We start from the raw sequence: 57,671 nt of genomic DNA, 5'->3' as shown, positions 1-57,671 counted from the left end.
TCAATTTTTCCTTCTCGATCTGGAAACATTGGAAGGCGACTGGCATTCGTTCATACAACATCCGCTGGCGACGACGGAACGTGTGACGGCTGAATTGATTCAAGATCTTGATTCGAGGCTTAAACAAAATTCGAGCCGCGATGATTCGAGCAGATTGTTTCATTATTTCAGTCAATTGACATCCGCAGAATCGGGAATTTTCCATATATGGGAGGAAAGGAACTTGAATCAGCTTCCGTTGTCCCAGTGCTGCGTTCAAGCGGTTAACCCATTATCGGAGGGACCGGCTGAGCTATTGCCAGAAGTTGTCTGTGCAGGTCTAACACATGAGGAGGCGCGGCGGGAAGCGGGGCTAGCTGGGATTGAATCGTATGTATCAGGAATGATAGATTTACTCGTTAACACCGAAAAAGAGGTTGGTGTGGTCACACCACAGGAATTTATCGGTGTCGGAGCAGGGGAAACGATGGCGGAAGGCGTTTGCCGGGGATTGCAAAAGTGCTTGGATGAGGAGCTGAGCAAACGGCAGGTTAACCGAAGAGAACCTATTTTTCAGGTACGATTGGGTGCGGTGGAGGATGAACACTGCAGATTTTATTTGCAGTCACTGGCGACGATGCATGGACCACCGACGATCGGCTTGGGAGAAAAGGTGTCAGGCTTTCCTGTAGTATGGGTCGGCACGGGCGGCCGTTGGTATGGCAGCGCAGGTTTGAATATCACAATGGCGTTGCGGAAAGCGCTAGAGCAGGCGATTATGGACGCGCAAAATCAGGCGACTTCTTTCCAAATACAAGCGCTGGAGGAATCATCCATTTTTCTAAATGAAGAGAAGCCACTAAGACTGGAGATCCCCGCTTGTGAAGAGACGACGCAATCAGAGCTCTTGCAGTCCGCCATGCAGGTTTTGGAACAAAACCGTATGCGGCTCTTCGTCTTTGATTTAGCGATAGAACCTTTTTTGAAAGAGGAACTGGCAGGGGTGTTTGGCGTGCTGTTGAGAAAGGAGGATTTCTGATGGGTGCTCGCGTATTGATGGTTGGAGAAGGAGTGTTGGCGGATTTTGTGTATGAAAAATTGTCCGTCCAATATCAGGTAGTTCGGCAAATCGATTTCGAGGAAGGAATTCCGGAAGAAACAGGTTTGGCTCTGGTGTTGCACGATGCTTGGCATCCCTCCGTTCACCACAAGGCGGAAGAGGTATTACAATCGTCAGGCATTCCATGGCTCCGGGGCTTTGTTTCATTTGGGGAGGGCGTGATCGGTCCGCTAGTTCGCCCTAATACCCCAGGATGTTCTCAGTGTGCTGACATGCGGCGCCTTATAGCGGGATACGACCGCAAGGAAATGTGGGAGCTGCAACAGGTGATGGCGGTGCAAGGAGGAATACAGCATGATGCATGGGCATCACGAATAGGACTTTTGCAGATGGCTCACCTGATTGTCGCGGAGACGCAGAGGGTGTTGGAAGGCAGTCGTACCCGTTTAGAAGAAAGGTTGTTCCTAATCAACCTGAAAACATTAAAGAACTCATGTCACTTCTTTCTGCCCGACCCGTTATGTACGGTATGTAGCCAATTACCTGACGATTCGCCGGCAGCAGCCCGCATATCGCTGCAACCAAGTCCGAAGATCAGCGCTGACAGTTACCGCTGCCGTCCGATCGAGGAGTTGAAAGAAGTTCTGGTTAAAGACTATCTAGATTATCGAACTGGATTATTGAATGGTAAAATGCATAATTTCGCGTTGCCGTTTGCGGATGTTGTTGTAAATATGCCAATGTTTATAGGGGACGAGGGAGTAGCAGGCCGGACTCATTCCTATGAGGTTAGCGAGTTAACCGCCATTTTGGAGGGGTTAGAGAGATATTGTGGCATCGAACCTCGTGGCAAACGGACAGTGATTCATGACAGCTACCGAAATTTGAAAGATCAAGCACTCAACCCAGCAAAGGTAGGAGTACACGCGAAGGAACAATATGCGCGGCCTGATTTTCCGTTCAAACCGTTTGATCCTGACCGTCCAATGAATTGGGTATGGGGCTATTCGTTTTTACAAGAGCGTCCGATTTTGGTTCCAGAGTTGCTCGCATATTACAGTTTGGGAGGTGGGGATGGCTTTGTCTATGAAACTTCCAACGGATGTGCATTAGGCGGGAGTTTAGAAGAAGCGATTTTCCATGCCATTTTGGAGGTGGTGGAGCGCGATTCATTCTTGATGGCTTGGTATGCGCAGCTGCCTCTTCCGCGTCTTGACCTTCGTTCGGCTAACGATAAAGAATTACAGTTGATGGTCGATCGTGTACGTGCGGTGGCGGGATATGATCTGTATTTTTTCAACTCGACGATGGAGCACGGAATTCCAAGCGTCTGGGCAGTGGCGAAAAACAGAAAACAAAAGGGATTGAATCTAATCTGTGCCGCTGGAGCTCATCCGGACCCTATACGGGCGGTGAAAAGCTCGATTCACGAGTTAGCGGGCATGATGCTTGTGCTTGACGAGAAATTTGAGGCAAACCGAAAGAAATATGAAAAAATGTTGCGCGATCCGCTATTAGTACGGCAGATGGAAGACCATGGCATGCTGTACGGTTTGCCGGAAGCAGAGGAGCGCCTGCAATTTTTGTTGGATGATCATCGTCCATTGCGAACGTTTGAAGAGGAATTCAAGCAGCAAACGAAGAGTGCCGACTTGACGGATGACCTGCGGGATATTCTTCAGAGGTTCCGAAGATTGGGCCTCGAGGTAATTGTCGTGGACCAGACAACACCTGTCATCAAACGGAATGGATTATATTGTGTGAAAGTACTGATTCCGGGAATGTTACCGATGACATTCGGGCATCATCTTACCCGCGTGACAGGCCTGGAGAGGGTGCTCCGGGTACCAATGGAACTCGGGTATACGACAAAACCGCTCACGCTTGAACAGCTTAATCCACATCCCCATCCGTTCCCATAGGAGGTAGTAGGATGGAGCTAGAGACATTTTTACACCATCTTCATTTTGACATCGATAAGATTATGCCGCCAAATTGGGAGGTAGATTGGGAAGATGCGCCGCTTGCGTATAAGCTGTACCGTAACTTGCCAGTGATTCCGCTTTCTCCAGAAGTGCCGTTAACACTCGAGGGAAGGGAAGCGGATGGCAAGCTCGATCTAGAAGAAATAGGTCATTTTCTCTGGTACGTTTTCGGCCTTACTCAATTTTCTCAGCTAGCCTTTTCTGTGGATCCCACAGAACAAACAGTAAACCTAATGCACTTGTACCGGCGGTTTGTTCCCTCGGGAGGGGCGTTGTATCCAAACGAATTATACGTGTATTTGACAATAAAGGATATTCCAGATGGAGTGTACCATTACGATGTGGCACACCATCGTTTGGTGTTGTTGCGGGAAGGCAATTTCGATTCCTATCTAATTAGGGCGCTGGGCAATCGCTGTGACGTATCGGCTTGTTTCGGTGTTGTTTTTGTATCGACAATGTTTTGGAAGAATTTCTTTAAATACAATAATTTTGCTTACCGTCTGCAAGGGCTGGATGCTGGCGTTCTAATCGGTCAGCTGTTGGAAGCGGCGAAACGGTTCGGCTTCGCATCGGCAGTGTATTTCCAATTTCTTGATAGGGCCGTCAACCATCTGCTTGGACTGTCCGAACAGGAGGAGAGTGTGTATGCGGTTATTCCATTATCTTCGGAGTCTTCCATCACTTGGTTTGATAACGATAATAACTTAGAAGAAAGCGTTTCTGCCACTGAATTGTGCCGAGAATTGCCGGCAGTTCAGCATCATTACTATATTCGGTCACGGAGGATCATTGACTATCCGATGCTGAGAAAAATGAATGAAGCATCGATGTTGGAATCAACGCGATCATTTCGGCAGATTAAGGGAGAGAAGAGAGATGCCTGTGGGATGCAAGCAGTAGTTCTGCCTTGTGTGAAGCGGTTATCGTATGATCTGGCGTCATCCTGCCAGAAGCGGCATTCACCAGATATGGATTTTGTTTTGGGAAAGGTAAGTCAAGAACAATTGGCTGCTTTGCTGCAAGAGGCGACGCTTTCTTTCATGTATCGAAATGATTTAGACGGAGGACATGAGATGCCGCCGTCCCGTGTCTCCCTGTACGGCTGTTTTTATAACGTTGAAGGCGTTCCAGATGGTGCTTACTACTATGACAGTGCTGCTCATGCGTTAGGGCGGATACGTTCCGGAGATTATCGACACTACCTGCAATACGGAATGTCAATGGACAATGTCAATCTGTTACAAGTACCGCTCTGTCTACATGTGGTAGGAGACAAGGATCACCTCCAAATGGAATTAGGGTACAGAGGATATCGCATCCAACAAATGGAGGCGGGGATGCTCGTGCAACGACTGCTCTTGGTGGCGTCTGCCATGGGGATGGGTGGGCACCCGCTTCTCGGATTTGATGTAAACTTATGCGATAAACTTTACAAGATCGATTCGCAAGGGAAAACAAGCTTAATCCAAATCCCGATCGGACCCTATCGTCCTCGCGCCTGGTTAAAAGGGAGTTTGCGCAGCTAGGAGAGACAAGAGTAACGCTTTGGTTTTGTTGTAAGCAGACATATGGTAATTAACAGATATTTATGAGTTTTTGGAGTAGGGAGAGAAACAAAAGAGTAATTGGGTTGCCTTGAATAAAAAAGGACAGATCTATACGATCCGTCCTGTAAAACTTTTCAGCCGATTCTAGATTAGTAACGACCAAAAAAACAACTGCACCCAACAATAATTAAAAGGATAAACAGCACCACAATTAAAGCAAAGTTTGATCGAAAGCCACCTGACATTTAGTACACCTCCTGCTTTACATAGGATAGTACATCCTATGCAAAACATAGCGAGTCTGTATAAGACAAACATTTAATTTGGAGGAATTAATACAGATAATGAAAAAAACGCAATTCGATGTTTTGTCAAATATGCTCAAGAAACAAAAATGAATCCGGCTTGACTTCTGAAACAAAAAAGGGATTAATCCATCATGGACTAATCCCTGAAGTGATTTTTTAGCTGTCTTTATTCTGGTTTGACCAAAATTTTCACTTGTTTTTTTTCTTTGATGAGCGTTTCAAATCCTTCTGTTACAATATCATCTAGCTTAATTCGTTTCGTAACGAGCTTTTCGGCTTGGAAGTAGCCTCGTTTCATCAATTCCATTACAGCAGGGAAAATATCGCGGTATGCAATAACTCCCTTTACATTTCTTTCTTTTAATACGATATTATTCGGCTGAAGGTTTGCTTCTTTTTCCCATATACTAACGATAATCGTTTCTCCTTCGAATGTAGTGCTGTCAATAGCTTGTTGTAAAACAGCCGGTACTCCTGTTACTTCAAACGCAACGTCGACACCGCCATCGGTCAATTCGCGGAGTTTTTGAACCGGATCTTCTTCTTTTGGATTGATGACAGATGTGGCGCCAAGTTCTTTCGCTTTTTGCAGACGTTCTTTGGAAACTTCTACTGCATAAATTTCTGACGCGCCAGCTGCTTTTAATGCTTCAATAACAAGAAGGCCTATAGGACCTGTTCCAAAGACAGCGGCTTTGTCACCAGGTTTGATTTTGCTTGATCGAACAGCGTGCAAAGCTACGGCCGCTGGTTCCACCAGTGCTCCTTGTTCAAAAGAAAGGCCCTCAGGCATTTTGTGAACCATATATTCATCAACAACGGTATATTCAGAGAATCCGCCGCCACCTCCGGATAGACCGTGGAATCCTAAATGTTCGCAAAGATTGTATTTTCCTTTTTTGCAAGCTGGGCATTCTCCACAGCGAAGAATAGGTTCAACAACGACAGGATCTCCAACCTTGACTTTCGTAACTCCTTCCCCGACTTCAACGATTCGTCCAGAAAATTCGTGACCCATGATAATAGGAGCCACATCTTTACTGACGGGATGAGGATCTTTCACAGGAACAAAAATTGGGCCAGCCGCGTATTCGTGTAAATCGCTTCCGCAGATTCCTGCCCATTCGACTTTAATTTTTACTTTTCCTTTTCCTGCTTTAGGTTCTTCCACTTCTTCTACTCGAATGTCTCTAGCGTTATGCCATCTTGCTGCTTTCATAGATATCCCCTCTCCATTCTATATACACTATTATTATATCATTAAAATTTATATTATTTTTTCTAATAGAAAAAAGTTCGAAAATATTTCAAAAACAAGAGATGATCTTTGTCTTTGTTTGAGTGTGATTTGTCCTTTTCAAATCATTATGCTCCTGTCACTACCCGATTTTTGTTTTTGCATAATCCAATTGTTTGCTAAAATAAACTAGAAAATGCCATGAAAAAGGAGCGGGTTGTGATGAAGAAAACAGTTCGTGTGGTTGGTGCGGTCATTTATAATGAACAAAATGAAATTTTGTGCGCGCTACGCTCTCCGGAAATGTCACTTCCGAATTTATGGGAGTTTCCAGGTGGAAAGATCGAAGAAGGAGAAAATCCTGAGGAGACATTAGTAAGAGAAATTCGTGAAGAATTAGGATGCACGATTGAAGTGTATGAAAAAATTGAAGAAGTACATCATGAATATCCGAATGTGATTGTTAATTTGCTTACATATAAAGCAAAAATCATTGAAGGAGAGCCAAACGCAAAAGAGCATGCGGAATTAAAATGGATGCCGCTTCAAGAATTACACTCTCTTGAATGGGCACCCGCTGATATTCCAACCGTACAAGCTTTATTAAAAGGGGGCTGTCCCTTATCACCTTAATGTTTTAACGCAGTGGGGGGAAGCCCCCTGTTGTTAACGAATCAGGTCAATGTATAAGTCTTCTGGTACGGGGTGGTGCAGCCGCCATTTAATGTTCATTGGCTTATCGCCATAACTGGATACATAGTCTACCTCACCAAGATACATAAATGGCAAGGTCATCCCGTGCATTTGATCAAACTTGCGCACAAACAAATGAATATGAATGCCTCTTTCTTTGTGATAAATATAATTTTGTCCGACAGAAGACTCGTGGGACGTTTGATTTTGACTTTGCCAATGAAAATGACGTTGATCGATAAAGTAATCCTTATATTGCAAATGCTCTTCTACTTTTTCTGATTTGTTCAAGTTGACGAACAAGAAATAATGGTTGCCTACTCGGCTTACCCCTTCTCTCCAAGAGCCTTCTTTTACCCCTGCTTCAAATAAGAAGATTAGGTCATTTCTCGTGTAATTTTGATAAAGAACAAGCTTTTCGCCTTTTGCGAGAAATCTTTCTGGATGATACGTTCGTCTAAATTCAATAATTCCATAATCAATTCGATCCTTTAAGTATTGATAAAACTCTGGATCTTCTGTTACCGCAAGAATATCATCATTCAATACAAATTTGTCATCAACGACTTTGCCAAACGACCATTTTTGTTTTTTATATGGGGTTGCTAGTCGGGCCATTGACTGACTAATAAGCGTTTGATGTTTTTCTAAGTCAATTTTTGTCGCAAATCTCTTTTCTAACTGTTTGACGACATCTGCATACGAAACATTTTTTTGTAAAAAGGCTAATTCTAAAATAATGAAATCGTAAGGCCACTTTATTGGAAACTGGTTTTCCAGCCGTTCTACTATTTCACTCATTAACTGGTGGCCCAAAATTTTTCTATCTAATTCATTTACATCATTCATTTTTTCTTTTGTTTTTATCCATGATTGATATTTATAAATGAAAAACGTCAGGCTTGGCGATTGTTCATAATATAAGAAATCCAGGATTTCTGGAGCTCGTCCAAGTTCATTTTTAAATTGCTGATACAGGGACTTCAACATGTCCGTTGAATTCATTTTGATCGAATCAATGCGGTCTAAAATTTCTTTTTGCGCAATCGGATCTAAATCAACGTAAGAACCAGCCGGCAAATCGGCAAATTCATGTGTCACCGCAACTCGGAGTGAATCTTTGTCAAAGGCTTTATGATTTAGTTGGCCTGATAAAGCGAGCGGCACGACGAACGACTTTTGGTAGTTACCAATGAAATCTAGTATCGTGACAAATTCCTTCCCCTCTACTTTCCGCAATCCTCTTCCAAGTTGCTGAATAAAAACAGTAGAAGATTCCGTTGGTCTAAGAAAAAGAATTAGATTTAACTTTGGAATATCGATTCCCTCGTTGAAAATATTGACGGTGAAAATTAACTCTAAAGGATGGTTTTCATCTTCTAGCTGTTTAATGACTTTTTCGCGATAATCGATGCTGTGCTCACCGGTTAAATAGGTTGTATGATACCCACGTTTGTTAAATTCTTCACTCATATATTTCGCATGTTCAATGTTCGTGCAAAAGCCTAGCCCAATCATCCGGTCACCGTGGTAGCCGTATGTATTAATCATTTCGATAATAAAATCTGTCCGTTCATTTGTTTTTAATGCTCTTACAAGAGCATCTTCATCAAAGAAGCCGTTTTTAAGAGGGATTTTACTGTAGTCAACGGTATGGTCTGATACACCGAAATAGTGAAACGGTGCTAGTAAATTGGCCTCTAGTGCTTCTCTCAAGCGAATTTCGTAGACAATGTTATGGTCACAAAGCGCTAAAACATCTCGTCCATCCATTCGTTCCGGCGTAGCGGTCAAGCCTAGTAAAAACTTCGGTTGAAAATAGTCGATCACTTTTCGATACGTCGGTGCTTCGGCATGATGAAATTCATCGATAATTATATAGTCAAATTCGTCTCGCTTAAATCGTTTTAAAATCTCGTCTTTATGCAGGGATTGGACCGTGCTGAACAGATAAGGTTTATCAAATTCTTTGACCGTTCCAGTAATTTTTCCGAAAATTTCTTTCTTCGGGATCACTTGCTGAAATGTCTTAATCGCATTATCTAAAAGCTCTTCCCGATGAGCGATAAAGAGAAGTTTTTTCGGATTAAATGCTTTCACATCAAATGCGGACAAGTACGTTTTTCCCGTTCCAGTTGCCGCAATGATGACGCCTTTGTTATTGCCGTTTTTTCTTGTGTGTTGAAGATTTCTTAATGCTTTTTCCTGCATGGCATTTGGTTTAATGCTGTGTTTGGTTTGATAGTGTTCTTTTGTTTCGGCTGCTATCATTTCTTTTTTCCTGAAGTTTTCGAGCTTTCGTTTTGCCTCAATAAATTCACTGTAATAACGAATAAACTCGCTATCAAGCGTAACTGCTTCTTCGCTGTTCCAGATTTGACCAAATATCCATTTTGTTTGCTCATAAATAGGCAGAAAACTCGTATCAGGGAGTTTAACGTTCAACTCATGCCCATTAATTAAAGCGGAATGAGAAAGATTGGAAGAACCGATAATGACCGTATTCAAGCCTGAGTTTCTATGAAACATATACGCTTTTGTATGAAATGATTCTTTTTGCGTATCGATCATCTTGACTTGAACGTTGGAAAATTGCATGAGTTTTTTGAGCGCTTTGACTTCTGTAATTCCTAAGTAGGTAGAGGTAATAATGCGAACCGGTATGTTTCGTTTTTCAAGCTCTAATAGCGGCCGGATGATGAGCTGTAATCCCGACATACGAATAAAACTGACCATAAAATCAACAGAGTCGGCCGTCAACATTTCATATTTAAGAGTTTTAAAAAAGTTTTTCATTGAGTGTTTGTCATTATGCAACAAGTTCAATCTTGATAAAAACAAATCTTCAATAACAGGTAATTCCCTGTTGGAATAGTTATATGTAATCATCGAAAGCGGTAAAGAAAGTTTTTGTTGATGATCGGATGCTAAATTGGAAATGTGTTCTGTCAGCTGGATAATCTCATCAAAACGATTTTCGTCGGCAAGGCGCTTAAATTTATCTCCAAGCTGCTTTGCTGCATGAAGAATAAGGACTTCTATATATTCTTTTGGAGAAAGACGTTGAATGATATTTGATTCGGGATATGTTTTATTTGCGAGATATAGTTCTTCAAAGAAACCTTTCTGTTCCAAGTTGCTCACCTGAAAATTTATTTTTTTCTATTATTTTAGCAAATTAAGTTTGTTAATGTTATTATTTGTTATCTATTTTCCTCTTCACATTCTTCTCTAAATATTGAACAAGTATTAAGAAGGTTAAGGTGATTTTTTCTTTTGATTTGGTGCCTGTCTTAGTTTTCTGTATTGTATTGGCGAAGGGGGGCGACGTGGATGCCGGATAAATTAGCGGGCAGTTGTTATTTTTGGAAGGATGGTTACTCTTAATCCCTGTTGTGCATCATTGGTCAAATATATAGATTTTCTTTTACTTCATAGATGATATTCGACTCAGTGGAATAGGTGAGAAAGGTTCACGACGATAGGGTAGTTTTGATTTCCAACGACAGAACTATAAAAATTTGAAACCGCCAACCAGGCGTTTCCCTGGTTGGCGGTTTTTTTTCGTACGCCCAACAGATGGAATTATTTAATGATGTCCAGAGAGGAGATGGTTGGGTGCGAATCAAGGTGAAAGCGGTCTCGTCTGATTGGATGAAAAGTCCCGACTCAAGCCTTCCTGCCAGGCTTCCGAAACCGTACATGCTTCGGCGAGGGATAGGTCGGCTGCGGCGTCGTCGGGCGTTACCAGTCCGCTCCAGTTCGGGTCTTGGATCATCCGGCAAAAGTCTAGGAAGCGGGCTTGGGCCATCGCCTCATACCATCCTTGTCGATCAACTAATGATAACGTCCGCCGATACGGTAGGCGGGAAACGGAAGAAGAGGATGTACGATCGGACGATGGTACATCGAGAGACAACCGCGATGCGGCCCATGTCCGTACCTGTTCGCCAGCGTTTGCCGCAGGTTGCGTAGGTATGGTGTCGAGAAGAGCGTCGATTAGTTCTGCCTGTTCTGCCGTAAGCACGCCCTCGACGTACAGACGTTGAGGAATCCAGCCTTCGAGCACAATCCGCCCTTGGGCACAGTGGACTTCCCACTGTGTCGATTCGGGAGCATCCGCCTCCATTGTGAATCCGTGGTAGTACTGAACCGGTACGTACTCGTTCGGAGATTCGGCTCCTGCCTCTTTTGTCGGCACTTGCGCTTCCTGTACATGGCCCTGACGTGTGCAGATGCGGTGAATTACACTCGCCCACACGCGCGACTGCTCGCCGTTTGCCTCAGTTAAGGCAAAACCGCGCGCATTCACAGGTTCGCCAAACCAGTGGCGGCCGACTTCGAAGAAGTGAACCCCATGTTCGATGAAGATGCCTCCACTCAATTCGCGGTTCCAGAACCAATGCCCAGATGTGACGCGGTGTGCGGCGTTGTGGAGACTGGCGTGGTGCGCACGACCCAATAGATGGTGACGGAGCATCCATTCGACCGCTTCCACCAACGGGTTGTAGCGCAAGACCAGATTGACGGCGAACGCTCGCCGTTGTTTTGCTGCGAGCTTGGCATTGCTTTTCAGCGCCGCTGAAGTCAGCGCCCCTGGTTTTTCCAGAAACAGATGCTTTCCTTTCGTCAACGCAAGTTCGCCGAGCGGTGCGTGGAGGTGAGGCGGTGTTGTCAGGATCACCACGTCGATGTCCGGATCGTGGATAAGCTCGGACGCTTCCCGATATTCGCGCGGGGGAGCGGCATCGGATCGACGGTGGCGATAGGCGTCCAGCACGCGCTGGCGTTTTTCGTCAGTACGGCCAGCAACGGCTGTCAACTGAAATTCCGGCAACGGAGCGAGAGCGCCGGCCAAGAACTCAGCAAAAGCGCCTGCGCCGGCAATTCCTACGCGATATGGTGGGAGCGGATAAGGCATGGCATCTTTACCTCCTTCATCTCGTATGAATCCTTATTATCTTATATTATGTCAACAATTGTATTATACCGAAAAGACAGCTTTTGGCGCTCCTGTTTTGCGTCCTTCTTAGCACAGAGGGGATCAAAGTCCGAAATCTTCAGGCTTTCTCTTTAGCTGCATGGAGATCGCCGTGCAAACTCGATGTGGTCCAACCAAAAGTACGAGCGTTTTACTTGCCATCGCAGGGGATATTATGTATACTAATTATTAGCAACCGGGAATGTTGAGTGCTAACAATCAACCTCTCATCTTTCATTTTTTTCATTCATCCATCTGTTTCGGTCTTCATAGTAATTTAGTAAACCCTATGAATTTCGAAACTAATGGAGGGATGGCAAAATGAAAGCATTGCTGCTAGCTGGAGGTTTGGGAACACGTCTACGTCCACTAACTGAAAACCTACCGAAACCAATGGCTCCCATTGCAAATCGACCATGGTTGGAACACCTCATCACTCATCTGCATGAACAAGGCGTCGATCAGTTTGTCATTGCCGCTCACCACTGCTCAGATGTGATTCGTCGTTACTTCGGTGATGGACGGCGCTGGGGAGTGAAGATTGAGTATGCTCTCGAACCGTTTCCAATGGGGACGGCAGGAGCCATCAAAAACGCGGAGCGACTACTCGATGAGCGGTTCTTGGTTTTCAACGCCGATATTGTCCACTTGCCACAGTTGATTCCTCTTCTTGAGTTTCATCGCCAGCACGGTGGAATTGCCACCATTGCGCTGACAGAAGTAGATGATCCTTCTTCATACGGAGTAGTTGAACAGGATGATACCGGACGGATCTTGCGTTTTATTGAGAAACCGCGCCCTGAAGAGGCACCGTCAAATCGAATCAACGCCGGTTTGTACATCCTCGAACCGGAGGTTATGCGTTATATTCCGGCGCAACGCGAGGTCTCGATTGAACGCGAAACGTTCCCGCGCTTGATTCAGGAAAACGCTGGCGTCTACGGTATGGTAAGCGGTGGCTACTGGCGCGACATGGGAACTCCGGCACGTTATCGCCAAGTCCATTGGGATGCGCTCGACCGACGTTTTCCTCTTTCCATGCAAGGGCGTCAGGTTCAGCCAGGTGTTTGGACAGGGGAAGGCGTCGAATTAGGTTCCGGCGTCCTCTTGGTGCCACCGGTATTAATTGGAAATAATGTGAAAGTAGGCGACCAAGCGGTGATTGGTCCATACGCGGTGATTGGTGATAACTGCTACATCGGTGCTCGCGTGCATTGTTCGAACTCCATTCTTTGGGATCGTTCAGTCGTGCGCGATGGTAGCCGTCTCAGCAACAGCATTTTCGGGTATCGGACCGTGGCGCCTGCCGGCGAGGAGTTCGAGAATTCTATTATCAACCAACCTCAAGAGGTGATGCAGGCATGAAGCGGATCGCATACGTCAGCACATATCCACCGCGTCGTTGCGGCATTGCCACGTTCACCGAGCATCTTCTTGAGAGCGTGAGCGCCGCCGGCAAACGACGAGATGTCGATCCGGTGATTGTGCTCTATAACGAAAGCGACGACGATTCAGTGTACCGGAACAATCCGAAGTTTTGGCCGCTGGCAGCACAGGACCGAGCGGCTTACACGCGAATGGCGGAACGGGTTAATCACAGTGATGTCTCAGTAGTGGTCTTGCAGCACGAGTTCGGTATTTTCGGAGGCGAAGCGGGTGAATACATACTGGACTTCGTCCGAGCCCTGAAAAAGCCGCTTGTCACGACGTTTCATACCATCTTTGCCGATCCTCAACCACCTTATCGCCGTATTCAGCAAGAAATTGCCGATGCGAGCGACGCTATCGTGGTTATGAATCGTCAGGCGATTTCGTACCTGACACGAGCGTTTAACTTGCCGGAGAGTAAAATCTTCTACATTCCGCACGGTTCACCAAAGCCGCTCAGTGAGGAACGGGATCGCCTTCGCCGCCGCTTGGGCTTCGAAGGACGCAAGGTTATGTTCACTTTTGGATTGCTCAATCGCGGCAAGGGCATCGAGTCAGTGATCTCCGCCTTGCCGGGAGTCGTTCGCGAAGTGCCGGAGACGCTATATGTCATCGCCGGACAGACACACCCTGAAGTGAAAAAACGCGAAGGGGAAGCGTACCGCGAGGAGCTTCAGGAGATGATCCGTCGCCTCGGACTGGAGGAGAACGTACGAATGATCGACCGCTATTTTAGCGAGGAGGAACTCATCGCCTATTTGACGGCGTGTGATCTTTACGTCACACCGTATCCGGGGATGCAGCAAATTACCAGCGGCACCTTGGCCTATGCGGTTGGCGTGGGCCGTCCGGTTCTCTCGACACCATATGAACATGCCCGCGACCTGTTGCGCGGATGCGAGGAACTGTTGCTGCCGTACGGCGACACTGAAGCCTGGGAGCGGCAGCTGCGGCGGCTGTTGGCGGATGATGCGGCTTTGCGGCAGTGGGAAGAGCGGATTCGGAAGATTGGTGAAACGACGCATTGGCCTCGTGTAGGCGAGCAACACCTGCAGCTGTTTGCAAAGCTCTGCAGTGAAACGGACGGTGATGAAAAAGCGGCAGAGCGATTGGAAGGCGAGGTGAATCCCGTTGCCTCTGTCAGTCGTTAAGTTCGATCATTTAGAACGCATGACTGACGACACGGGGTTGCTCGAGCATAGCTTGGGGCGCATTCCGCGCCGACGCGAGGGATACTCAACCGATGACAATGCGCGTGCCATCTGGGTGTGCATGGAGTGGCTTAATTTACTTGGAGACGATGAGTTCAAGGAGCAAAACAGGCTATATCGGCTGTTGGATCGATACTTGGCCTTCTTGCTCTGGGCGCAGAGGGAGGACGGCTGGTTCCAGAATAACTTTCATTTTGACCGGACGCCGGAATCAGAATCACGCTCAGACGACTGCCTAGGCCGATCCCTCTGGGCTGTGGCAGTGGCGTACGTAAATCTCGATGATGAGGCCCGGAGATGTGTGGCCGCCGAGATCCTGGGCCGAGCGCTTTCGGCCAGCCGCGGGTTGCGGTTTTTGCGCGGTCAGGCATGGGCTCTCGCGACTTGTTGCCTGCTACTGTCTAAGCGGAGAGACGGTTTGGATTTGCCTTCTGGTGTGACCGAGGCTGATCTCACCAATCTAGCGAACGTATTCGAGCGGAGTTTGCTCGACGCTTACCGTGAGCACAGAACGGATGACTGGCGTTGGTATGAGCCGCAAATCACCTACGCCAATGGGCTGTTGCCGTGGGCGTTGTTTGTGGCCTATCGGTATCGCGGCCGCGCCGAGACGCTGCAGGTAGCTAAAGAAAGCCTCGACTTCCTGCTGGATAAGATGAGCGGCCAGGGAGGCGTCATCCGTCCTATCGGCAATCGCGGTTGGTGCAGCCGCAACGGACGCGCTGACTGGGATCAGCAACCCGTTGATGTGATGAAACTGGCCTTGGCCGCCCGCGAGGCCTATCGGGTATTGGGAGACGACACGTACCGAGAAGTCGTTCGTCGCTGCCGCGATTGGTTTTATGGCGATAACGACCTCGGTATTCCCCTCGCCGATCTGAGCGACGGGAGCTGCTGTGACGGCCTAAATTCGGATGGGCCGAATCCGAATCGAGGGGCTGAGTCGACACTTTCCTATTTATTGACGGAAGCTATGGCAAATTCCTTGCAATTGGAGGTGGCTTTCAATGAGTCTTTCGATGGAACAACGATCCGTTCTACCGAAGCATGTGTTTAAAGAGTACGATATTCGCGGACGCGCAGGAGAGGAGCTCGACGAGAATTTTGCCTATTTGTTAGGATTGGCGTTTGCGGAAATGGTAAGGAAAGCCGGTGAGGAGAAAGTGGTGGTTGGCCACGACAACCGCATCTCTTCACCTGCATTACACCGTGCGCTGATTGCGGGGCTTAGCCAGGCGTCGTGTCGGGTGATTGACATCGGTCAGGTGACGACCCCGATGTTCTACTACAGCCTCGAGTACACTAATGTGCCGTGCGGCATGATCATCACCGCAAGCCACAATCCAGGCGACGAAAACGGTTTTAAGATTGCAATGAATAAGACTACCATTTATGGCGAGCGCATTCAGGAATTGCGGCGGACGATGGAGCGGATTCTCCACTCACAAGGGATCAACCGCATCGACACGTGGAAGGAAGGATATGTGGAGACGCTTGACATCGAACCAGCCTATCTGAAAATGCTGCAAGACAAGATCCAGCTGGGACCGCGCAAGCTCAAGGTAGTGGTCGATTGCGGCAACGGGACCCCTTCGACGATTGCGCCGAAAGCCTTGGAGGCATGGGGCTGCGAGGTCATACCTTTGTATTGCGAATCCGACCCGACATTCCCTAACCACCATCCAGATCCGGTAGTGCCGGAGAATCTGAAGGATTTAATTGACGTGGTGCGACGGGAAAAGGCGGATCTCGGTGTGGCATTCGATGGCGACGGTGACCGATTGGGCGTCGTCGACGAGGAGGGAAACATCCTCTGGGGCGACCAATTGATGATTTTATTCTGGCGTGAGATTCTCCGTCGCTATCCAGGGGCCGAAGCGCCGGTTGAGGTCAAGTGTTCGCAGGCGTTGGTCGAGGAAATCGAACGGCTTGGTGGCAAACCGTTCTTCCATCGCACTGGCCATTCACATATCAAGGCAACGCTGCGCAGCCGGCCAGAGATTCCGTTTGCAGGTGAAATGTCCGGACATCTGTTCTTCAATGACGAGTTCTACGGCTATGATGACGCCCTGTACGCGGCGGGGCGGCTGTTGCGCATACTCTCCAATGATGACCGCAAGCTTTCGCAGCTATTTGCCGACGTCCCACGGTATCATGCCACTCCGGAGACGCGCGTGCCTTGTCCGGAAGAGCAGAAGGCGGAAGCCATTGCCGCGGTCAAACAGCGGTTTGCAAGCAGTCATAAGGTCGTGGACGTGGACGGCGCCCGCATCCAGTTCAAGGATGGTTGGGGATTGGTGCGTCCGTCGAATACGCAGCCTATCCTTGTTCTGCGCGCCGAAGCCAAGTCACCGGAGACATTGGCCGATATCAAACAGCAACTGGCTGACGTACTCAGCAAGCCGCCGCTTAACTTGACTATTCCATGGTGATGTGGGGCACGATTGAAACCGGATCACCGATTATTGGCGCTGACCCGAACAGCGTAGACTGTTCGGGACGGTGCCGTTTTCTTTTTTTGGCAGTTATGTCGTGTCACTCATTGACCATAAAAAGTGAGAGAAATATACTGATTAACGATGTGGTGATGAAACAGCCGCAGGAGAAAGAGCTAGCGGAGGAAATATAGGTGGTGGACGCAGATTTTAAATCATTGCGGGCCCTACACAATGGATCACGGGCAGGGATCATGAAAGAAAAGAAAAAGTTCACGCGGAGCGTGAACTTTTTCTTTTTTCAACTTTCAACACTTTGGAGAGACATCCTTTATTATGAGGATGTCTCCCTTTTGTGTCGACTAGGTCATGGGCTATTTATTAACTGATTCCAACACCCGCACTTGCAAAACCTGTAAGGACGCCGATATTAATTAGAGTAGATCCAGATGTTCTTAAAGAAAAAACTAGTAATAGTTTGTCGCCCGCAGATACCGGTAATGACGCCGCAGCAGTATTAGCAGCAGTATTGCCAACGCTAACTACAGGGCCGAAGGCTGGTGCTAAATCTACAAAAACTCCTGTTGGAGCAAAGGTGTTGCTTAGTGCAGATGCCCTCCATAATTCTGCTCTAACTGTTCCAGCTGTAGCTAAAGTTATACCTACTGTAGCGCTAAAGAATGCAGATATGGATGTGACTGTTCCGGCACGAGGAACTACAAATGCGAAGTCAGGAATGTTTATGGCAGCGGTGCCTAGATTTAGTGTTCCTGCACTAAGGTCAACAGTTGGCGCAGAACTTCCGAATCCAAGGATAGCTCCAGTACTAACTACTACACCTAAAACATCAGTTGTAGACAGTACAACAGGAGTTAGTCCAGATGCATATGGAATAATAGCACCAGCCCCTGGAGGTCCTGGAGGTCCCGGAGGTCCTTGCGTTGCAGGTCCATTCACTGTCACTGCTTGCCCATTAATACAACCACATCTTATCTTTGGCTTATGGTGATCTTTACATTTTTCTTCCCAATTTTTTGACATATGTTTCACCTCTTTTAATTAATTAAGATTCGATATTAATATATGAGCAGGATAATAAGTTTGATTAGACAAGTTGTAGGTTAAGTGTTTGGATTTCCAAAATTAGGCTATTGAATATTCGGAGATGAGATAGCCAAAAGGAGGCATTCCCTCTTTCTCTTGTAGATTTTTTCAGTTCAGAATGTTCATTGATGTTCCAGCTAGCCATGCTGTTTTTGAATGTTTGCATTACGTTGTTCATATGATGATTAAATCGATTTACTATAAAAATATTTGCCGCCATGGTTGGGAGTAAGAAAAAAATAAGTTTTATTCAAACATTTGTCACAAATTTGGAAGTGTAAGCGTTACAAGAAAAAAATTAAATAAAAGTTCACAAGCGTTTGTTCTATCGTTGTTTACAATATATACGTGAAAATAATCACAAATAAATATATAAAAATAATATTTAACTTCACTAGATTGGTCACCAAAGAAAGGATGAATCTATCTTGGAGTCATTATCGATTAGTGGAATAGTTATTCGATTTTTATTAGGGGGAGGCGCGGTTGTCGCTTCTACCATTATCTCAAAAAAATTAGGATCAAAAATAGGAGGAATTTTTGCCGCTTTTCCTGCTGTATTTTTAGCAGCATTACTGACACTTCGGCTCGATGCAAAGGGCAGTGAATTAGTGGAAAAGTCGATTGTTCTATCCCAAGGAGCTATTGTTGGGATGTTCATCAATATTATGTGTGCAATAGGGGTCGTTTACTTTTGTAGAAAGCAAGGTTGGAAACGTGGACTTACACAATCAATAGCTGGATGGTTTCTCATTTCCATCATTTTTGCTGTCATTTCAGGATATTTTTAATTAAAGGTGATCTTATGGATAGACATGATTTATTTTTCCGTTTTTTATTCGGCGGATCAGCCGTTGTGTTAAGTTATGTAACGGCAAAACTATTACCATGGAAAGTTATCGGGGGAATTTTTGCCGCATTTCCAGCCGTTATGGTTGTTGCTGTGATGATGGTTGGCATGAAGAAAGGTTCTAAAGAAGCAGCGAAAACTGCACAAGGATCTGTTTATGGGATGATTGGTGGTTTCATTTGCGTGTTAACGGTTTTATTTTTTCTACAATTTACACAAAATTGGTGGGGAAGTTTTATCTTTGGGTTGATTACATGGTTTGCAAGTTCATTATTCCTTGTATACATGCGGGATCATAAAAAAGAAAATAGAGCATCAAAAATCAAATTAGAGCATTGATAAAGAAGTCGCGGAACAAAAAACGATACAGAAGCCTGGTATGATACGAACGTGCCAGGTTTTTTTGTATGTTATGAAAGATTGAATAGGCTGTATAGGACTAAATGATTGGGATGCTTGCCTGTTAACTGACGGTTTTGATCAATCGGCATTTCAAGACTAAAAGATTATTAAGAGATCGACTTGCAGTATAATATAAAATATATGATATTGAGCATATGAAAATAGGACTATATAGTTGAATTATCTATCCTCATTTTCCTAAACTTGACTTCGCTTTACTTATACGTAAATAATAGATAAGGATGACAATATTACAAGTAAGTGAGTTGAGGAGGAATTGAATATTAAAGATTTTTTGCAGCATGTTCAAGATGCATATGCAGCACTTACGGAGTTAAGCATTATTATTCTTGATTTACAGCATCAACCTGTTACAAAAGTCTCAAATATAACGGAATTAGCGGAGCTTGTACTTTTTTCTTCAGATAAGCCGTTTCCTCCTTTAGGTTTTCCGAATGACTATACCGAATGGCAACGTCCGATGGTTGTTCAGACAGGGTATTGGGGAGTAAAGGCAATTGTCGCACCTATACTAGTAGAACAAAAAGTCGAGTATTGGATTTGGGCAGGTGCGTTTATTGAAGAAGAGACAAAACCGATAATCAAGGAGCAGTGTTTTCGTTTTCCTGACTCACAAATATGGCTTCAAGTCATTGAACAAACAAAAGAGCAAACGATATCCGCGGTGGAAAAAAAGTTAAATGATATTGAAAAAATGGCAACAATATGTGGCGAGTTTATTAGCAATAATAGACAAAAACAACATTGCGAACAGTACTTCTATTTATTAGATACGGCAGTGGATCGTGTGCAACAGTTTTCTTTACATATGGGCGATTTTTTACATATGTTTCAGAAGATAGATTCCGATATAGATTTTTCATTGTATATAAAACGACAAAATCGCGAATGGGTTGTTGCACACGCTGTGGGAGAAAAAGTAGAACAGCTTTGGAATCAGCAGATAAAAACCGCTTTTCCTTCACCATCAAACTCCCTATTTCATTCGCACAATGTTGTTTGTGTTGAAAATGCCGCGCTTGACCCACGTTTTGCTTTTTTCGTGAAAAATGGAATAAAACCGAGTACTGTTGTGATATATCCGATTTTGCATAACGATGAAGTAGAAGGATGGATTGTGATCGGCAGTCAAACAAAACGTTCATTACCGAAAGAGGCAGTCCAAATTGGCGCTATTCTCATGAAATATTGGCAATTGCATTCCAAATATGAGTTAGCTTACATAAAAATGGACCGACATTTCATGAGATTATCGATGTTAATAGAAATTGGCCGGGCAATGAATATTGTAAAAGATACCGATGAAATTGTACGGATGATGACGGATTTTGTTGCGGAACTGGCGTACGGTGATTTCGCATTTACAGTGTTAGCCGATCATAAAAGAAAAGTAAAGGTTCATTGTGGCGCCATTTCAGAACAACAAGTAACAGAATATTATGAAGATGTTTGCCAACGCTACCTTTCCGCTGAAAAAAGACTGCTAGAAAATATACCGAAGCTGCGTGAAACAAAGTTTGGGACTGTAATGGAATTTTCGTTTTCGGTTCATGAACATGTGCACGGCGTGATGGCTGTTCATTTGAAAGATCTTGAGGCTGCAAAAGAAGCAGAAGTATATGTTGCAGCATTAATAGGGATCGGCACAATGGTCATGAAGCAAAATACTTATCAGGCGTCAAAGCAAGAATTGAATATCGATATGCTATCAGAACGCTTAACGACCCGGGAGATGGATGTGTTAAACTTATTAGTCCAAGGATGCAGCAACCGTGAAATTGCGGATCGATTATTTATTAGCATTCATACGGTAAAAAATCATATTACAAATATTTTCCAAAAAATTGGGGTAAACGACCGCTCTCAGTTAATTGCTCTTGTATATCAGTTAAATAATCGCAAAGTTATCAATGAGGAACATCATTAGGCAAAACTATGAATCGAATGATGTTCCTTTTTTATTTTCTACTTGTTTAACATGGAAATGTTTTGGTATATAGGAAATAGGAAGCAAAATAAGTTTGTATTATAATCATCAATAGTATATAAGAACTAGGTATTTAGTTATAATAAAACGTATAAAAAGCGAACATGGTGCAATGTTGCTGTGTTGTTATAAAGATGCTCATCCCCTATGAATAGAAAGTGTTATCGTACTTACAAAAGTGCTATTTAGCACACATATTTATAGAAGAAATAGGGGGGATATTGATGGAAAATGTAAGTATAAGGATAAATATAACAGTTAGGGTAGATTCTGATATTATGAAAGCGATGGATATAACCGAGCAAATCGCAAGTGAAATGGGATTTTTGCCACGTGATTGCCTCTTTCTTCGATTGGCAACGGAGGAAGCGTGCACAAACGCGTATGAATATTGTCAAAAAACAAACCAGCTGCCTTTTGAAGTATTTTGGAAATGTGGAAAAGAGAATTTGATTATTGGTGTAAAGCAACATGGAAAGAAGTTTGACATTACAAGAAAGGATGAGGTCAATAAAGGTTTGCGTGGCAGGGGATTGCAGCTTATCACTCATATTGTAGACGATGTTTATATTGAACAAAAAGGGAATAACGTATTGTTTTATATGTGTAAATATAAAGCTCATTGACGACTGTTGGAGGAACGGAATATGGGTGCACAGCATGAACTAATTGATGTTTTCGTATGGAATGAAGATATTACTTTGAACAATACCGAACAATTTCGAAAAGCGATGGCTAAGTTTATTCAAAATCCAGCTGAGTATCTCATATTAAATATGGAACAAGTGAAATATATTAATAGCGCTGGTCTTGGCATTATTGCCAATAGTGTCATGACGGCAAGAAAACAGCAAAAAGAGCTGGTGATCGCAGGGGTTCGAGATTCGCTTCAAGAAATTTTCCATATTGTTAAGTTTGCTTCGTTTATTAAACTTTTCGATACGGAAAAAGATGCGATTAATTTTTTTATGGAGAATGGGATATGATTCATAAGCTTTTGCAAAAAATCAGGAAAGACAAAAATGTTTCGTTAAAAGGACTATTGCAGCTCCTTGACGAATGGAACACGCTTTATAATAAAGCGGACCAAGTTTATTGGCTGGCCAACTTAGCGGAAAGGCGGATTATTTTTGTTTCCCTGTCTTGCGAGAAGATTTACGGAGTACAGCCTGAAGCTTTTTACCAAGATGTAGAGCTATGGAAAAAAGTTATTCACCCGGAAGATCGAGACAAGGTAGAGAAAAAGCAATCTGCTCTTTGGAAAGGAAGCTGTCTTGAGCATGAATATCGCATTATTCATCAACAGGATGGGACGGTTCGTTGGGTTCTCGATCAAACGTTTCCCGTGTTTGATGAAAATGGAAAGCTAGTAATGTTAAGTGGAGTGATTACGGATATTACGGAGATAAAAAAAATGAATGAAAAGCTTTTACTGGCGGAAAAAGTGTGCGAACATGTACAGCAGGCTATATTGATCACAGATGAAAATGGAGTTATTCAATTTATTAATCCCGCTTTTACAGAAATTACAGGGTACGGGTCAGAAGCAATCGGTTTGTCATTAGACTTTTTGTATTCTGGTTACTACAATGAACATTTTTATCAAACAATTAAGCAAACTGTCGCTGAAAAAGGACAGTGGAGAGGGAGTCTGCGGGGGCGCCGGAAAAATGGGGAAGTGTATGCTCAACAGACGACGATTACAGCGATTCATGATAAAGAAGGGCGTCTGATTTTTTATCTTTTTCTATTTTCAGATATGATCAAAAACGAAAAGACCGCAACAAGCTTAAAAAATGATTTAAAGTTAGCGCAGGAAGTGCAAAAACGTGTATTGAGCAAGCCGCTTAAAACGGAAGTGATTGATATATATGGTATGTACGTCCCTTCAGGAGAATTAGGGGGAGATATGTATGCATGGTATCGGATTGATAGCGACCGATACGGAATCTTTTTGATGGATGTGATGGGGAACGGAGTAGCTGCTTCGCTCATTTGTATGTCGGTTCGTTCATTATTAAATGGGGTTATTCGAAAATGTATTTATCCGCAAGAAGTATTTCATGAGTTAAACAAACATATGCAGTTGTTGTACCATGAAGATGGGCCAATGAATACGTATTATTTTACTGCCGTTTATGCGATGGTGAACACAAAAGAAAAGTTCATTGAATATGCTTCGGCAGGTCATCCTCCTGGCTTTTTATTTCATCCAAGCGGTTTAGTTGAGGAGCTGGACAAAGGATGTGCACCGATCGGGTTATTATCGTATCTCCATGTGGAAACGGGAAAACTAAATTACGCTCCAGGAGCAACGTTAGTGCTGTACTCGGATGGAGTAGTCGAAGGGGCCCATAGTTCTGTTAGAACCAATATCGAAATGTTTCGGGAAAAACTAAAACCATATATTCATTTAGACAACAAAAATATGATAGCACATATAAATAAAATGTTTAAGGAAGAGTATCCGTTTCTCGATGATATTTCTGTCGTTGTGGCGAAATTGCATTAAATTGAACTGTTTTTCACAAGTTCGATAATGAAAAAATAATGTCATGCATTGTCAATAAAGAGATAAACCGGTATGATAAAGGATAATAATCTTCCATGAATCGGATGCAATGGTGATGAATACATTGTAGTGACGAAGGCAAAGAAAGGGGATTGTATCATGGTGAGGAATCCAGCGGGATTTTGGAAACGGTTAGCGGCTGGTTTATTAGACGGTCTTATTGTCGGTTTGCCGTTAGTGTTTATCGGTTACCTTATTACGGGAAGTTGGGAGGAGAATTGGTTCACTACGGCAGCAAACATCGTTTACGGTCTAGTTGTGCCGGCGGTTTGGTCTGGATATACAGTAGGGAAAAAGTTGTTAGGTATTCGCATCGCAAAAGTAAATGGCGAAAAAGTCGGAATCGGGACGATGTTTTTACGGTTTGCTGTCGGTGGACTTGTTTATGGGTTAACGCTTGGCATCGCTCTCATTATTAGCGCCATTATGGTGGCAGCGCGCGAAGATAAACGCTCCATTCATGATTTTATTGCCGGAACGTATGTGACGACAGAGAAACCAGCATAATTGGATTGATCATAAAGAACGGGTGTCTAAGAAGGAGATGCCCGTTTTTTTATGGTGAATTAGAGGAACGTTTGTTTGTATATTCATACTTTTTCATTTCCCCCCATATCATGCAATATGGGGGGATGTTCATGCAATTTTACTATGGCCAACAAATGCCGCTGCGTATTTTAGACGAAGCGGAATTTTGGAAACATCAAGAAGAGGAGCATACGGTCGTTATTCGTGAACTTGTTAGCGGTTTAGAGCCGGCTTATGTCGAAGCGCTGAAAAAATGGGAAGAAGCACTTTCTGCAACACATCAGCAAGTAGTGCGTTTTATTGAATCGGTCGTTCGCGCGGGATATTACGTTCCTTATCAGCTTTACCAGCAAGTGTTGCAGCTAGTGTCTCATTGCTTACAGCAAAGTCTTGATTTTATTCAACTATGTCAACAAATAAAAACGGAAAGCAAAGCAGTGAGCAAAAATCCAACGGCAAAAGTAGTGCTGAACCATATTATTCGTGAGTCGGAATATTTTATTGGCATCGCGCAATTGTTATTATACGGAAAATAAGGAAAATGCCTATTCGTTTCGGATAGGCATTTTATGTGTTTGAAAAAGAGCAGAGTAAGTAGTAATGAAAAAGGGTAACGGTTTGTTTTATGTTTTGTAATATTATACTAGAAATATAAAAAAGAGGTGAATATATCCGATATAATTAATAGTAAGATTCTTTAATATTACAGAAAAAAGGTGGGAAAAAGGTTGACGCTGCATAGTTATATTTTACGCACGATGTTCATTGTCATTCCTGGCACCGCTCTCATCGGCCTTGGTGTATGTATGGCGAATGGCATTAGCGGCGCGGCGTTTTGGTGGACGCTTGTTGCGACTATATTATTTGGGGCTGTAGTCGGAGTCGTTTCTGCGATATTAAACTATCGTCGATTTATTGCCCCGATCGCTATTATCAATCAGCATTTAGATAAGATGACCAATGGAGATTTATCGGCGCGTGTTCCTATGGATGAAGTGAGACAGTTAAAACCGATTGCCGTTTCGCTCAATAAAATGGCCCAAGCGTGGCAAGAAGTCATCGCCAACGTTCAACGCCATTCCGATGAGATGACGCAATTTTCCGGACAGTTAACCGCCATTGCGGAACAGACGACGAAAGCAACGGAGCAAATTGCGTCGACAATGGAGATAATTGCCTCAAGTTCGGAACAGCAAGTGAAAACGGCGCAAGAAACATCGTTAGCGATGAACGACATCTCCGATACGCTTATGCAAGTGGCTGCGAATACGAAGTGCGTGTCTACGAATGTAAATGAAACATCGGCAAAAGCGCAATCGGGAAAACAGTCGATTTCGCAAATGGAAGAGCAAATACAGTTTATTTATGAGCATGTTCAATCACTTGGACAAGTTATTAAAGCGCTTGGAGAGCGTTCGAATGAAATCGGCCAGATTACGCAGGTGATTACAGGAATTGCTTCGCAAACGAATTTACTTGCCTTAAATGCGGCGATTGAGGCGGCAAGAGCTGGAGAACAAGGAAAAGGGTTCGCCGTTGTGGCGGATGAAGTTCGCAAATTGGCGGAACAGTCTGCTCAATCCGCACAGCAAATTTCGCAGCTGATCGGCTATATCCAAGAAGAAACGGAAAAAGCGATCGAATCGATGGAAACCGTAGTTAGCGAAGTATCGCAAGGGCTTGATGTTGTGCAAACGGCTGGACAGTCGTTTGAACAAATCCGCCAATCCATCGGCGAAGTCAATGCCCAAATCGAACAAGTATCCACAGCGATCGAGCAAATGACGGAAAACGCGCGACGGGTGGCTGCTTCCATTGGCCACATGACAGAGATTGTGGAACAAACTTCTTCTGGATCAGCGAATGTTTCGGCGGCAACACAAGAACAAATGGCATCGATGGAGGAAATTGCTTCATCGGCATCATCGTTAAGCAAAATGGCAGAAAATATGCAAACAATGTTAAACCGGTTTACCGTATAAGGAAGCGTATTTACATTGCTTTATAAGTATGTTAATATTAAGAAAAATTAAATAAGTTTGTCGCTTATCTACTAGGGGAGTCCAATAGCTTGGACTGAGAAAAGAACGCGCTTAAGTTCTTTGACCCTTTGAACCTGATCTGGGTTATACCAGCGTAGGGAAGTAGATAGCGGGAGTGTATGTGTTTGTTGCGTACGTTTCGCTATTTGCGTTCCGTCGGGTTCTCTTAGAGAACCCGATTTTTATTTCCGCATATATTCTCCTATCTCCGCCCCGCGTTTTGGTGTAACTTCAGGTCCTCACTATTATTTTAAGGAGGTGTAGACCTGGTTACTAAAATCGTTGTCGTGTACTGACCGATGGAAGGAATGGTGCACGACAGATGCCGTCGCTGACAAGCGATCCACGGGGTGTCTTTCACAGCGGGTGAATGACAAGGGAAATTCCCTTCCTGATGGAACTCAGGTGTTTCCTGAGCGGCAAGCGATGTTTCCTGGTTCCATCGCGATGAGTCGATTTTTATAGATTTTAGTAACTAGGAGGAGTTACATGCAAAACATCAAATCTTTTATGCAATTTCCTGCGAGTAAAAAGGTGTATGTCGAAGGTTCAAGACCGGATATTCGTGTTCCGATGAGAGAAATTACGTTAAGTCCAACAAAGACAGAAACAGGAATCATCGAAAATGAACCTGTTCGTGTTTATGACACAAGCGGTCCTTACACCGATCCTGATTTTCAGCCGGACATTCAAAAAGGATTGCCGCCGCTAAGAAAACGCTGGATTTTAGAAAGGGGCGACGTTGAAGAATACGGGGGGCGTCCAGTGAAACCGGAAGATAACGGATTCCGTAATGGGAAGCAATCAGAGATTACTCTGCCTTTCGAGAGAAAACCGCTGCGCGCAAAAAAAGGAAAAACTGTGACACAAATGCATTACGCAAAACGAGGGATTATTACGCCGGAGATGGAATTTGTTGCGATTCGCGAAAATATAGATCCGGAAATCGTGCGTCAAGAAGTTGCCGCAGGCAGAGCGATTATTCCTTCGAATATTAACCATCCGGAAAGTGAACCGATGATTATTGGGAGTCGTTTTCATGTAAAAATTAACGCGAATATTGGCAATTCCGCAGTCACATCATCCATTGAAGAAGAAGTCGAAAAAATGCTTTGGGCGGTGCGCTGGGGAGCAGACACGATTATGGACTTATCGACGGGAAAACACATTCATGCGACACGAGAATATATTATTCGCAATTCCCCTGTGCCTGTCGGGACGGTTCCGATTTATCAAGCGCTTGAAAAAGTGAATGGCGTCGTTGAAGACTTAACGTGGGAAATTTACCGTGATACGCTCATCGAACAAGCGGAACAAGGGGTGGACTATTTTACGATTCACGCGGGGGTGCTGCTTCGTTACATACCGATGACGGTAAACCGAACGACTGGCATTGTTTCACGCGGCGGCTCGATTATGGCGCAATGGTGTTTAGCCCACCATGAAGAAAACTTCTTATACACGCATTTTGAAGAAATATGCGAGATTTTGAAAACGTACGATATTGCAGTATCGCTTGGAGACGGGCTGCGCCCAGGCTCGATTGCCGATGCGAATGACGAAGCGCAGTTTGCTGAATTGGAGACGCTCGGAGAATTAACAGAAATCGCTTGGAAGCATGATGTGCAAGTGATGATTGAAGGACCAGGGCATGTGCCGATGCATAAAATTAAGGAAAATGTCGATAAGCAAATCGAAATTTGCAAAGGTGCGCCGTTTTACACATTAGGACCGCTTACGACCGATATCGCGCCGGGATATGACCACATTACATCCGCGATCGGAGCAGCGATCATTGGCGCGTACGGAACGGCGATGCTTTGTTACGTGACGCCAAAAGAGCATTTAGGGTTGCCGAATAAAGATGATGTGCGCGAAGGAGTGATCGCTTATAAAATCGCAGCACACGCGGCCGATTTAGCAAAAGGGCACCCGGGAGCGCAACGGCGGGATGACGCGTTATCAAAAGCGCGCTTTGAGTTTCGTTGGAACGATCAGTTCAACCTTTCGCTTGATCCAGATCGAGCTCGGGAATATCATGATGAAACATTGCCGGCGGAAGGGGCGAAAGTCGCGCACTTTTGTTCGATGTGCGGGCCGAAGTTTTGCTCGATGAAAATTTCACATGAGCTGCAAAAAACGGTGAGGGAAGAAGGGATGAAACAAAAAGCGAAGGAGTTTGTCGAAAATGGCTCATCTCTCTATCGATAATGTTCAAGAGTTGCAAAAGGAAATTGCCGAACTGAAGGAGAAAATTCTTAAATTGGAACAGCAAATTGCCCATATTCAAAAAAATTGCCAGCATTCATTTTTTGAGACACCGTTTATGCGAAAATGTGTCAAATGCCATTATATAGAGATTTTATATTATTGAATATGTAATTGGGCGAAGGGGATTGTCAAATATATAGCTAATCCATCTCCCGTTTTGCAGGGTGGAAATCGGGAAATGGATTAGCTTTTTTATTTTTGTTTTTAGTCATTTCTTTTAAGTTTTTTTATATATATTTCATGAAAAAGTTTATTTGATTGGTTGCGGCGGGATATGGTGCATGATGGATAACAATAAAGAACATCTATTAAATGATTTTTATTTTGGAGGGAAACTATATATGACCAAATTTCCCAATTATACAAAAACGATCTTTATTGATGGACAATGGTTGGAAGCACATAATGGCAACACGCTTCCTGTTCAAAATCCCGCCACGTTAGAAACGATTACGGAAGTTTCATACGGCGATGAAGTGGAAGCGGAACAAGCGGTGCGCGCAGCCAGCCAAGCATTTCCAAAATGGTCGGCAAAAACTGCAAGAGAACGGTCGCAATTGTTATATGCCGCGTATGAAAAAATGCTGGAACATAAAGAAGAACTTGCTTCTATTTTGACGGCCGAGCAAGGAAAACCGTTAAAAGAGGCAAGGGCAGAAATTGATTCAGCGGCAAGTTACTTTCTTTGGTATGCCGAGGAAGCGAATCGCCTGTATGGAGAAATTATTCCTTCGTCCAATAAACATAAACGGCTAATGGTCATTCCGCAGCCGATCGGCGTTGTCGCTGCCATTACTCCGTGGAATTTCCCGGCTTCGATGATTACAAGAAAGCTATCACCAGCACTTGCGGCAGGGTGCGCCGTTGTATTAAAACCGGCTCCAGAAACGCCGTTAACCGCTTATCAGATTGTAAAAATATTAGAAGAAGTAGGGATTCCAAAAGGAGTTGTCAATCTCGTTACTGGCGATGCGGTTTCGATCGGACAGTGCTGGATGAACCATCCTGATGTACGGCTTATTACGTTTACGGGTTCTACGGAGGTCGGCAAGTTGTTGATGAAAGGAAGCGCGGATCATGTAAAAAAACTTTCTTTAGAACTAGGCGGCCACGCGCCGATTATCGTATTTGATGATGCCGATCTTGATTTGGCAGCCGAGATGACGCTTGCCAGCAAGTTTCGCAATTGCGGGCAAACGTGTATTTGTGCGAACCGCGTATATGTGCAAAAAACGATTTGGGATGATTTTCTCGAAAAACTAAAGGAGAAAGTAAGACGTTTATCGATTGACATTGGCGCAAAAGAAACGGCGGATATCGGGCCGCTAATTAATGAAGAGGCAGTGCAAAAAGTGCAGCGGCATTTAGAGGATGCTGTACAAAAAGGAGCTTCGGTCGTTTACGGCGGAAAGAGATGGGATGGCCCGTATCCAGGATACTTCTTTGAACCGACCTTGTTAGTGAACGTTACGAAAGAGATGAGAGTAATGAATGAAGAGACGTTCGGTCCGCTTCTGCCGCTGCAGCCGTTTGAGGAGGAAGAGGAGGCGATTCGTCAGGCGAATGATACGCCATATGGGCTAGCAGCTTATATTTTTACGGATTCGATTCATCGCGCGTATCGAGTCATGGAGAAGCTGGAGTATGGAATTATTGGCATTAATGACGTCTTTCCAGCCGTAGCGGAAGCACCGTTTGGCGGTGTGAAACAATCGGGGCTAGGAAAAGAAGGAGGAAAAGAGGGCATTTTTGAATTTGTGGAATTAAAATATGTTTCCATGGGGATACGGCCTAGCTGAGCCCCCTAAATATAAAACTGCGTAGTCTATTTCCACCGTCTTTGCCGGCGGTTTGTAAAAATAGACATCGGCCAGTTTAATCATTACGTGATTATACTGGCCGTTTTTGTTTTCTTGATTTTTTACAACCGTTTTCGAAAAAGAGTTAAATAGCCAATGAGAAGCATAGAGTAAGAGGGAAAGGACCATTTAATGGATGTGAGGGGATACGTATGGACGTTTATTCTGACATCATAAGAAGCATGCCGCCATATTTGTTCTCTGTTTTTCAGCAAAAGAAAGAAGAACTAATGAAAAAAGGAGTAGATGTGATCGATTTAGGGATAGGGGCGCCCGATTTGCCGCCGCCTGCTTTTGTGGTGGAGAAATTAAAGGAAGAGCTGGATAATCCTAAAAATTTTACGTATTCTCCATATGCCGGGTGCCGAGAGTATAGAGAAGCTGTTGCGCTCTTTTATAAACGGGAATATGGCGTAGAGTTAGACCCAGATACAGAAGTGTTGGCATTAATCGGTTCAAAGGAAGGAATTGTCCATTTATTACAAGCGATTCTTCATCCAGGGGAGACCGTATTAGTTCCAGACCCTGGCTATCCGGTTTATAGCACAGCTGTACATTTAGCAAGAGGAAAAATCGTTCGTTTGCCGCTTGATTCGGAAAACGGATATAAGCCGAGTTTTTCGAGCGTTCCTTCAGGAATTTATCGGGATGCGAAATTAATGTTTTTAAACTACCCCAGCAATCCAACAGCTGCGACTGTCGAAATCGATACGTTTGCCGAAGCTATTTCGATTGCGAAACAATATCATATTTTCATTGCTCATGACTCAGCTTATTCTTTTGTTACTTTTCAAGGATTTAAAGCTCCAAGCATTTTGCAAGTAGATGGGGCGAAAGAAGTAGCGGTGGAATTTGGTTCGTTATCGAAAAATTACAATATGGCCGGTTGTCGAATCGGATACATTGTTGGGAATCGCGATATGATTAAAGCGCTGTCGATCATCAAAAGCAATATTGATACTTGCCAGTTTATTCCGGTCCAAAAAGCGGCGGCTGCAGCGTTAACAAGCGATCATGAAGCGGTCAAAAAAAACAATCGAATATATGAACAGCGGATGAATATGATGGTAAAAGCTTTGCGCTCGCTTGGCATAAATGTTCATCCCCCGAAGGCGACGTTTTTCCTATGGATACCTGTTTTAAAAGGATACTCTTCCGAACAATTTGCGACTAAATTGCTCAAAGAAGCGGGAGTAATTGTTACACCAGGAACAGCGTTTGGTCCATCAGGAGAAGGATATGTTCGGCTATCGCTTTCCGTTTCGATGGAACGGTTACAACAAGTGGCTGACCGACTCAAACAAGTAAATTGGGAGGAGTAGAAGCGGTGAAACAGGAAAAGGGAAAAATTACGGCGGCGAAGGCGATTGTCCATTGTTTGAAAAGCGAAGAAATTTCCCACGTGTTTTGCGTGCCGGGAGAAAGTTATTTGCCGCTAATGGACGCTATTTTTGATGAACCTTCCATTCAGCTTATTTCTGCTCGTCATGAGGGAGGCGCCTCTTTTATGGCGGAGGGCTACGCGAAAGCGACAGGAAAACCTGGAGTGGTGCTGGCGACAAGAGGAGTCGGTGGCGCGAATTTGGCGATTGGTGTCCATACGGCAAAGCAAGATTCGACGCCGATGGTCGTTTTTTTAGGCCAAGTGCACAACGATTTTCGCGGCAGAGAAGGGTTTCAAGAAGTCGATTTAGAGCAATTTTTCCGACCGATTGCAAAATGGACGGTAGAAATCAAAGATGCGAAGCGAATCCCTGAACTTGTTCAACGGGCGTTTCGCGTTGCGCAAACAGGAAGACCGGGGCCTGTTGTCGTATCGCTTCCGGAAGACGTATTTCTCGCAAAGATAGATGAAGTTATTTTTCCAAAAACAATCGTTCCAAAACCCGCCCCGAGCCAACAAGATATTTTGCGTGTTCAAGACGTTTTACAAAACGCCAAACGGCCTGTCGTGATTGCCGGAGGGGGAGTGAAACTTTCGAAAGCGGAACGAGAATTGCTTTTGTTTGCTGAGAAGTTTACGATACCTGTTTCTGTCTCTTTCCGAAGACATGATGTATTTCCAAACGATCACCCATTATATGTTGGACATCTCGGTTTAGGAACGTCAAAAGGGATTATTGAGACAGTAAAACAAGCGGATGCCATTATTGCGATTGGAACGAGATTATCGGAAGTGACGACACAAGACTACCGTTTGCTATCAGCAGGACAAACGCTGATTCATATTGATATCGATGCAAATGAATTGGGAAAAGTATACCCGCCAGCAGCGGCAATCATAGCTGATTGTAAGGAAGCGCTTTCGAAACTGCTTGAAATCGATATTCAGCCATTTTGGCATGACTGGGCAACATCGAGACGAAAAATATACGAACAAGCATCAACACTCCCAACGGAAAAACGAAATGTGAATGAATCCGTGATTGCTAGTCTACAAGAACATTTGCCGCAAGGTGCGATCATCACCAATGATGCAGGAAATTTTGCTGGTTGGCTGCATTCCTTTTTTCAATTTACGGAAAAACATACGTATATCGGTCCGACATCCGGAGCGATGGGATATGGCATGCCGGCCGCCATCGGTGCCAAACTAGCATATCCCGACCGTGTGGCAGTTTCACTATCAGGAGACGGCGGTTTTATGATGACCGTTCAAGAGTTAGAAACGGCTGCTAGATATCATGTTCCTATCATTAGCATTGTATTTAATAACAGCATGTACGGGACGATTCGCATGCATCAAGAGCTCCGTTTCCCAAAGCGAGTGATCGGCACTGATTTAGGAACGGTTTCCTTTGCGGAATTAGCCAAGTGTTTCAACGCAAATGGCATTCGGACCGCAACGGAAGGTGAATTTACTAACGCACTCATTCAGGCGCTGAAAGAAACGAAACCGACGGTCATTGAAGTCATGACGGATCCAAATCAAATTTCGGTCACTTCTACAATTGAACAATTGCGGAAGCGGGTGGATTCTATATAATCATTTCATTTGATTAATAGCAACCATCATGGATGCATAAATTTTTAATAGAAAGTAAAGAGCAAGGAGGAACTCCGCTGATGAAAGTATTGAATTTTATTAATGGTGAGTGGAAAGAATCGAGCAGCAAACAATTCGCCCCGGTCATTAATCCGGCGACAGGAGATGCGATTGGAGAAGTGACGGTTTCGATTGAAGCGGATGTGGACGCGGCGGTAAAAGCGGCAAAGGCTGCGCAAAAAAAGTGGGCGCTTGAACCCGCGCCGAAACGCGCCGAAGTGTTATATAAAGTAGGATATTTGTTGAAGGAACGAAAAGAACAATTAGCAAGAATGTTAACCATGGAAATGGGAAAAGTCATTGAAGAAGCTCGCGGAGAAGTACAGGAAGGAATTGATATGGCGTTTTATATGGCGGGAGAGGGAAGAAGATTATTCGGAGATACAACTCCTTCCGAATTAAAAGATAAATTTGCGATGAGTGTCCGTGCGCCAGTAGGGGTCGTTGGCATTATTACTCCATGGAATTTTCCGATTGCGATCGCGACATGGAAATCGTTCCCTGCCATTGTAGCCGGCAATGCCGTCGTTTGGAAGCCAGCGTTGGAAACGCCGTTTATGGCGCAGGAATTAGCGAAAATTTTTGAAGAAGCTGGATTGCCAAAAGGAGTATTTAATGTCGTCAATGGTGACGGTCCGACAACGGGGAACGCGCTTGTCGAACATCCTGATGTACGGGTGATTTCTTTTACCGGGTCCAATGAAGTAGGCAGAAAAATTGCGGAAAAATGCGGCCGAAGCTTGAAAAAAGTGTCACTCGAAATGGGCGGAAAAAATGCGGTGATCGTGATGGACGATGCAGACTTATCTTTAGCGGTAGAAGGAATTGTATGGAGCGCTTTTGGCACTTCCGGACAAAGATGTACCGCGTGCAGCCGAATTATTGCCCACGAAAATATAAAAAAAGAATTAGAAAATAGACTGCTAGAGGCGATGCGAACTCTAACAATCGGGAATGGCTTAGATGAAAATGTAAAAGTTGGACCAGTCATCAATGAAAAAGCGTTGCAAAAAATTGACCAATACGTGCAAATCGGTAAAGAAGAAGGAGCAAAACTATTGACGGGTGGATACATTTTACAAGAAGGAGAATATAACAAAGGATACTATTACGCTCCGACGCTCTTTACGGATGTAACGCCAAATATGCGGATCGCGCGGGAGGAAATTTTCGGTCCAGTCGCTTCCATTATTCCTGTGAAAAGCTTAGAAGAGGCAATTGAAGTGAACAATAGTGTCGACTACGGATTATCTAGTTCTATTTTCACTCGCGACGTGAATAAAGCGTTCACCGCAATGCGTGATATAGATACAGGAATTGTATATGTAAACGCAGGCACGACAGGGGCGGAAATTCATTTGCCGTTTGGCGGAACGAAAGGAACGGGAAACGGCCATCGCGATTCCGGTGTAGCGGCGTTAGACGTATTTACAGAATGGAAAAGTATCTATATTGATTTCAGCGGTAAATTGCAGCGGGCGCAAATCGATATTGACGAATAACGAATTCATCTGCGAAAGAATAGGGGGGCAAATGCCATGAAAGCGTTGGTTCTTGGAGCAGGACTGATGGGAAAAGAAGCAGCACGCGATTTAGTGCAAAGTGAAGCGGTTTCTTCCGTCACCATAGCAGATGTCGATATAAAAAAAGCGGAGCGAGTTTGCCGGCAGTTATATTCTAGTAAAATCGAGGCGAAACAAGTCGATGCATCGAATGAAAGAAAGCTAGCGGCATTAATGAGCGAACATGATGTTGTCATCAACGCGTTATTTTATATTTTTAACGAAATGGTGGCGAAAACAGCGATTCAAGTCGGTGCCCATTCTGTTGATTTAGGCGGGCATATCGGACATATTACAGATCGCGTTTTACAATTGCATGAGAAAGCAAAACAAGCTGGTGTGACGATCATTCCTGACTTAGGAGTTGCTCCAGGAATGATTAACATTTTATCTGGCTACGGAGCTAGCAAACTAGATGAATTGAAATCAATTAAACTATACGTCGGCGGGATTCCTGTGCGTCCAGAGCCCCCGTTGGAATACAACCATGTCTTTTCACTGGAAGGATTGTTGGATCATTATACAGACCCGTCTCTCATCATCCGGGATGGACGGAAGCAAGAAATTCCATCTTTATCAGAGATTGAAACAATCTATTTTGATAAGTTCGGACCGCTAGAAGCATTTCATACATCAGGCGGAACATCCACGTTATCTTATTCCTATCCGCAATTAGAATGTTTAGAATATAAGACGATCCGCTATCCAGGCCATGCGGAAAAATTTAAGCTGCTCGTCGATTTAAATTTAACAAGAAATGACTACGAGGTGGAAGTGAAAGGGCAAAAAGTGAAGCCGCGAGACGTGCTTTTAGCAACATTATCCTCGATTTTAGACTTAAAAGATAAAGAGGATGTCGTCTTGTTAAGGGTGATTGTCGGAGGAATAAAAAATAATAAAGAAACGATTTTTGAATATGAAACGGTCACATTTAAAGATCGAAAAAAGAATATTACCGCAATGGCGCGGACAACAGCGAATACGATTTCAGTTGTTGCACAAATGATTGGAAACGGAATCATCGAAAAACGAGGTGTTTACCCTCCTGAACAAATCGTTCCAGGTGACATCTACATCAAGGAAATGGCAAAGCGCGGCGTCGTTATCAAAGAGAAACGATATGTAAAGTGATAAAAAAAGGCTGCTTTTAGGTGGAAAAATCTCAACTAAAAGCAGTCTTCATTGTTTTTATTTAGCTCAACATTGTGATGAGCTGTTATGAAGAAGCGAAACGAGTTGTTCAAACGAAACAGGAGGGCTAAATAAATAGCCTTGGATTTTATCGCAATGGTGTTGTTCTAAGAAGTGTAACTGTTCTGCTTTTTCTACTCCCTCTGCGACAACTTGCAAGTTTAAGTTATGCGCAAACGTGATAAGCGCAGACGTCAAATGAGCGGTATTTGGATTGGTTGCTACATCGAAAATGAATGATTTATCAATTTTCAATGTGTCAACGGAAAAGGTTCGTAAATATCCGATTGAGGAATGGCCGATTCCAAAATCATCAATCGCAATGCGGACACCTATATCTTTTAATTTCTGAATGCTATAGATGATGTTTTTTTCGTCGCATAGCGCGATATTTTCTGTAATTTCTAGTTCTAAATAGTTTGCTTGTAATTTGTTTTTTTGCAGTAATTGACTGATCAATGAGGTAAAGTCATGATGCCGCAATTGCCGTAAGGAAAGGTTCACACTGACGTATAAATGATCAAATCCGATTTCGTGCAAATGTTTTAAATCGTGAAGAGCTGTTATTAATATATGCTTGCCAAGCGATACAATTAGACCGTTTTCTTCTGCAACCGTGATAAATTCATTTGCCGGAATCTCCCCGATCTCTGGATGCTTCCAGCGAACTAAAGCTTCTAAGCCGATAATCCGTTTTGAAACAGTATCAACAATCGGCTGATAGCATAAAGAAATCCCTTTGCTTTCTATCGCGGTGCGAAGCAGCTGTTCTATTTTTGATTTTTTTATTTTTTGTTGTTCTAGTTCGATCGTATAGAGTGAAAATTGGTTTTTTCCTTTCTTTTTCGCATCATACATTGCCATATCGGCGTGTTTGATTAAGGTCATTTCGTCATCTCCATCTTTTGGATACACGCTGATACCTATGCTTGTCGTAATAAAGACTTCTTTATTTTCAAGCCTAATCGGCTGGGTTAAGGTTTGAATGGTTTTGCAAGCTATTTCCTCGACATTAAGATCATTTCCGAATAAAAGAATGGCAAATTCGTCTCCTCCCAAACGAGCGATAAAGCAATCAGGATGAATCATTGTCAAGCGTTGCGCCACGTTTTTTAATAATAAATCTCCCATGATATGACCAAATGAATCATTAATGTTTTTAAAGTTGTCTAAATCCAAGTACAGTATAGCGATTTGGTTGTTATGTTTTTCTGCCTTTTTCAGTTCGTTCTTTAGTTTCTCAATCAAATAGCGGCGATTTGGCAAATCAGTTAATGCATCATGGTAGGCTTGATATTTAATTTTTTCATTGTATTTTTTTCGCTCAGTAATATCACGAAAGACAACGACAGAGCCGATTATTTCTCCGTTATCGTCGATCATCGGTGTAGAGACATAAGCAATTGGCAGCAGCGTTCCATCTTTTCGAACATAAAAATCTTCTTCTACCCGATATGCTTTTTTTAATTCCATCGTCTGATGGATCGGACATTTACAGAGGGAATCGCATTGATTTTCATTGCCGCAATGAATTTTTTTGAACAATGCTTTTCCTAATAATTCACTTTTTTGATAACCGAGTAAACGCTCAGCTTCTTGGTTCATAAAAGTTACTTTTTTGTCTTTGTCTAATACGATGACACCTTCACCTAATGACGAGGTGATCGTTTTTAGATGTTTTTCACGTTTTTTCAATTCTTCCTCTGCTTTTTTCTGGGCATCGTATGGTTCTTTAATTGTAGCAATGTATATTCCTTTCATAAAATAAATGTAACTGATTCCTTTGTACAAATGGCCTAAAAAATTTTGCAAGTCGTACACGTTTTTATACAGTGTAAACAAAAGTTCGCTTAACACTAAAAATACAAACGCTAAGATGAGATCAAGATAAGACGTTTTTGGCTGTTTTTTGTAAGAAAGCAACATCATCAAAACGGTGGAAGCATAAAAAAGGATAACAATGTATTCTAAGAAATTTTTGAAATTTGTTGTGCCTTTCCCATCGATCACAAGAAGCGGAAGTGTTTGTTCATAGCGAATGATAATGTAGGAAATAACGAATACATAGAGAAGAGAAAAAATAAACACCGTCTTTTTTTGTCTGCTTTGTACTTGTTTATCTGGAAAAAACATGATCAGAAACAGCATGCACCCTTGAGTTAATCTAGCGGCAACCCAAAACCATGCCGCTTTTTGCGTAGAACTTTCCGTAACGATTAAGCCGGGCATGCCTTTATACGAAAGCGTGTGCAGTAAGTCGATGATGCCGATGATTAGAAATATCCCCGAATACCATAAGCGATATCTAGATAAATGTTGCGGAAAAATCATCCATCCTTGAATCGCAATGGACAACGAGACGGTGATGCTGAGGAATTCTAAGATGGTGTGTATGGATAAATATTGTTTTGCTTGGGCGACAAAATACAGTTCATCGCGAAACAAAATGGTGACTAAAAAAAATAAGACAGCGATGCTGGTAATCATTAATGCTTTTTTCTCTTGTTTATTTGAAATGCCGGGATTGCTCGTCATCGATATCTCCCCTCCCCTCTGATATCTAAAATAGTTATATTTATCTATTACAATTGGCATATTCAAATATAGAATACTCTATTTTTTGTTTGAGTCAAGAATCGCGTAAAAAATATGCAACAAAAAGCTCTCCCGCTTTAGAGCGATATTTGCTCATAAGCGGGAGTGTTTTTTAGCTTTGAAAAACTTCTCTACTCGTTTTTTCGCTTTTCCATTAGTACGGATTTTACTGCTTCCTCAATTTCTTGATAACTTGTGCAGCGGCAAATATTGGATTCAAGCCATTCTTGAATAGTACTGTCGTCCGCGTCGGGATGCTGTTCTGTTAAAGCGTAGGCGTTCATAATAAATCCAGGTGTGCAATAGCCGCATTGGAAAGCGAAATGTTCAATAAACGCACGCTGAATCGGCGTGTTACGAAGACCTTCGATCGTAGTAATCTCTTTTCCAACTGTTTCGATGGCAAGCATCATGCACGATTTGATGGGGATGCCGTCAACTAATACGGTACATGCGCCGCAGTCACCGTTTAAGCAGCCAGGTTTTGCTCCGGTAAGACCGAGTTCGTCACGAAGAACAAAGAGCAATGTATCAGCTTGACGGGCGACGACGGAGTAATTTTCACCATTTATCGTTAGGAGCATTTCACATTTTGTTGGCATCTCCATTGTTCACACTCCTTCTAACTGAGCGATCATATCGAAAAGCGTCTGTTTTAACACAAACAAGCGGTATTCCGCGGAACCTTCAATATCATCTAAAATTGGACGCGGCAGGGCTTGAATCGCTTCATGAATGCGGTCATTCAACGGGAGATGCCGGACGTTTAGCTGTTCTTCTACCGCTTTGGAACGGAATGGGAATGGACAAACACCACTGAATGCAACGCGAAGTTGTTCGTCTTTTTTGAGGGCAGCGACCGTCACCAGCGGATATCCGACCTCGCCTTGTTTACGGCGTTTGCAATGGGCGTGGGGCAGCGATACGTATGATCGGTCTACTTTGATTTGCACGAGAAATTCGCCTGGCTCTAGACGGATGTGCCGTTGAAACACATCATGAATGCTGCATTGTTTTAAACCATTTTTTCCAGCAATCACTACTTGACTATCGGCAAGCAATAGCGGCAATACGGCTTCACGATAAAAAATTTGTCCGCAAATATTTCCGCCAAGGGTAATTTGGTTGCGTGCTGTCCGGTCGGCAACCTCGCTTGCGGTTTTTGTTAATAGTGGGAAAGGATTTGTTTCTTCAATCGTTGTCAACGATAATGCAGCTCCAAGGACGAGTTCGTGTTGTCCAACTTCGAGCGTGCGGCATTCAGGAATATGTTTAATGTCGATCACTGCATCGGCGGAAACGAAGTGAAGCCGAGAGAGTGTAATGATTTCCGTTCCCCCTCCATAATAGAGAGGCTTTTTTCCTTGCTGTTGCAATGTTTCAAATAGCTGAACCGCTTCTTCAATCGATATAGGACGATGATACGTCATATCAAATGGAATCATGAGCGTCACCTTTCTTTTTCCGCCAAATCAGTTCCGGAATAAGCGGCAGTTCGTTAAGCGGCACTCCTGAAGCAAGTGATAGTGCATTTGCCAGCGCCGCCGGCATTCCGATCAGCCCGTGTTCGCCGGCGCCGCGTGCCCCATATGGCGCATCGATTTGTGGCGTTTCGATAAACTCCACAATATATTCCGGATGTTCGCCGAAGCGAATTGGCCGATAAGTGCGCAATTGCGGATTTAGCACCCGTTCGTAGCGGTCAAATAAAAATGTTTCACGGCTCGCAAAGCTTAGTCCCATGCTCATCGCTCCCATTGTTTGCCCGAGAGCTGCTTTTGGATTAAGCACTTTTCCGATGTCGATAACGGCGAACGCTTTGAGGATTTTATAAGTATAGTCGCGGCGGTTGAATTCAATTTCCACCCCTTCCGCGCCGACTGTCCATTCCGGTCCTGGTTTGCCGGCTCCCGTTTCTTTATCTAACGGGGTTAAATGGCGCATAATGTAGTGGCCGCGTCCGATGATTTGCCCGCCGATGGCGTTTCCGTTCGGATATTTATAGCCGTAAGCGATATCTTTAATAGGAATAAATATGCTTGGGTCATCTCGTAAAAACACTTTCCCGTATCCGACTTCCAAATCTTCCGCTGATGCGCGAAGTACACAAGAGGCGATCGATTTTAACTGGCGGATGGCATCGTCGGCCGCTTCAAGAGCCGCCCTTCCCGCCATAAAGGTGCCTCGGCTTGCAACCGTTTTCCAATGTTCTGGAGTCGTTTGTGTGTCGACATCCATTTTGACATGAATATCGTCAATATTCATTTTCAATTTTTCTGCAACTATTTGTGCAAGAATCGTTTTCGTTCCTGTTCCGATTTCTACCACACCGGAGATTACATTCACACTTCCATCCGGATTGAATGTTAAAATGGCTCCGGAGCTCGCATCCGTGTCAATCGTTGACGTTTTCCATGCGCAGCTGATGCCTTTTGCCCGTACGGTATAAGCGTCGATTTCGATGCGCTGCCATTCGTCCCATTTCATTAGCTCGCGCAAACGATCGAGGCAGGCCGGCAAATTGCCGACATTGCTTCGGTTTAATCGCACTTGTGTCGGGGTCGTGTGGCCGGGGCGAATCGCGTTTTTTCGCCGTAATTCCCATTTGTCCATACCTAGCTTTTCGGCAAGCAAGTCGATGGCCCGTTCGATGGCAAAAGCTTGTTCGCTATGGCCGAAGCCGCGAAATGGGGTGGCATACGGATGATTCGTATACACGCATAGTGAATCACACCACACATTTTCGATATGGTACGGTCCTGTGCAATCCACAGCGGCGGCGCGGCTGACGTCAATTGCTTTATCGGAATAGGCGCCGCCGTCAAACAAAAACAAAATTTCTGCCGCTTTGATATAGCCGTCTTTTTTGGCGCCAAGCTTAACGGTAGCCTCCATGCCGATATGAACGGGAGAAGTGATCATATCATCTTCCCTCGTATTCCAGACGCTGACCTTTCTTCCTCCCACCGCTTTCGCCGCCAGATAAGCGAGAAGCTCGAGCTGCACAGGCGCTTTTCCGCCGTACGCTCCGCCGACAAGAGGAGTATGGACGATAATTTTACCAACATCCTCTCCAAAATAGGTGCTGATGAGCCGTTTAATCATAAATGGTGCTTGGGAGGAAGCGAAAATAACGATATTGCCGTCGGGAAGAATTTCCGCGGTGGCACATCTTGTTTCCATCGCCACGTGATCGGAAGGGGAAAAGGACACGCTTGTTTCCACAACGACGTCGCTTTCTGCCCAGCCTCGTTCCATATTGCCTTTGCGGATTTTTGTACGGTGGGCGATGTTTGTATTTGGCTCGGGATAGGTATGTTCGTTCTTTTGATAGCTTCCTAGCTGTTCATGGATGAGGGGAGCGCCTTTTTTTAGTGCTTCACTTGGCTTGCCGATGGCAGGAAGAGGTTCATAGACTACATGAATAAGGTTGGCTGCTTTTTCCGCTTGTACAAGTGTATCAGCGACGACGACGGCAACGACTTCGCCATGATAGCGCACTTTATCAAAGGCGATGGGAGGACGGTCGAGCAAGTCTTCTCCTGTCAGCGGCAGTCCTTCGCCGGTGATGATCGCGCGCACGCCGGGGATGGAGCGCGCCTTTTTGGTATCGATCGCGTGAATGCGTGCATGGGCATATGGGCTTGTAACAAGTTTGGCATGGAGCATGCCTTTTTCTTTAAAATCGTTCGTATATTTTGCTCTTCCTGTCACTTTGTCCCATGCTTCTTTGCGAATGGCATTTTTTCCAATCATTGGGTATCACTCCTTGTTGCTCCATCATTGGAAAACAAGCTTATAGCTTTCCGGCGCGGCAATATGAAAAACACATCATAATGGCTAGGTTCCAAAGTAATACCGCTCCATTCTCACAATGAAAAAACTCTGTTACTATTGTATTCTTTTAGAAAATCACAATGACAAAAATAAAAAGGCTAGCAATTCCGTCTAAATCGGAAATGCTAGCTTCTTTCATTTGGAGGATTGTCTGTATTTATTTTTCGTTGCGTAAGTCGTCCGGCTCGTTTAGCAGCTTCGCGCAATAGAAATTCAATATGAGCATTGACGCTGCGAAATTCGTCGTGCGCCCACCGTTCAATGACTTCGTATAAGACTGGATCAATTCGTAAGGGGAAACTTTTCTTTTTTGCCATAGCACTCCACAACCGTTAATATAGACTTCCGGTATTGATCACCGGTTGGGTCGCGCGTTCGGATACGATGGCGACCATTAAATTGTTAACCATGTTTGCTTTTCGTTCATCATCTAACTCTAAAATTCCTTCTTTGTCAAGTTGCTCGATCGCCATTTGCGCCATGGAGACAGCACCTTCGACAATTTTCTTTCTTGCCGCTAAAATAGCGGCTGCTTGTTGCCGTTGCAACATCGCGCTTGCAATTTCTGGAGAGTAGGCGAGATGAGTAAGGCGAGCTTCGATTACTTCCACTCCGGCTACTTTTAGGCGCTCTTGCAACTCGTTGGCAAGGACATCGGAAATAATATCTGCATTGCCTCGTAATGTGATTTCATCATCATCGGTAAAGGTATCATAAGGATATTTCGTCGCAACATGGCGAATGGCTGCCTCACTTTGAATCTCTACAAACTCTTCATAGTTATCTACATCAAAAACTGCTTTTGCGGAATCAATGACCCGAAATACAATAACAGCGGCAATTTCGATAGGGTTGCCTTGAACATCGTTTACTTTTAATTTTTTGCTGGTAAAATTACGGACGCGCAAAGAAACGTTTTGCCTAATCGTAAGCGGAACAGTAAGAAATAGTCCACTGTCGCGAATCGTACCTAAATAGCGGCCAAAGAAAATCAACACTTTTGCTTGGTTCGGTTGAACAATGGTGATGCCGCTGGCCAACACGATGGCGGCAACAACGAATAGAGCGGCAATAATGACTAGCTGCTGAAGCAAACTAATAATCGCTACTGCCACTAATAAAGCAATACCAATAATTCCAGCAAACCCGTTCATATACCATGCCTTTGTTTCCTTCATGAGCATCGCTCCTTTAACATCAATTTTATATCAATATGATATCACATTTTGAAATAAATGTAAATTTATTTTTACATTCTTTATATTACAAAGTTATTGGTTATATATTTCAGAATTAGTGAATTTTTTCAACAAGGCGGTTTGCTTGTTGCGATTTTTGAGAAGTTGCTGATAGGGAGCATTTGCGGTAAGATGAAAGAAAAAGGGGAAAAAGTTAGTTTCAGAAAAGGAGAAGAGGTGCGTTTATTTGACAATATCTTTGGAAGCGCTGTTGGCATTATTTAAGATTATAGCTATTGATATCATTTTATCCGGTGATAATGCGGTTGTCATTGCGATGGCGACGCGCAAGTTGCCGAAGCACCAGCAAAATAAAGCGATTTTTTGGGGAACAGGCGGTGCGGTTCTTTTACGTATTTTATTTGCGACAGTCATTGTGTTTTTATTAGAAATTCCGTTTGTCCATTTAGCAGGCGGGTTGTTATTGCTTTGGATTGCTTATAAAGTGCTTCTTGAACAAGAAGAGGAGACGCATATTCAGTCATCGGATCGCCTTTTCAAAGCCATTATGACGATTATTGTCGCCGATGCGGTGATGAGTTTGGATAATGTCGTTGCGGTAGCGGGAGCGTCGGAAGGACATATCGGCATGATTGCATTTGGAGTGGCGATCAGTGTTCCGATTATGATTTTTGGATCAAAAGCGATTATGAAAATCATGGAGAAATACCGCTGGATCGCTTATGTTGGCTCTGGAATTTTGGCATGGACAGGCGGAAAAATGATGATGGAAGACGAAGGGTTTATGCAACTTCTCCATTTCCGCGAAGGACCGTTAACGTATGCCGTTAGCGCTGGATTAACGATTTTCGTGTTAGCTGCTGGGTATATAACAAATAAAAGAGCAGAAAGCAAAGAAGGAACCATTGTGTAAACGGAGGGATTTCTCCATTTGGGGATATCCCTTTTTCTTTCATAACCGATTGGTGGCAAAGGAGGAAGGTTGATGAAGGTTCATAATATTTTAGTAACGGGACGGTTATATTCAGAGATGGCAAAGCTATTACAAGAAAAGGGGGTCAATAAAAATTTTCGTTTTGTTGCTGAAAATGAGGTATGTCGAGACGACTTTTTGTGGGCGGACGCATATGTCGGGTTTCGCCCAGCACCTCGTTTTGAATTTGGCAACATTCGTTGGGTGCATTCTCTCGGAGCGGGCGTCGATTCATTTTTATGGAATAGAGAGTGGAAAGAAGATGTGTTGCTGACAAAGACGGTTGGCTCGTTCGGTAAACAAATTAGTGAATATTGCCTTAGCTATATGCTTCGCGATTTACAATGTCATGACGTTTATGGATGGTACCAATCACAGCGGCAATGGAAGCCAATTCCTCCGCAGCCATTGCAAAGCCAATGTGTTGTTATTTATGGGACAGGACATATCGGACAGCAGCTGGCTAGCTATTTGGGCATGTTTGGTGTTCAGCCTATTGGAATTTCGCAAAGCGGGCAAATGAAACCGCATTTTGTTAAAGTATTTCCAAACGATCAAGCGAGCGAAGTGTTGCCGAAAGCCGATTGGGTCATTGCCGCGCTTCCATTGACAAACGAAACGTATCATTTATTTGACGAACAGTTTTTCGCTCTTTTAAATAATGCTAGTTTTATTAACGTGGGCAGGGGAGCAACTGTTGATGAAATGGCATTATGGGATGCGTTGGAAAACCGAAATGTTCGTCTTGCCGTTTTAGATGTCTTCGAAAACGAACCATTGCCGCCTGAATCGCCGTTATGGCAGCATCCGAACGTCATCATTACCCCGCATATTTCTGCATTGACATCTGCTGAGGAGGCAGTGGACTGCTTTTTACAAACATTACAGCGAATTGAAGCGAATGAACCGCTTTGCAACAAAGTGGATGTGCAGAAAGGGTATTAAAAACGGGCACGTTCATTCCGGACGTGCCCGTCGTTTATTCCAGACATGTTAACGGTCAGTAACCACAATATAAGTGGCTTTCATTGGGCCGTGCACCCCGACGACTAAGTTCATTTCAATATCGGCCGAGTTGCTTGGTCCGGTGATAAAATTGATGCATGAAGGAATGAGATGTCCTTTTTCGATTTGTTCGTGAATGTAAGCGGCCGCTTGGGTCATGCGCGGTACGATCGTGCTTTTTGCAATGATGGAAATATACGTTTTTGGCAGGAGGCTGACGGTGCGCCCTTTTCCGTTTCCGCTAAATAGCACGACCGTTCCTGATTCGGCAAGCGTGATATCGCTGAATGTAATACCAACGTTTGCCTGTTCGGCATAGTCGATATTTTTTCTGCCGGCAGACGCATCCCAAATGTGGACATCGATGTTTTCATTCGGCCATTCGTTGCGCAGTAAGCGGGTTAATCCATATTCATCAAAGCGCGGGTCGTCCCATGTCACAATCGGGCCTCCCCCATGCTTGTCGACAACTTCCTTTAACGTTTCTTTTAGTTCAACAGCTGTTGTTTCAACGCATTGGGTGTGAATGCGCGGACATTGCACTTTCAACGCCTCTAATAAATCATCTTGGGTGTAGCCTTGAAATACGGTCCATTGCGGCTGATGGCGCCAATGCGGCCGGGATACTCCTGCTGTGCGTTGTTTGCGTCCAAGCCGATTAGCAACGGTTTGCAAAAACTTGTTACGGTTATAAATCATGCCAGTCTGCATCATTTCCGCCTCCTTTTTGATGTTTGCGAAACCAGTCGCGGAATCGTTCTTTATTTGGCGCAGGAAACTCGCGGATTTCCGTCCATGCTTTCAGTGGTCCAGGCCCTTTGGAAATTCGGTCGTCGTTCGTAAACGGCGCCAATGCGCTTCGGGCAACTTTAGAACCAAGCTTGTAAAGGAAGGGTGAAGCAGCGCCTAAACCGAACGCTTTCATCGCCAATTTTTCCGAAATCGGCGCTTTTTCTTCGCGCTCGACGATCACTTGACGGTGTTTTAACAACAATTCATGAAGCGGAATTTTGACTGGGCAAGCTTCCGTACAGGCCGCACAAAGTGTGGATGCGTACGGCAGCTCTTTATAGTTGTCATATCCGCCTAACAACGGTGACAGAACGGCGCCAATCGGGCCGGAATAAATGGAGCCATACGAATGTCCTCCGATATGGCGATAAACCGGGCATACGTTGACGCAGGCAGCGCAGCGAATACATTGCAATACCGGCTGAAACTCTGTGCCGAGAATGTTGGAGCGGCCGTTATCAACGATGACTAAATGAAATTCTTCCGGACCGTCCACGTCGCCATTATCGCGTGGTCCTGTTAATACCGTAATATAGCTCGTTAATTTTTGTCCGACAGCACTCCGCGTTAAAAGGCTAACAAGTACTTCCATTTCTTCAAATGTCGGGACGATGCGCTCCATCCCCATGACGGTGATTTGCGTTTTCGGAAGGGCGGTAACTAAATCCGCGTTTCCTTCATTGGTGACGAGCGTAATGGAGCCGGATTCGGCAATGGCAAAGTTGCAGCCGGTGATGCCGATATCGGCGGTTAAGTATTCGTGACGGAGCATTTTGCGGGCATGAAGTGCAAGCTCTTCCGGTTTTTCCGTTTGCTTGTAGCCGAGCTTTTCGCGAAAGACGTCACGAATTTGTTCTTTATTTTTATGAAGTGCCGGAGCGACAATGTGTGAAGGAGGATCGTGATCGTCCACTTGCAAAATGTATTCGCCAAGATCTGTTTCAATGACTTCACAGCCCTCTGCTTCCAACACAGGATTTAAATTGATTTCTTCCGTTACCATCGATTTTGATTTGACAATTTTTTTTGCGTTTTTTTGAATAACGACATTGCGAATATAGTCATTTGCTTCTTCTGCGGTTTGCGCGAAAAAGACGTGGCCTCCGCGTTTGGCAACGTTTTCACTTAATTGCATTAGATAATAATCTAAGTTTTCTAGTGTATGCTGACGAATTTCTTCCCCGAGTGCGCGCCATTCTTCCCAGTTTCCAAGCTCTTCGGCCGCTTCGAGCCGTCTTGTATGCAGCCGTTCTTGTGCTCCTGCGACAGCGCCGCGCATAAACGTGTTGTGAAGATTTATTTCGACTCGTTCATGGAAATTTGCACCGTCAATTTTCATCGCCATGTGAATCCCTCCTTTTATCGGCTGTTTAGTACTTCAGCAATGTGCATCACTTTGATTGGCTTCCCTTGCCGCTTTAAACGTCCGCCAATGTTCATTAAACAGCCGCAGTCGGCTCCGATTAGATAATCTGCATTTACTTCTTCGATATGTTCAATTTTTTCATCCACCATTTGTTCGGAAATCGTTCCCATTTTTACAGAAAACGTTCCACCGAACCCGCAGCACTGATAGGCATTCGGCAACGGAACAAGTTCCAATCCCTTTACATTTTTTAGAAGCTTAAAAGGCGCTTCTTTGACGCCGAGCAGACGTGTCATATGGCACGAGGTATGATAAGTTGCGCGTCCCTGAAATTTAGCGCCGACGTCCTCCACCTTCAACACGTCGACGATGAATTGGGTGAGTTCATACGTTTTATCAGCGAGTGCTTTCGCCTTCGATTCCCATTCGCGATCTCCTTGGAAAACGCGTGGATATTCTTTCAACATGGTTGCGCACGAGCCGGAAGGAGTGACAACATAATCGGCATGTTCAAACGTACGGATCATATGTTTCATTGCTTCTTTCGCTTCTTTTACATAACCGCTGTTATAGGCGGGCTGGCCACAGCATGTTTGCGCTTCCGGAAAGTCCATTTCGCACCCTAAGCGTTCCAAAAGCTCCACCGTTGCTTTTCCAGCATTGGTATAGAATAAATCGATGAGGCAGGTGACGAATAATGAAACTTTCATTGTGAATCCCCTTCCAATTAATATATGATTAGGTGAACAGGTCATCTGATGACCTTGTATAACATTATATACTATTTTCAGTGATGAAAAGTATTCTTTTATGAAATTTTGCAAATATAAAAAAATAAAGCACCCAGCTGTTTTACCGGGCGCTTATCGAGAATATATATATTTATGAAGTATATTTTCCACGTTGGTCAAATGCTGAAGCATTCGTTCTTGCGCGGCATCGGCGTTTTTTTCTTTTATTGCTTTAAAAATTTCGGTATGTTGTTGAAGCAGTTTTTCCGTTGTTGTTTGCTTGGAAAACAGCCAAATCCGCCGGGTTTCCCGCATCGTTTCTATCATCATTTCTGATACGCTGTTCATTAAGCTCACTAAAATCGGATTGTGGGAGGCGGCCGCAACTGCCATATGAAAAGCAAGGTCCGCTTTTTCCCCAAGCTCATCGTTTCCAATTGCTTCCTGCATTTCGTGAAGAGCTTGTTCCATCGCAATTAAATCGTCATCTGTCCGTTTTTGTGCAGCTAAGGAGGCAGCGCCTACTTCCAACAGTTTGCGCACTTCAAGTAAATGACAAATGTCTTCTTTATTCATTAATACCGCAATGGAAAGAGGAAAGGAAATCGTTGCTGGATCGAATTCTCGGACATAGGTGCCTTCTCCTTGCTTTAATTCGATGAGCCCCATTGCTTTTAAAGCAGTTAGCGCTTCACGAATGGCGGCTCGCCCCACTTGAAACTTCTCAGCAAGTTGTTGAACAGAGTCCAATTTATCTCCGGGTTTTAACGCACCGGTTTTAATCATCTCAAAAATTGCTTCTGCTACTTCTTCATAAATTTTTTTCGTTTTAATTTGTCTAAATTTCAATGTATTCACCTCAATATAAGTCCTAACTTGATGATACACGTTTTGAATTATTTCTGCTAACGGAAAGGTCAGCCGCATTTGTTATTTTGGATGTTAATAAGCAAACGGGAAAGGAACTGACGTTGTTTATTATTATAATACACGGAATGAGACGGTAATAAGAAATCTTCTCTCTTCAAAAAATGCTTTATAAAACTAAAGATTTAGAAAATTAAAAAACTATATTGCATTTTTGGCTCATCATCTTCTATAATTTGACTCAGAACAGCATTTTATTATCCGGTCATCTGATGACTTGATGGGTGAATTGTCAGCTACAACAATGTGAGAACAAGAGAAAAAATTAACAAAATATAGGAGGAGTGTTGATGCAGTGGAAACAAGATTTTACGCCAATTGCTGATCATCTTTGGTTATCAGCTATTGTAGCACTTATTCCAATTTTATATTTTTTCTGGGCACTGGCTATCAAGCGGATGAAAGGCCACATAGCTGGAGTTACAACCTTACTTCTTGCTTTAGTTGTTTCTGTAATCGCTTACAGAATGCCGACAGGAATGGCAGTGATGTCGATGACACAAGGAGCCGTTTATGGATTATTGCCAATTGGATGGATTATTATCACTTCCGTCTTTTTATATAAACTGACAGTCAAATCCGGCCAGTTTGATATTATTCGCAACTCTGTGTTGTCGATCACGGAAGACCGTCGTCTGCAAGCATTGTTGATAGCGTTCTCATTTGGGGCGTTTCTTGAGGGGGCGGCTGGATTTGGGGCTCCGGTGGCTATTTCTGCAGCACTGCTTGTCGGTTTAGGGTTCAATCCGTTGTATGCGGCGGGAATTTGCTTGATTGCTAACACAGCTCCAGTTGCCTTTGGGGCGATCGGAATTCCGATTACTGCGATGGAAGGGCCAACTGGGATTCCGGCGATGGAAATTTCGAAAATGGTAGGGCGGCAATTGCCTTTTCTATCGATATTGATCCCGTTTTATCTTGTCTTCATTATGGCTGGATGGAAAAAAATGATAGAAGTATTGCCAGCGATCATTGTGTCAGGTGTTTCCTTTGCGATTACGCAATATGTTACCTCTAACTTTTTAGGTCCTGAGCTTCCTGACATTTTGTCGGCTTTAGTTTCGTTGTTTGCGCTAGCCGTCTTTTTAAAGTTTTGGAAGCCAAAAAGCACGTATCGTTTTTCGACGGAATCCGAAGTGGCAGCAGCAGCCCAAGCAAATAAAGCTTCCTATACAGGCGGCGAAGTATTTAAGGCATGGTCTCCATTTTTAGTGTTGACCGCTTTCATTTCCCTATGGGGAATTCCGCAAGTGAAAGCGGCTTTGACAGGACATTACGAGGGAACGAATGGGCTGTTAAAGCTAGTCAACGAGATTGGTTATCATTTGACATTTATGCCGGAAGTACCGGGATTGAACAATAAAATCATTAATGCAAGCGGCCAGCCGATTGCGGCAGTATATAAACTAGAACTGCTCGGCGCAGCCGGTACAGCTATTTTGTTGGCTGCGGTGGTAACCAAATTTATTATAAAAATGTCTTGGAAAGATTGGGGAAGTACGTTTATCGAAACGTTAAGCGAATTAAAGTTTCCGATTGTTACGATTGCTTCAGTTGTCGGTTTTGCATACGTAACAAACGCCTCCGGTATGAGCACGACGCTTGGGATGGTGCTGGCGAAGACAAATTTCTTATTCCCGTTTTTCTCGCCGTTCTTAGGATGGCTCGGTGTGTTTATTACCGGTTCCGATACGTCCTCGAATTTGTTGTTTGGCAACTTGCAAAAGGTGACAGCGACTTCTATCGGAATGGATCCAGTTCTAGCGCTGGCGGCAAACTCTTCCGGTGGAGTTGTCGGGAAAATGATTTCGCCGCAGTCGATTGCCGTTGCCTGTGCGGCGGTAGGATTAGCCGGAAGAGAATCCGATTTATTCCGATTTACGGTGAAGCATAGCATTTTCTTAATTATTTTGATTGGTATACTCGTATTTTTGCAATCTAATATTTTATCGTGGATGATTCCATAATAACGTTTGTAGAGAGGGACGGTGCCTAGTGGACTAAGAGTTGCGAAAAAAAGCGCATTCATAAAACATTATAACGGTTATGACAAACAAAGGACTCTTGTCCGGTGCATAAAAAACCCCCGCATTATTCTATATGCGGGGGTTTTTAGTGAAAAGACTCTTTACGGAACGGAAGTGATAAGCTTTTGAATCGTACTGAGTGCTTTTCCCGTTCCGATTGCTACCGCTTCAAGCGGGTTCGGAGCAGTATGGACTGGAACATGCAATTCTGAACTTAGCCATTTCTCGATTCCGTGAAGAAGGGCGACGCCGCCGGTTAAGACGATGCCGTGGTCAATAATATCACCGCTAAGTTCCGCAGGACATTCTTCGAGCACAGTTCGAATCGCGCTAAGAATTTGTGAAAGCGATTCTTCCATCGCTTTTTGCACTTCTGTAGAACTCAATGGAACGGCTTTAAGAAAACCGGTCACTAAATCACGGCCATGAATGGTCATTGTTTTTTCTTCATGAGCAATTGGTGCATGGCCAATTTCGATTTTAATTCGTTCCGCTGTCTGCTCGCCAATGAGCAAGTTATAATGTTGCCTTACGTATTGAATAATATCCTCGTCCAGTTGATTGCCGCCGATGCGAAGCGACTGGCATGCGACAACTCCGCCGAGAGAAATAATCGCTGCCTCTGTTTTGCCGGCTCCTAAATTAACAACGACGTTTGCCACTGGCTCATCTACTGGCAAGTCGGCGCCGATCGCCGCAGCGATTGGCTCCTCGAGTAAATATACTTGTTTGGCACCGCAATGTTTTGCTAATTCATAAAAAGAGCGGCGTTCTACGGAAGTAGAATGAAATGGAATGCTAATGACAACATTTGGTTTTTTAATGGAAAAACCGATGCGCTTGCTAGCGAGCTTAAACACTTGTTTTAGCATTGTTGCCGTTTTGTCAAAATCTGCAATAACACCGTGTTTTAATGGATATATTGTTTCAACATTATTAGGTGTTTTACCGATCATCATTTTTGCTTCCGTTCCAATGGTGAGCACTTCATTCGTTTGGACGTCGAAAGCGATCACCGCTGGTTCGTTAAAGACAATTCCTTTATTTTTACTATATAGCAGTATATTCATCGTTCCTAGGTCGATTCCAATCTCCGACGAACCGAACATTGTCAACACCTGCCTTTAATATACTTAAAAAATCTACCGAAAGAAGTAACAGAGCATAACTATAAGTTCACACATATATAACTTTCGACTTATTTCTCACATTTATGACTATAAAATGACGAAATGTATCAATTGTTAAGTTTCTCCACATAAATGAACATTAGAAAAAAATTTTTTTATTTTCATGTATAAAATAACAAAAAAGGGGGAATAAATAGTAGCGAAAAGTTTTCCAAGTATTCCCCCGATCCCCTATGAATATATAGAACGCCCTCCTAATAAAGGAGGGCACTTTTTTTGGAAAATGAAAAACTCTCCTACATATCAAGTATGTTTACTTAATATGTCAGAGAGTTTTTCATGTTTCCTTATAACCGTTTTGCTCCAACATATTTTGACTTCCAATAAGAATTATTTAAACTGTCAATTTTTACTCCTTTGGATGAAGTAGCATGAATAATTTGGTTGTTCCCGATGTAAATTGCTACATGAGAAACGCCTGTTTTGGTTTTAGATGTATTAAAGAACACTAGGTCGCCCGCACGTAAGTTTGATTTATGTACCGTTTTTCCTTTTTGATACATTTGTTTGGAAGTGCGCGGTAAAATTTTTCCGATTTTTTTATGTGTATAGTAGACAAATCCCGAACAATCAAATCCTTTTGGTGTTGTCCCGCCATATCTGTATGGAGTGCCGATCAGTTTTTTCGCTTCAGTGATCAGTAATTTTGAGTTTCCAGCTGCTTCCGTACTAGAAGTGTTTGTAAATAAGGAAGAAAACATAACTAAAAAAGATAGTGAAACTAATGCGATGAATTTTTTCATTTTCCGTAAACCTCCGACAACAATTTTTCCGATTCGACTTTCCATGGCTATAGTATAACAAAGGAATTACCGCTGTTCTTTTACAGTTGAATTAAATAATATTACAGAAAAGTTACAAATATGTGACTTGGTGCTAAGTTCTCATATAAATTTTTGCTATTAAGTAGTGTTTTTTGTCGATAGACGAAAATATAACTAATCATAGTACAATACTTATGTACCAAATAATTGCGAATGATGTCGTGAAATGTCGAAAAAATAGGAATGAGGTGGGGGGGAAGGGCAGAAATAATGCTTCTATAATGTTCATGAGAAGCCGAATTTAAAATAATATGGTGGTCACTTATGTCGAAAGAAATCGAATATACGTTGTTTGTATTGATTGCTATATTCATTGTTCTTGTTATACATCTATGGCTCTATCGTGTCGTGAAAAAGAAGCTATCATTATCGCTTTTCCAAATTGCGCCTCGGTTAACAGTAAGTTTTTACATGATTGCTGCGGCGTTGCTTTTTAGCGGAATCATCTATATCAATTATTTAGAAAAAGAAGAACATAAGGAATATGAAGAAGATGCCAGGAATTTGGCAAGGTTGTTGGCTGACGGTTTGTCAAATATGCATCATGAGCAGTTGAATGAACAAACAGATGAAAATGATGAAACTTATGTTCATATTTTACAAATGATGGAACAATGGCAAAATGATCATTCCGAAATATTGAGTATGTACACGTTAAAAAAGAATGAACGAGGGAATTATTACTTTGTTGTTGACTCGGAAGTGGATTACAAACGCAAGGGGAAGATAAATGATAAGAGAGAACAGCATTTGCCGATCGGTACGGTTTATCGCACCTATATTCCCGAGCTTGAACAGGCTTTTCAAGGAAAATTTGCTATGGAGAAATACCCTACGAAGGATGAATGGGGAGAAAGCATCGGTGTGTTTATGCCGGTATTCAAACAGGATGGAACGGTAGACGCGGTTTTAGGGATTGGTTATGATGCAAAAATATATAAGGAAAGACTAGAAAAAGAGCGTCAGAAAGGGATGTGGATCTGTTCCCTTGTTTTCCTCGTCTGGAAGGCGTTTTATTTATTAGGTATATATATGCAAGTCGAACGGAAGTTGTTTGAGAAACATAAGCAAGAACTAGAAGTGAGTGAAAATCGTTTTAAACGATTGGCGGAAAGTATAATGGAAGGAATTATTGTACATGCGCATGGAAAGGTAATCGAAGCTAACAAGGCTGCATGCCGGTTGTTCGGATATGTAGAAAGCGAACTTATTCATATGCCGGTTCAAGATTTAATGATTCTTGAATCGTTGAAAAAGATAGAACATAATGATCAAGAAGAGCTCTATGAAATTCAATTGCGGAGAAAAGATGGGACCATTTTTCCGGCGGAAATGGTTCAACGTGAGTATGACTATGACGGCAGAAAGGTGAACGTCACTGCGATCCGTGATATTACAGAACGAAAGAACAATGAAGAAAAGATGCATTATATCGCTACTCATGACGATCTGACAGGTCTGCCGAACAAAGAGGCATTGCATCGCGCCATCACGGAAAAAATTCAAGAAGCGTTTGATCGTCAGGAAGAAGTGGCGATTATGTTTCTTGAAATTAGCGGTATGAAAACCATTAACGATTTTTACGGATATTCCGTTGGCGATCAAGTGTTGCTGCAAATTGTAGAAGAGTGGAAAAAACGAAGTTGTAAAGATGTCTTGTTAGGAAGATGGAGCGGAAATGAATTTATTGCTATTTTGTCGGGAAGCACAAAAGAAAAGGCGACAGCTGCAGCAAATCAGTTTAGCGAAATCGCCGATGAGCCAGTGATCGTTGAAGGTCGTGAACTATATGTTACGATAAAAATTGGAATCAGTTTATATCCGCAAGATGGAATGGATCCAAAAACACTAATTCGAAAAGCGGATATTGCACGGTACAAGTTGCGTCAAAAACCGGCAAGTCAATTTTTGTTCTTTGAAGAGCCAATGGCTCGAGTAATTCAAGAAAAAATTGGGATGGAGAGAGAATTGCGCCGTGCGTTGGAAAAAGGAGAATTTGAGCTTTATTATCAACCGCAAATTCAGTTAGACACCGGTATGGTGACAGGAATGGAGGCGCTGATTCGCTGGAATCATCCAGAAAAAGGATTGATATCCCCTTATGCGTTTATCCCTGTTGCAGAACAAACGGGAATGATTATACCGATTAACGAATGGGTAATCCGCATGGCATGTCAACAAACGAAACAATTGTTAAATGATTTTCCAAATTTATCGGTGTCTGTAAACTTATCTCCGTATGAATTTGAAAATCGCCGCTTTGTTCATAAGCTTATGAAACTATTGGAGGAGACAGGACTGCCGCCACACCATTTAGATTTGGAAATTACGGAACGAATGACGATAGATACAGAAAGAGCGATTACTATTTTAAAAAGGCTAAAATCGATCGGCGTTACGATTAGCATGGATGACTTTGGAACGGGATATAGCTCGTTAAGTTATTTAACAGACCTTCCGATCGACCGTTTAAAAATTGACCGTTCATTTGTACGAAACATTCAAGGAAAAAAAGAGGCGATTTTGCCATCTATTATTCGCCTCGGGCATAATATTGGCGTGAAGGTGCTTGCCGAAGGAGTAGAGACAGAAACGGAAGTCGCATACTTAAAGGATAAACATTGTGATGAAGCGCAAGGATATTATTTTGCGCAGCCGTTATCGTATAAGGAGTTAAAAATGTTTCTGTATGAACATCGCTGTAAAGCGCTGCAAGCATAGGAGATGAAATGATGGATATTATTTGGAGAATTGCCGAAGATAAAATCCGTGAAGCGATGAAAAACGGCGAATTTGACAATCTTCCCGGCTTTGGAAAACCGCTTGAACTGGAGGATTTGTCCCATATTCCAGAAGATTTGCGAATCGGTTATTTGATGTTAAAAAACGCCGGCTACGTCTTTGAGGAAGTCGAGTTAAAAAAAGATTTAATGACGCTAGAAGATTTGTTGCGCTGCTGTGAAGATGAAGACGAAAAAGAGAAATTAAAGAAGAAGCTAAATGAGAAATTGTTGCGGTGGAATGCGCTCATGAAAAAGCGCAATAAAACAAATTCCCAAGCATTGCGCGACTACCAGCGGCTAATTGATGAAAAATTTCGGTAGTCCATGGGAAAGCTTGCCATTTTTCAAAAGCAAGCTTTTTTTGTTTTTTATGCAACGTTTTTAGAAAAGAGGGGAAAATATCGTTAGGTTTTGCGAATTTATTTTCTCACCTGATAAAGAAAACAAACAGCACTTGCAGAAGAAAACGGATTCTTAAAAGGAGAGTGGAAATGGAATGAAAAAAATGTGGCTTTCTTTCGTGGCAGTGATGATGTTCATTATCCCGACAGAAGCATTTGCGGCACATGAGAAAGCAAATGTAAAACAGCAAGACACGGAAGTAATCGGTCATGTGCTTGCGGGACATATGTTGAAGCATGGAGAATTAGATGAACAAAAATGGATGGAAATAGTCAGACAATATACTCCAAACCAAGCAGATGAATGGCAAAAAGTGCTTAACGAACGGAAAGCGCTAAGAAAACAAATGCAAGATGAACAAGTGAAAAAAGCATTAAAAGCAAAATGCGAAGAAATGAAAAGGAAGCGGGAAGCAGCACTTGATCAATTAATTGACCGTTTCGCTAGCAAAAAAATATCGAAAAAACAATTTAAGAAAGAATTGAAGCAATTACATAAGAAGAAAAAGTGGATGTCAAAAGAGGAAAAGCAAAAATTGCGCAAGCTTCATTATCAAACATATGAAGCGATGAAGGAAAACGACAAAAATGCCATGACCATGTTATTGCCACAATGGCTTGAACATATGAAAAAAGAAAATAAACGGTTGGCGAAATGGATTCAAGAAGCAACGCAAAGATAATATAATGGAGAAAAAGGCCGTGGGTTTCTACACGGC

The 57,671-nt window shown here is 43.4% G+C and carries 46 protein-coding genes and 1 riboswitch (1 of these 47 cut by a window edge); of the genes, 29 read left to right on the top strand and 17 right to left on the bottom strand.

The window, feature by feature from the left end:
- The 3 genes in view from QSJ37_RS16665 to QSJ37_RS16655 are tightly spaced (at most 11 nt apart) and all read left to right on the top strand, a layout consistent with a single transcriptional unit that may run on beyond the window.
- Nucleotides 1-1,018, top strand: partial view of a putative thiazole-containing bacteriocin maturation protein gene (locus QSJ37_RS16665; RefSeq protein ID WP_285756326.1) — the 3' portion only. It extends 935 nt beyond the left edge of the window; 1,018 of the gene's 1,953 nt are visible here — the last part of the coding sequence; its start codon lies off the left edge, out of view; its stop codon occupies nt 1,016-1,018.
- Complete coding sequence (locus QSJ37_RS16660; protein ID WP_285756325.1) at nt 1,018-2,961, top strand: TOMM precursor leader peptide-binding protein; 1,944 nt, start codon at nt 1,018-1,020, stop codon at nt 2,959-2,961. The genes QSJ37_RS16665 and QSJ37_RS16660 overlap by 1 nt, the downstream gene beginning before the upstream one ends.
- Nucleotides 2,962-2,972: 11 nt before the next feature.
- Entirely contained in the window at nt 2,973-4,553 is a 1,581-nt protein-coding gene (locus tag QSJ37_RS16655) for a SagB family peptide dehydrogenase (protein WP_285756323.1), read from the top strand.
- A 170-nt stretch (nt 4,554-4,723) separates the two neighbouring features.
- Here QSJ37_RS16655 and QSJ37_RS16650 read toward each other — a convergent pair whose 3' ends face one another.
- Nucleotides 4,724-4,819: a YjcZ family sporulation protein gene (locus QSJ37_RS16650; RefSeq protein WP_073967986.1), complete on the bottom strand. Its 96-nt coding sequence runs from the start codon at nt 4,817-4,819 to the stop codon at nt 4,724-4,726.
- Nucleotides 4,820-5,048: 229 nt separating this feature from the next.
- Entirely contained in the window at nt 5,049-6,101 is a 1,053-nt protein-coding gene (locus tag QSJ37_RS16645) for a 2,3-butanediol dehydrogenase (protein WP_285756321.1), read from the bottom strand.
- A 240-nt stretch (nt 6,102-6,341) separates the two neighbouring features.
- On the opposite strand from QSJ37_RS16645, the gene mutT reads away from it, so the two are divergent.
- Entirely contained in the window at nt 6,342-6,752 is a 411-nt protein-coding gene (mutT, locus tag QSJ37_RS16640; RefSeq protein ID WP_285756320.1) for an 8-oxo-dGTP diphosphatase MutT, read from the top strand.
- A gap of 33 nt (nt 6,753-6,785) precedes the next feature.
- Here mutT and QSJ37_RS16635 read toward each other — a convergent pair whose 3' ends face one another.
- Nucleotides 6,786-9,947, bottom strand: coding sequence for a DUF3427 domain-containing protein (locus tag QSJ37_RS16635; protein ID WP_285756319.1), 3,162 nt, complete (start codon nt 9,945-9,947; stop codon nt 6,786-6,788).
- 490 nt (nt 9,948-10,437) lie between these two features.
- On the bottom strand, nt 10,438-11,733 hold the full coding sequence (locus QSJ37_RS16630; RefSeq protein ID WP_285756318.1) for a Gfo/Idh/MocA family protein: 1,296 nt from the start codon (nt 11,731-11,733) through the stop codon (nt 10,438-10,440).
- A gap of 381 nt (nt 11,734-12,114) precedes the next feature.
- On the opposite strand from QSJ37_RS16630, the gene QSJ37_RS16625 reads away from it, so the two are divergent.
- From QSJ37_RS16625 to QSJ37_RS16610, 4 genes are read left to right on the top strand one after another with little or no spacing between them, the layout of a single operon-like run.
- Complete coding sequence (locus tag QSJ37_RS16625) at nt 12,115-13,158, top strand: nucleotidyltransferase family protein (protein WP_285756316.1); 1,044 nt, start codon at nt 12,115-12,117, stop codon at nt 13,156-13,158.
- A complete protein-coding gene (locus tag QSJ37_RS16620) occupies nt 13,155-14,372 on the top strand; it encodes a glycosyltransferase family 4 protein (protein WP_285756315.1) in 1,218 nt (405 codons plus the stop codon). Before QSJ37_RS16625 ends, QSJ37_RS16620 begins: the two co-directional genes overlap by 4 nt.
- Before the next feature lie 19 nt (nt 14,373-14,391).
- The gene (locus QSJ37_RS16615) at nt 14,392-15,489 is read left to right on the top strand and encodes a glycosyl transferase (RefSeq protein ID WP_483313620.1); all 1,098 of its coding nucleotides are present in this window, start codon (nt 14,392-14,394) and stop codon (nt 15,487-15,489) included.
- On the top strand, nt 15,440-16,864 hold the full coding sequence (locus QSJ37_RS16610) for a phosphomannomutase/phosphoglucomutase (RefSeq protein ID WP_285756312.1): 1,425 nt from the start codon (nt 15,440-15,442) through the stop codon (nt 16,862-16,864). The genes QSJ37_RS16615 and QSJ37_RS16610 overlap by 50 nt, the downstream gene beginning before the upstream one ends.
- 384 nt (nt 16,865-17,248) lie before the next feature.
- Here the strand turns inward: QSJ37_RS16610 and QSJ37_RS16605 are convergent, their stop codons facing one another.
- The gene (locus QSJ37_RS16605) at nt 17,249-17,908 is read right to left on the bottom strand and encodes an exosporium glycoprotein BclB-related protein (protein WP_285756310.1); all 660 of its coding nucleotides are present in this window, start codon (nt 17,906-17,908) and stop codon (nt 17,249-17,251) included.
- A gap of 491 nt (nt 17,909-18,399) precedes the next feature.
- Here QSJ37_RS16605 and QSJ37_RS16600 point away from each other — a divergent pair, with 491 nt between their 5' ends.
- The 15 genes from QSJ37_RS16600 (at nt 18,400) to QSJ37_RS16530 (ending at nt 36,242) form a co-directional block, all read left to right on the top strand.
- Nucleotides 18,400-18,762: a DUF3147 family protein gene (locus QSJ37_RS16600; RefSeq protein WP_285756309.1), complete on the top strand. Its 363-nt coding sequence runs from the start codon at nt 18,400-18,402 to the stop codon at nt 18,760-18,762.
- Nucleotides 18,763-18,776: 14 nt separating this feature from the next.
- Entirely contained in the window at nt 18,777-19,160 is a 384-nt protein-coding gene (locus tag QSJ37_RS16595; protein ID WP_285756307.1) for a DUF3147 family protein, read from the top strand.
- Nucleotides 19,161-19,500: 340 nt separating this feature from the next.
- Nucleotides 19,501-21,171 (top strand): LuxR C-terminal-related transcriptional regulator, encoded by a 1,671-nt coding sequence (locus QSJ37_RS16590; protein ID WP_285756306.1) that lies wholly within the window; start codon nt 19,501-19,503, stop codon nt 21,169-21,171.
- A gap of 284 nt (nt 21,172-21,455) precedes the next feature.
- Nucleotides 21,456-21,857: an ATP-binding protein gene (locus QSJ37_RS16585; RefSeq protein ID WP_285756305.1), complete on the top strand. Its 402-nt coding sequence runs from the start codon at nt 21,456-21,458 to the stop codon at nt 21,855-21,857.
- Between the two features lie 21 nt (nt 21,858-21,878).
- Entirely contained in the window at nt 21,879-22,217 is a 339-nt protein-coding gene (locus tag QSJ37_RS16580; RefSeq protein ID WP_012749106.1) for an STAS domain-containing protein, read from the top strand.
- Complete coding sequence (locus QSJ37_RS16575; protein ID WP_285756302.1) at nt 22,214-23,743, top strand: SpoIIE family protein phosphatase; 1,530 nt, start codon at nt 22,214-22,216, stop codon at nt 23,741-23,743. Before QSJ37_RS16580 ends, QSJ37_RS16575 begins: the two co-directional genes overlap by 4 nt.
- 159 nt (nt 23,744-23,902) lie before the next feature.
- Nucleotides 23,903-24,310, top strand: coding sequence for an RDD family protein (locus QSJ37_RS16570; protein ID WP_143416118.1), 408 nt, complete (start codon nt 23,903-23,905; stop codon nt 24,308-24,310).
- A 131-nt stretch (nt 24,311-24,441) separates the two neighbouring features.
- Nucleotides 24,442-24,867, top strand: coding sequence for a DUF2935 domain-containing protein (locus tag QSJ37_RS16565; RefSeq protein WP_285756300.1), 426 nt, complete (start codon nt 24,442-24,444; stop codon nt 24,865-24,867).
- A gap of 192 nt (nt 24,868-25,059) precedes the next feature.
- A complete protein-coding gene (locus QSJ37_RS16560; protein WP_285756299.1) occupies nt 25,060-26,313 on the top strand; it encodes a methyl-accepting chemotaxis protein in 1,254 nt (417 codons plus the stop codon).
- Between the two features lie 63 nt (nt 26,314-26,376).
- Nucleotides 26,377-26,491, top strand: a riboswitch (TPP riboswitch).
- A gap of 371 nt (nt 26,492-26,862) precedes the next feature.
- Nucleotides 26,863-28,584: a phosphomethylpyrimidine synthase ThiC gene (gene thiC, locus QSJ37_RS16555; RefSeq protein ID WP_285756297.1), complete on the top strand. Its 1,722-nt coding sequence runs from the start codon at nt 26,863-26,865 to the stop codon at nt 28,582-28,584.
- A 401-nt stretch (nt 28,585-28,985) separates the two neighbouring features.
- Complete coding sequence (locus tag QSJ37_RS16550; protein ID WP_285756296.1) at nt 28,986-30,443, top strand: NAD-dependent succinate-semialdehyde dehydrogenase; 1,458 nt, start codon at nt 28,986-28,988, stop codon at nt 30,441-30,443.
- 212 nt (nt 30,444-30,655) lie between these two features.
- Nucleotides 30,656-31,825: an aminotransferase class I/II-fold pyridoxal phosphate-dependent enzyme gene (locus tag QSJ37_RS16545; RefSeq protein ID WP_285756295.1), complete on the top strand. Its 1,170-nt coding sequence runs from the start codon at nt 30,656-30,658 to the stop codon at nt 31,823-31,825.
- Nucleotides 31,826-31,851: 26 nt separating this feature from the next.
- Nucleotides 31,852-33,489, top strand: a complete 1,638-nt coding sequence (locus tag QSJ37_RS16540; RefSeq protein WP_285756413.1) for a thiamine pyrophosphate-binding protein — start codon at nt 31,852-31,854, stop codon at nt 33,487-33,489.
- A gap of 80 nt (nt 33,490-33,569) precedes the next feature.
- Nucleotides 33,570-35,051 (top strand): aldehyde dehydrogenase family protein, encoded by a 1,482-nt coding sequence (locus QSJ37_RS16535; RefSeq protein ID WP_285756294.1) that lies wholly within the window; start codon nt 33,570-33,572, stop codon nt 35,049-35,051.
- Nucleotides 35,052-35,060: 9 nt separating this feature from the next.
- On the top strand, nt 35,061-36,242 hold the full coding sequence (locus QSJ37_RS16530; protein WP_285756412.1) for a saccharopine dehydrogenase family protein: 1,182 nt from the start codon (nt 35,061-35,063) through the stop codon (nt 36,240-36,242).
- A gap of 66 nt (nt 36,243-36,308) precedes the next feature.
- On the opposite strand, the gene QSJ37_RS16525 is transcribed toward QSJ37_RS16530, so the two are convergent.
- The 6 genes from QSJ37_RS16525 to QSJ37_RS16500 all read right to left on the bottom strand — a co-directional run bounded on the left by QSJ37_RS16525 (nt 36,309) and on the right by QSJ37_RS16500 (nt 43,912).
- Nucleotides 36,309-38,837, bottom strand: coding sequence for a bifunctional diguanylate cyclase/phosphodiesterase (locus QSJ37_RS16525; RefSeq protein WP_285756292.1), 2,529 nt, complete (start codon nt 38,835-38,837; stop codon nt 36,309-36,311).
- A 191-nt stretch (nt 38,838-39,028) separates the two neighbouring features.
- Complete coding sequence (locus tag QSJ37_RS16520; protein WP_285756291.1) at nt 39,029-39,505, bottom strand: (2Fe-2S)-binding protein; 477 nt, start codon at nt 39,503-39,505, stop codon at nt 39,029-39,031.
- Nucleotides 39,506-39,508: 3 nt separating this feature from the next.
- Nucleotides 39,509-40,342: an FAD binding domain-containing protein gene (locus QSJ37_RS16515; protein WP_285756290.1), complete on the bottom strand. Its 834-nt coding sequence runs from the start codon at nt 40,340-40,342 to the stop codon at nt 39,509-39,511.
- Entirely contained in the window at nt 40,329-42,653 is a 2,325-nt protein-coding gene (locus QSJ37_RS16510) for a xanthine dehydrogenase family protein molybdopterin-binding subunit (protein WP_285756289.1), read from the bottom strand. The genes QSJ37_RS16515 and QSJ37_RS16510 overlap by 14 nt, the downstream gene beginning before the upstream one ends.
- A gap of 206 nt (nt 42,654-42,859) precedes the next feature.
- A complete protein-coding gene (locus QSJ37_RS16505) occupies nt 42,860-43,051 on the bottom strand; it encodes a type II toxin-antitoxin system antitoxin (RefSeq protein ID WP_285756288.1) in 192 nt (63 codons plus the stop codon).
- Between the two features lie 15 nt (nt 43,052-43,066).
- Entirely contained in the window at nt 43,067-43,912 is an 846-nt protein-coding gene (locus tag QSJ37_RS16500; protein ID WP_285756287.1) for an SPFH domain-containing protein, read from the bottom strand.
- A 247-nt stretch (nt 43,913-44,159) separates the two neighbouring features.
- On the opposite strand from QSJ37_RS16500, the gene QSJ37_RS16495 reads away from it, so the two are divergent.
- Both QSJ37_RS16495 and QSJ37_RS16490 read left to right on the top strand, forming a co-directional pair.
- Entirely contained in the window at nt 44,160-44,846 is a 687-nt protein-coding gene (locus QSJ37_RS16495) for a TerC family protein (RefSeq protein WP_285756286.1), read from the top strand.
- 72 nt (nt 44,847-44,918) lie between these two features.
- Nucleotides 44,919-45,851: a D-2-hydroxyacid dehydrogenase gene (locus QSJ37_RS16490; protein ID WP_285756285.1), complete on the top strand. Its 933-nt coding sequence runs from the start codon at nt 44,919-44,921 to the stop codon at nt 45,849-45,851.
- Between the two features lie 48 nt (nt 45,852-45,899).
- Here the strand turns inward: QSJ37_RS16490 and QSJ37_RS16485 are convergent, their stop codons facing one another.
- The 4 genes from QSJ37_RS16485 to QSJ37_RS16470 form a co-directional block, all read right to left on the bottom strand.
- The gene (locus QSJ37_RS16485) at nt 45,900-46,622 is read right to left on the bottom strand and encodes a LutC/YkgG family protein (protein ID WP_285756411.1); all 723 of its coding nucleotides are present in this window, start codon (nt 46,620-46,622) and stop codon (nt 45,900-45,902) included.
- Nucleotides 46,600-48,048: a LutB/LldF family L-lactate oxidation iron-sulfur protein gene (locus tag QSJ37_RS16480; RefSeq protein ID WP_285756284.1), complete on the bottom strand. Its 1,449-nt coding sequence runs from the start codon at nt 48,046-48,048 to the stop codon at nt 46,600-46,602. The genes QSJ37_RS16485 and QSJ37_RS16480 overlap by 23 nt, the downstream gene beginning before the upstream one ends.
- Nucleotides 48,049-48,062: 14 nt before the next feature.
- Nucleotides 48,063-48,779 (bottom strand): (Fe-S)-binding protein, encoded by a 717-nt coding sequence (locus QSJ37_RS16475; RefSeq protein ID WP_285756283.1) that lies wholly within the window; start codon nt 48,777-48,779, stop codon nt 48,063-48,065.
- 153 nt (nt 48,780-48,932) lie between these two features.
- Nucleotides 48,933-49,649 (bottom strand): FadR/GntR family transcriptional regulator, encoded by a 717-nt coding sequence (locus QSJ37_RS16470; protein ID WP_285756282.1) that lies wholly within the window; start codon nt 49,647-49,649, stop codon nt 48,933-48,935.
- A 368-nt stretch (nt 49,650-50,017) separates the two neighbouring features.
- On the opposite strand from QSJ37_RS16470, the gene QSJ37_RS16465 reads away from it, so the two are divergent.
- Entirely contained in the window at nt 50,018-51,694 is a 1,677-nt protein-coding gene (locus tag QSJ37_RS16465) for an L-lactate permease (RefSeq protein ID WP_285756281.1), read from the top strand.
- Between the two features lie 161 nt (nt 51,695-51,855).
- Here the strand turns inward: QSJ37_RS16465 and mreBH are convergent, their stop codons facing one another.
- Both mreBH and QSJ37_RS16455 read right to left on the bottom strand, forming a co-directional pair.
- Nucleotides 51,856-52,863: a rod-share determining protein MreBH gene (mreBH, locus tag QSJ37_RS16460; RefSeq protein ID WP_062679343.1), complete on the bottom strand. Its 1,008-nt coding sequence runs from the start codon at nt 52,861-52,863 to the stop codon at nt 51,856-51,858.
- A 368-nt stretch (nt 52,864-53,231) separates the two neighbouring features.
- On the bottom strand, nt 53,232-53,687 hold the full coding sequence (locus QSJ37_RS16455; protein ID WP_285756280.1) for a C40 family peptidase: 456 nt from the start codon (nt 53,685-53,687) through the stop codon (nt 53,232-53,234).
- Between the two features lie 345 nt (nt 53,688-54,032).
- Between QSJ37_RS16455 and QSJ37_RS16450 the strand changes: the two genes are divergently transcribed.
- The 3 genes from QSJ37_RS16450 (at nt 54,033) to QSJ37_RS16440 (ending at nt 57,635) form a co-directional block, all read left to right on the top strand.
- Nucleotides 54,033-56,489: an EAL domain-containing protein gene (locus QSJ37_RS16450; protein WP_285756279.1), complete on the top strand. Its 2,457-nt coding sequence runs from the start codon at nt 54,033-54,035 to the stop codon at nt 56,487-56,489.
- An 11-nt stretch (nt 56,490-56,500) separates the two neighbouring features.
- Entirely contained in the window at nt 56,501-56,872 is a 372-nt protein-coding gene (locus QSJ37_RS16445; RefSeq protein ID WP_285756410.1) for a DnaJ family domain-containing protein, read from the top strand.
- A gap of 175 nt (nt 56,873-57,047) precedes the next feature.
- Entirely contained in the window at nt 57,048-57,635 is a 588-nt protein-coding gene (locus QSJ37_RS16440; protein ID WP_285756278.1) for a hypothetical protein, read from the top strand.
- The last annotated feature ends 36 nt before the right edge of the window (nt 57,636-57,671 follow it).

The sequence above is a fragment of the Parageobacillus sp. G301 genome (genome assembly GCF_030268025.1).
Taxonomy (GTDB): domain Bacteria; phylum Bacillota; class Bacilli; order Bacillales; family Anoxybacillaceae; genus Parageobacillus_B; species Parageobacillus_B toebii.
Note: the sequence above shows the minus strand (reverse complement) of the source record. Positions and strands in the feature narration are given on the sequence as shown.

Coding starts and splice junctions, on each gene's coding strand:
- QSJ37_RS16660 (WP_285756325.1), top strand. CDS start 1,018: ATGGGTGCTCGCGTATTGATGGTTGGAGAAGGAGTGTTGGCGGATTTT.
- QSJ37_RS16655 (WP_285756323.1), top strand. CDS start 2,973: ATGGAGCTAGAGACATTTTTACACCATCTTCATTTTGACATCGATAAG.
- QSJ37_RS16650 (WP_073967986.1), bottom strand. CDS start 4,819: ATGTCAGGTGGCTTTCGATCAAACTTTGCTTTAATTGTGGTGCTGTTT.
- QSJ37_RS16645 (WP_285756321.1), bottom strand. CDS start 6,101: ATGAAAGCAGCAAGATGGCATAACGCTAGAGACATTCGAGTAGAAGAA.
- mutT (WP_285756320.1), top strand. CDS start 6,342: ATGAAGAAAACAGTTCGTGTGGTTGGTGCGGTCATTTATAATGAACAA.
- QSJ37_RS16630 (WP_285756318.1), bottom strand. CDS start 11,733: ATGCCTTATCCGCTCCCACCATATCGCGTAGGAATTGCCGGCGCAGGC.
- QSJ37_RS16625 (WP_285756316.1), top strand. CDS start 12,115: ATGAAAGCATTGCTGCTAGCTGGAGGTTTGGGAACACGTCTACGTCCA.
- QSJ37_RS16620 (WP_285756315.1), top strand. CDS start 13,155: ATGAAGCGGATCGCATACGTCAGCACATATCCACCGCGTCGTTGCGGC.
- QSJ37_RS16615 (WP_483313620.1), top strand. CDS start 14,392: ATGACTGACGACACGGGGTTGCTCGAGCATAGCTTGGGGCGCATTCCG.
- QSJ37_RS16610 (WP_285756312.1), top strand. CDS start 15,440: ATGAGTCTTTCGATGGAACAACGATCCGTTCTACCGAAGCATGTGTTT.
- QSJ37_RS16605 (WP_285756310.1), bottom strand. CDS start 17,908: ATGTCAAAAAATTGGGAAGAAAAATGTAAAGATCACCATAAGCCAAAG.
- QSJ37_RS16595 (WP_285756307.1), top strand. CDS start 18,777: ATGGATAGACATGATTTATTTTTCCGTTTTTTATTCGGCGGATCAGCC.
- QSJ37_RS16585 (WP_285756305.1), top strand. CDS start 21,456: ATGGAAAATGTAAGTATAAGGATAAATATAACAGTTAGGGTAGATTCT.
- QSJ37_RS16580 (WP_012749106.1), top strand. CDS start 21,879: ATGGGTGCACAGCATGAACTAATTGATGTTTTCGTATGGAATGAAGAT.
- QSJ37_RS16575 (WP_285756302.1), top strand. CDS start 22,214: ATGATTCATAAGCTTTTGCAAAAAATCAGGAAAGACAAAAATGTTTCG.
- QSJ37_RS16570 (WP_143416118.1), top strand. CDS start 23,903: ATGGTGAGGAATCCAGCGGGATTTTGGAAACGGTTAGCGGCTGGTTTA.
- QSJ37_RS16565 (WP_285756300.1), top strand. CDS start 24,442: ATGCAATTTTACTATGGCCAACAAATGCCGCTGCGTATTTTAGACGAA.
- thiC (WP_285756297.1), top strand. CDS start 26,863: ATGCAAAACATCAAATCTTTTATGCAATTTCCTGCGAGTAAAAAGGTG.
- QSJ37_RS16550 (WP_285756296.1), top strand. CDS start 28,986: ATGACCAAATTTCCCAATTATACAAAAACGATCTTTATTGATGGACAA.
- QSJ37_RS16545 (WP_285756295.1), top strand. CDS start 30,656: ATGGACGTTTATTCTGACATCATAAGAAGCATGCCGCCATATTTGTTC.
- QSJ37_RS16535 (WP_285756294.1), top strand. CDS start 33,570: ATGAAAGTATTGAATTTTATTAATGGTGAGTGGAAAGAATCGAGCAGC.
- QSJ37_RS16525 (WP_285756292.1), bottom strand. CDS start 38,837: ATGACGAGCAATCCCGGCATTTCAAATAAACAAGAGAAAAAAGCATTA.
- QSJ37_RS16520 (WP_285756291.1), bottom strand. CDS start 39,505: ATGGAGATGCCAACAAAATGTGAAATGCTCCTAACGATAAATGGTGAA.
- QSJ37_RS16515 (WP_285756290.1), bottom strand. CDS start 40,342: ATGATTCCATTTGATATGACGTATCATCGTCCTATATCGATTGAAGAA.
- QSJ37_RS16510 (WP_285756289.1), bottom strand. CDS start 42,653: ATGATTGGAAAAAATGCCATTCGCAAAGAAGCATGGGACAAAGTGACA.
- QSJ37_RS16505 (WP_285756288.1), bottom strand. CDS start 43,051: ATGGCAAAAAAGAAAAGTTTCCCCTTACGAATTGATCCAGTCTTATAC.
- QSJ37_RS16500 (WP_285756287.1), bottom strand. CDS start 43,912: ATGAAGGAAACAAAGGCATGGTATATGAACGGGTTTGCTGGAATTATT.
- QSJ37_RS16490 (WP_285756285.1), top strand. CDS start 44,919: ATGAAGGTTCATAATATTTTAGTAACGGGACGGTTATATTCAGAGATG.
- QSJ37_RS16485 (WP_285756411.1), bottom strand. CDS start 46,622: ATGCAGACTGGCATGATTTATAACCGTAACAAGTTTTTGCAAACCGTT.
- QSJ37_RS16480 (WP_285756284.1), bottom strand. CDS start 48,048: ATGGCGATGAAAATTGACGGTGCAAATTTCCATGAACGAGTCGAAATA.
- QSJ37_RS16475 (WP_285756283.1), bottom strand. CDS start 48,779: ATGAAAGTTTCATTATTCGTCACCTGCCTCATCGATTTATTCTATACC.
- QSJ37_RS16465 (WP_285756281.1), top strand. CDS start 50,018: ATGCAGTGGAAACAAGATTTTACGCCAATTGCTGATCATCTTTGGTTA.
- mreBH (WP_062679343.1), bottom strand. CDS start 52,863: ATGTTCGGTTCGTCGGAGATTGGAATCGACCTAGGAACGATGAATATA.
- QSJ37_RS16455 (WP_285756280.1), bottom strand. CDS start 53,687: ATGAAAAAATTCATCGCATTAGTTTCACTATCTTTTTTAGTTATGTTT.
- QSJ37_RS16450 (WP_285756279.1), top strand. CDS start 54,033: ATGTCGAAAGAAATCGAATATACGTTGTTTGTATTGATTGCTATATTC.
- QSJ37_RS16445 (WP_285756410.1), top strand. CDS start 56,501: ATGGATATTATTTGGAGAATTGCCGAAGATAAAATCCGTGAAGCGATG.
- QSJ37_RS16440 (WP_285756278.1), top strand. CDS start 57,048: ATGAAAAAAATGTGGCTTTCTTTCGTGGCAGTGATGATGTTCATTATC.